The following is a 44918-nucleotide window of genomic DNA, read 5'->3' as shown; positions in this document are numbered from 1 at the left end:
CTCATCAGCGACAGCGCGTAATCCTTCTTCTCTTGTGAATACCTCGGCATTCAAGACCTCATCTGCCCCAAGAACCTATAAATCATCACATCATTCGACGCGACATCTATCCTGACAGAGGGGGGATGCACCAACCTGTCGAAGCTCGGGCGCAACCTGCGATCCGTGTACTGAACCAATACTTCGCGTTTGACGATGACGCTTACAGCGGCACGCTGTTCTTGAGTAGGCTGTCTTGCAATGGGTACACGCTCAGGCTCACGCTTCGCATGCCTCAGCAGCGCATTCATGCGGCTGGCATTCAGCATTTGGCGCATGTCACCATTGACCAGCCAGTACGCGCCGCTCTTGTCCTGCGCGAGCGCTCCAATCTCCATGCCTCGACGGATGACGCCGATGAAGTCGAGGTCAGGTTGAGCGAATGCAAACTGGCGCCAGCCGTCGCCCACCTTGATCTGCGTTGTGCTGGCCTTTCGTGACTTCATGGAGGTTTACACACATCGTCTGTTTGCTTGCAACCGAATCACCAATGACGACTCATAAATTCGGTGCGAAGCAACTCACCCGTGCGCATGTCGAAGAAGAACCGACAATCTTCTTGATAACCATCACTTCCTTCGCCATACATGACATATGGCGGGGCGCCTTTGGAGTGGAGTGGATTACCTAGGTCACCTTCAGCAGGGTTTGAATGCTCTCGAACGTGAGGCACCCCAATCACAACTCGTGTACTGCCATCAGGATTGACAACCACCCACTGCTTCCATCCCGGGGTAACGTATACCAGCCCGCTCATGTCAGGAAGAGGATCGGGGCAATGTGTGTTGTCATAGCTTTTCCCTCGATAGATCCACCGAGTCGCCACTACCGGAAGTTGAGCTCCTATCTGATCCCGATACCGGGTCTCCCATTTCACTGGATCGATTGCTGCATCCCGTTCCGGTAAATTCCTTGGAATCACTTTCCCGTTGGCATATACATCGACTACATCTTCAATTATTTCCATGTCAATGCCCTAAAAGTTTAGGTGAGGAGACTGGCTTCAGATACTGTATGCGCTCCGAGGCTGGAATCAAGAACTCTGCTTGAGTGGCTCCCCCTCGAAGCAGCGTGCCCAAATTTGCAATAGTGCCGTCCGACAGCTTCTCCTTGTTAATCTGACTTCCGGCAAAACCGATGTTGCTTGCCAGCGGCTTCTGTACCTCCAGTTCAACAACGTAGAAAGGTCCGTCAGTTGAGGGTTTGAATTCTCCGGTCACTGCTGCTCGTTGGCGTAAGTCAATGGCTGTGGAGGATACGTCATCGAATGTAGCCCAGCCTCCTAAGCGTACTTGGCTGAAGTCTTCACTCCCTTGTGCGATGGCTCGTTCAATTAACTTTGCCGTCGGAGCATCAACAATCATGTTGACTTTCGTTCCGATAGAAAGATCGCCGTTGATCACCGAGGTTGCAGTAGACCATGCAGGGGACCATCCCTTGGCAGTCATGGCAGCGTTGACCTCTCCAGCAGTTCTCACGGCCTTGACAGCAGCGAGCCCCGCGACGCCCATTCCCGTGGGACCAATGGCATCGCCTGCGGCGATCTCGCCACCGGCGATGGCGAATCGATTACAAGCTACAGGATTGCTCAGACACCAGCTAATGACCGGGGGGACTGTGATCGCAATGGCCGCGCCAGCGGCGCCCATCGTGGCATTTCTGAGTGTGCTTCGCGTACCGGCATCCTTGGCTGCCGCTTGCTGAATTTGCTGAGCGGTAGGTTGGGTGATGCCATTCTTCGCGTAGAACGCCAAAGCAGCGGGATCCGAGACGACCTGGGTGGCGTACATCATGGGATTGGCCTTTTGAATCGGGTCCACTCGGAACATGTAGCCGACCGTCTGACCCGGAATGGCCGGATCACCTGGCAGCAGCAGCCCTTGTGTATTGCTCTTCAAGAATTGCTGTGCCGCAGGGTCTGTATTTCCTGAAGCACCGAATTGAACCTCACGGAAGGCCTGCTGTGCCAATCGCTGCTCTGCTGCATCTTGAGAGATTCCTTGCTGCTGGGCGAACCGTTTGGCATTTTGCTTGATCCAATCGATTTCCTTGGGGTGCAACTGGCGGTTGAATTTGTCTGCTGTAAGTGCGACCAGCCCACCGACCTGAATGTCCTGAGCCGATCCTTTGCCACTCAAGCCACCGGCCAATGCGACAGTGCTCGCGCCCAGCAGTGACGCCGAGGCTTCGGCCAATTCCTTGCGGCTTTGCTGCGCCTGCGAAACCTTCGCTGGCGTCATGTCGTCCGTGATGGGCACGGACTTGTTGATGTAGTCGTTGATCTGCTTGGTCAACGCTTCATTGCCCATGGCAGCGAGTGCCCCAGCCACACCGTTCTGCCCGCCCGCGCTGGCCTGGATCAGCCCGGCCAGGCCATGCAGGGCGATCTTTTGTGGACTGCCTTCATCCCATTGGTAATGCTGCGCAATGTCGCCCGCGACGTTGAACGCCACGCTGCCCACGATCTGTCCAGCCTGGGCATTCTCCTGGGCATGCTGGATGTCCTTCTGAACATTTGCGGCTTGTTGCAGCGTCAGCGTGTTGACCAGCGCGCCATTGGCTGTCTTGGCATCGCGGCTGGTCAGATCCGTGGCCGCTTGCTGGCTGGCCTGGTCCTTCTGCGCGTTGCCGGTGCTCGTGATGGTGATCGTGGCCGGGCTGATCACGGACAAGGTGCTGCTGCTGTCGTGCCCCTTGTCGGGCAAGCCCTGCTGGCCCGCGATGTTGCCCAGCAAGTTGCTGGCGCCGTTTGCCGCCAAGGTGCTGCCCGTGCTGCCGCCGTTGTAGGCCAGCCCGATGCTTCGGCTGTAGCTGTCCGTGTCCTGCCTGTTCCGTAGATCCTGATAGCTCAGGCTGGCTGTTTGCAGGCTGTTTTTGGATTGGTCCGCCGTGCTGGTGATGGCCGCGCCCGTCAGGCTGGTGTCGCCTTGAACTTTGATGTCAAAACCGCCTTGTCCAGCAGCAATGCCACTTTGGCCCACGGCGCTTTGATAGTTGTGGGAAAAGCCGCTCTGTGCCACGTTGACGCTGCCGGTGACCACGTTGCCATAGCAGATCGGCGGGATGCACAGGCTGATGTTGACCCCATAGCTGCTTTGCTTGCTCTGGCTTTGGCTGCTGTCCTGCAAGGTGACGACATTGAGCTTGCCCCCAACATCCGCCTTCACGGTATCGCCCGCGACCTGGGCACCTTGCAAGGTGGTGTCGGCGCCGCTCTTGATGTTGAGCTGGTGCGTGGCCGTGACCAGCGTGTTGTCGTAGGTGGTCTCCGAGCCGTTGCCGGTGCCTCGGTTGCCACCCACCCCAAGCTGAAAGCTGATGCCGTTTTGCTGACCGAAGCCCACGGTGACGCCCACACCGGCACTGTGGCCCTTGTTGCTGCTTTGCTGGCCGGCCGTGTTTTGTGCGGCCATCAGGTTGAGGTTGCCTGCGGCGTCGAGGGAGATGTCCGTGGCCTGCAGCTTGGCGCCCACGGCGGTGATGTCGGCATCCCGGCTCTTGACCTCGATGGACTTGGCTTGTGCATTGGTGCCGCGCAGTTGCGTGCTGTCATAGTTAGTTTGCTGCTGGCTGCTGCTGGAGCCCAGGTTCACGCTGACGCCAAAGGCCGACCCCGTGCTGGTGTCCGTGGAATTCTGCTTGCCGCCAGCAGACACCAACTGGTCCAGGCCCTGAGTGGCTTTGTACGCGTCATACGCGGCTTTGAGGCGTTCTGCCTTCTTCAGCCGTTCGTTGTCGGTCTGGCTGCTGTTCTGAGCCATGGTCCAGGCACTGGTAATCCTGCTGCCCGCAGTGCCGGACAACTGCGCGCCCAAGGTGGTGCTGCTTTGTTTGGCGAACGTGCTGCCTTTGTCCGATGCGATCACGGCGGTATCCAAGGTCACGGCGTTGCCTTGAGCCCGGATGGCCTGACCGGCCAGCAAGTCCGCGCCCTGGGTGGTGACGTTGCCTTGGGCTGTGCCGCGATATTGGTTATCCGCGCCCGCCGTGAGCGTCAGGTTACCGCCGTTGGCCGAAAGGACGCTGGTGGACTGGCTGACTTGTGCGCCCTGGCCGTTCTGCTGGCTGCTCTGTCGGCCATACAAGGTCTGGTTCGGGCTCACGCCACCGATCAGGCCCACTTTGGTGCTGCGGCTGCTGTAGGTGCTGGTGGTTTGCTGGGTGTTGTCCGCCGCCGTGATGTCGAGGTTGCGGCCAGCCTGCACGGTGATGTCCTGATCGGCCAGCACGGTACTGGCCTGCACGGTGGCATCGCGCTGCGCGGTGATGTTGACATTCTGGCCGGACACGTTGCTGCCGACCTGTGTGGTGGTCAGCGTCTGCTGGGACTGGTCTGTGCTGCTGCGCCCAACGCCAACGCCCGATTGCAAGCCGATGCTCAGGCCGGATTTGCGTTCCGAACGGCTGTGACTTTGGTTCTGGGTATCCTGCGCCGACAGGATCTGAACATCTTGGCCTGCCTGCAAAGCCGTGTTGCCCTGCGTGCTGACGATGTTGCCACCTTGAGCCTTGAGGTTCTGCCCCGCCTGCACGGTCACGCTGTTGCCGCTAAGCGCGCTACCTTGGTTGAGTGTGTTGTCGGCTGTGTCTCGGGTGGTGATGGTCGTGCTGCTCAGGAAGCCCTTGACCTTGGTCTGATGGGTTTCATCGACGGTCTGGTGGGTTTGCGCGGCCTCGATGTTCACATTGCCCGCTGCCGTGGCTTGCAGTTGTCCCAGATCGCTTTGAAGCACGCTGCCGCGGATGGTCAGATCCTGGCTGGCCTGCAAGGTCAGGTTCCCGCTGGCGGCGACATTGCTGCCCACCTCTTTCGTGGTGGCATCGTGACGCTGGTTCTTGGCGTTCCAGACGATGTCGTGACTGTCGGCAGTCTGCACCGTGCCCAGCGTGAGGTTCCGACCAGCCGTCAGCGTGGTTTGACCCCCAGCGCCATCATTGGTCACCTGGGCCGCTTGCATGGTGAGGTCACGGGCGGCATTGACCAGCAGTTGCGCAGTGGCCCCGCTCACGTACAGGCTGGTCACGCGGTCGGTGTAGGTGGTCGAGCCCTGGGCATTGCTGTTGGATGCCGTGGTGGTTTTCAAGGCCACATCGCGGCCAGCCTGCAACTGAAGTTGATCCGTGGCGGCGAACTGTCCGCCAGTGCTAGTAATGTCCTGGGTGGCATTGAGGTTGACGGTTTGGCCGTTGAGACTGCCGCCGTTGTTCTGGATGTTGGCGGCGCTCATCGTCAGCACCTGGCGCGCGCCGATGCCGCCGCTCGTGATGGCATCACCGGCAACCTGAAGGTTCAGGTTGTTCGCGGCCATCAGGTTGCCATTGGCTTGCAGATCGCCAGGCCTGGGCACGAGGTAGACCTGAGGCTTGAGCACCTGAACAGTCTGGCCGTTTGCCAAGGTTACGGTCTTGGATTCCAACCACACGATATCGCTGGTCAGTTGGGCCACCTGGGCGGCGGTCAACGCGATGCCGGGCCTCAGGTTCATCGCCCGGGCCACGGTCACGCCGTTGTCCAGCAGCGCCCGGTATTCGGCATCGTTGCTGCTGTAGCCATCAAGGAAGCGCCTTCCCGTCAACTGCGCGATCTGATCCTGCACCAAGGATTGCTCATAGAAGCCGTCGCCCAGACGCTTTTGCACCGTGCTCGGGTCGATGGACAGTTGCGACAGCATGTAGTCGGAACTCAGCCACTGTTGCAGGCTGGCGAACTTCGGATCGATCTCGATGAGCGGCGCAGTGCTGCTGGCTGGCGTGGTGATCAGCAGCTTGCTGGTCGGGATCTGCGGCGTGGAAGATGCCCCAGGCAAGGTTGAGGGGGAGGTATTGCCGGAATAGACCAAGGGGCTCAGCGCGAGGGTCTGGACGGCAGGTGCTGGGTTGTAGCCGGTCGCGCTGCTGCCGGTGCGGTAGTCGTGATCGATGCATGCACCTAGGAGCCGATGTGAGCAATACTTTTCTCGCCAGTACGAAGTCACGCTGCCTGCATCGGCTGTGGTCTGAGTGCCGCTGAACGCGATGTTGTTCAAGGTCGTCACGGTCGCTGACAGCGTGCCGCCTGCCAGGACGCGGCTGTTGTCATTGACCAGCGTCCCCGCGTTGATGAGCATGTTGCCACCGGCGATGATGCTGGCCGGGGCCGAGTCCGTCACGACGCTTTGTGTGACCGTGCGGTTGTAGCTGTAGGCAAGCCAGCTCTCGAAGTTGCCTTCAGGCGTGGCCAGACGTGTCGAACCTCCGGCTTCATAGGTGTAGACGCCCGGCGAGCCCGGGGTGTAGCGATTGGGTGAGCCGCTGCCTTGATACTCCGTGATGGCCTGAGTCGTCTGGGTGGTGTCGGTCGCAAAGCGCGTGTTGCTGTTGTTGATCTGGTTGGCGTTGATGGTTGCGTTGCCTGCGGCCTCGATGGTCGCGCTGCGATTGTTCACCAGCGTGGCCTGGCCCTGCGCATGCTGGTTGCCATCCAGGCTGCCGCCGATATACAGGTCGCCCAGGCTGTAAATCAAGGCTTGTTCGTTGTTCTGGATGGTGGCGGCGCCGATATCCAGGCGCTGGCGTGCCGCGATGACGGGCGCTGCGCCATCCAAGGCCGTCTGAGTCAGGGTGGCGGCAGCGATGGACAACTGGTCTCCATAGATGCGGCCAGCGCCCAGGTTGTCGAGCATGATGGCCTGAAGCGTGGTTGTCTGACCGTCGATCAAGCCGGTATTGGTGACCGTATTGGCGGACACGACTGTGGTTTGCCCCGACACCTGGCCTTGGTTGATGAGGGAGGTGGCGTTTGCCGTCAGGGTGGTGCTGGCCTGCATGGCGCCCGTGTTGAGCAGCTGGCCTGCGCTGGTGAGCGTGAGCGATCCCGAGGTGGCGCTGATCTGCCCGACGTTTCTCACGCCCACGCCCGCCTCGCTGCCCACCAGCACGATCTTGCCCGCGTACATCCCGCCCAATTGAGCGGTGTCGATGGCAAATGCGGGCATGGCATCGGTGACCTGCGACGCGCCCAAAGGTGTGATGGCGGATTGATCTGCGCTGACCTGGTTGACGCCGGTCGTCACCAGCAATTGATTGGCCCAAATGCCCGCATTGACCTTGAGCGCCCGGCTGATGAGGTCGGTGTAGTCGGTGGTCTGGCCTTGCAGCCCCGCCCCCTGGACCGTGATGGTGCCGCCCGTGACCCTGTAACCGTCCAGATTGCCGTTGTTGATGATGGGCGTGCCTGTCGTGAGGGTGCCTCGGTTCGCATTGATGAAGCCGCAGCCGTCACAGGCAATGCCCGCAGGATTGGCCACCACCACCTGGGCCCGCTGCCCGGCCACTTCCATGTAGCCCTTCAACTGGCTGGGCGAGCCCGAGGTGACCTCGTTGAGGAGGACCCGTGCGCTGCCGCCTGCCAGCCATGGATTGCCTTGGACCCAGCCGCCCAACTGTGTTTGCGAGTTGCCTGCGGAGTTGTTGAGGATGACTCCTGTGTTGGGTACATCGAACTGGCTGTACGTGTTGCGCGAGACGCCCGCCGTGCTGGGGGTCTGGATGTTGACCAGCGTCACGCCATTGGCCGCGTTCAGCACGGTGGGCTTTTGCGTGGATGGCGCATTGCGGTCGGCCACGACTTGGGCCAGAGCAGGGGGTGCCGCCATGATCACGACCGCTCCCCAGGCCATCATCAGCCCAATGGTCAAGGCCTTGAAGTCACTCGAATGTGACAGCCCTTGATTGCTGTCTTGCGCCAACTGAACCGGCGCTGCGGCCTGGGCGGCTTGCCCCCGTTGGACTGTGCTGGCACATTCGGCGACGGCGATGAACAGGCCCCGGGCCTTGTTGAAAACGATGCGATGACGATGCTTGTTCATTGCCCTACCTCTTTGAGAACGTGTTGCTTGATGACGTGCCCGCGAGCACACGCATTGCCTTGTTCAAGGCAATGCCGATCCACTACCTATCAATAAAACCAAGTCAGACTGAAGCCGCCGCTGGACGACGCGGTCTGGAAGCCCTGCGGCATGTAGAGCGGCCAGCCCCAGAACAGGTCGTAGCCGACGCGCTGGACGGTGCCGCGCAGGCCGATGGCCGCACCCGTGAGCTTGTTGCCCAACAGGTATTGGGCGGACTGCCCCGCAACCTGTCCGTGGTCGAGGGCCACGTACATCTCGTTCGCGCTGCGGCCCAAGGCAAGGGCCAGGTCATTGCGGATAAGCCAGCCTCGGTCTGCGGCCAGGGTCAATTCGCCATCGAAGCCGCGAACGGTGTAGCGGCCACCGATGGCAAAGCGGTCTTGCGGCACCAGCGGCGTCTGGTTCCACTGCCCGCGCAGGGCGGTCGTGAACCGCCAGGCTGTGTCTCTGAGCTTGAAGGGACGGGCCAGTTGCAGGTTGGCTGTCACCAGCCTCGGGCGAGATGTACCTTCGCTGGTTGCTTCCTCGGGTGCGGGCATGGCTCCCATGGCACCCGTGCCGTGCCGGTAGGCCATTTTGGCATCGAGGGTCAGCGTGGGCCATGCGGCCCGATGCGACAGGCCCAATTGCCAGCCCGCCATCTGGCGGCGCTGGACCAAAACTTCCGTGTCATCGACGTAGTTGCTCGATGAGCGCAACCAGCCTCCGATGGAAAGCGTGGCCTTGTTCACGGCATCACGGTAGAACAGGCGAGAAAGTTGGATGTCGCTGTTGCTCGTCTTGCCGCTGTAGGTGTACGTCTGGTTGGTGCCCGCGACTTCCTGATGGTAGGACGAGTCGCTGGTGTTCCAGCTCAGAAGCCAGTAGCCGAAGGGTAGGGAGTAGTGGAGGGTCTGGCTGTCGGTGCCACGGCTGCCGGGATCGCCGCCGCCCAGGTCGTGGCCCACGCTGGCATAGAACAGGTCATTGAGCGTCCACCAGTTGTCGTAAGACAAGGTGAAATTGCCCTGGTACTTGCCAGTCGCTTTGCTGCCACTGTCGTCCACAGAAGCCGTGACGCGGAAGAACCGCTCTTGCGTCCAGCGGATGACCAGATCGCTTTCGCCCGGCTTGGCATCGGGGCCATCGGCAGGCTCGATCTGGATGTTGGCTTGCGCGGTAGGCAGGCGCTCGAAGTTTTCTAGACCCTGCTCGACGTCGCGCAGGTTGAGTACATCGCCTGCACGGACGGGCAGGGCATTCCACAGGCGGGCACGTTGCGTGGTCGAGTCGGCCGTGAGGCGAATGGCACGGATGCGGCCCGGCAGCACCGAGAGCTTCAGCGTGCCTTCGGCCAGGTTCTGCGGCGGCGCCATGACGCGTGTGGTGACATAGCCGCGCTGGATGATGGCGTTCTGAACACGGCCAATGACAATGTTGATGCCTTGGGCGCCCAGGCATCGGCCCATCACGGGGTCGGCATCGTGCGCAGAGGCGTGGCCTGCTGCCTCCAATGCCCAATGGAAGCGGCCCCCCTCGTCGCCTTGCAGTTCGATCCTCTGGATCGGAAAGCACGGTGTCTCACTGGCCGGAATGCGATCAGAAGCCTTGGGCTGTTCGGGCGTTTGCAACCGCACGTCAGGGCTGGGCTGTTGCTGCTTGCGAAGCAACTCATCGCGTTGTTGCTGCCGCTGCTGCTCCTGTACGCCGGTATCGAGGGGAGTGGCTGCGAAGCCATGTGATGGCACGAAGCAAGCCAAAGCAGCCAGTGCCGCGATAAGGCACGCGTTCATGCCTTGAACACCATCAACAGGCTTTGCGCCCGATGGGCCTCCATGGTTTTGTATCAACATCTCAACCTACAAAATTATTGTTTGCTGCGTCGTGAGGTGGCCGCTTGTGCCTCACCGAAGCGAGGCGCGAATTCTATGTTTGTGGTGCCGATCAGCAGTTGCGTTATCTCTACAAGAAAACTGGTTGATGCAGAGTGAGGCGTTCACTTACCACCGCTGTGTTTGATTCTGAAACTGCGTGATTGAGAGGGGTTGATAGGGTGGGCTGTTGCGAATGAATCCCCAATTGACCGTTGGATTGAGTTCTTCGCACATGACTGCCCGATTCACGATCTGTTCGATGTCGGGGCAATGCTGCGCCGGTACAACCTTGGATTTCGTGAGCCAATGGGAGATGTGGGCCTGCGTCAAGCCCTTCCCGATGTCTTTCGCCAGTTTGGACTGTGAGCCGACAATGCTTACCGCTTTGCGCAGGGCCTCCTGGGGCGTCATGGATGGAGCGCCTGAGGTGGAATGATTTGGCTGATTCATTTTTCAGATCAAATCCATGGTCCAGAGCCAACTGTCCAGTTCTTTGAAACGCTCCCGGTCAAGCAGCTCGTTGTGCCCCGATTGGTGGATGGCTTTGACCATTTCCTCTTTGCGCGTGTTGACAGGAAACTCGAATGAGGTGTGCGCGGCGATCTCGGGGCTGAAACGGTATGAGGAAAACATCTCAGGAATGATCCACCCCAGGATCTGCCGAACGCGTTGCCTGTCGTCTTTATTGTTCTCGGAGAAGTAGTCTTCGATCAGGCGGCGGGAGAAATCGAGGTGTCGCACCTTTTCCGCATGATGCAGCTTGAACATTTCCCGTGTAAGAACATCAATGTCCGAGCCTTCCGTCGCATACATGATGCTGGCATCGATGAGCCATGTCAGAACAAGATTGCAAGCCATGGCAATGCAAGGATGCATTTCAGGGAGCAAAGCTGAGATGCGTTCAAAGGCCGGGAAGTGCTTGAAGGTCGGCAGACCGGCCATGCGCATATATCGATTGAGCATCAACACATGGACGATATCTTCCTTGGATTGGACAAGCAGATATTCTTGGACCGCTGAGGGGATCGAGCGGCGATATCGATTCGGGTAGCTGGTATGGAGCGAAGCCATGCGCTCCTTGAGCTTGATGAGCCAGGACGCGTCCCGTGCAATCTCCAACCACGACATGTCGATGCGCTGCTGCGGACTCAGAAGTTCGTGAAATGGCGTGCCATACAGCCAAAGCTGCGACAGGGCTTTGGCGGGACGATCACGGTTGATGCCTAGATCCCATGGGATCGCAGTTCGCACTTCCAGCGGGCGCTCATCGGACTTCCTCAGCAGTGTATGAACGTGGGACAGCGTTGCACCGCTGATCGGGATATACGTTTTCTCTCCCTCGATGTCCTTGCGTGCTCGAAACAGGCATCCCAGGCGATTGAAGACGAGAGGCCACTCCAAATCCATATAGGCATGGAGGCGATGAGAATGAGAAGGGCTGAGCGCGCTCATGAATGAATCATGCAGGTACGGTGTGTGGTTCATATCGATTCGCGCTAGTCCTTAGGTTTCTGGGCGATCCGCAACGCGCGGTGCAAGGCTTTGATTCCCAGCGAAACGCGATGCAGTTCATTGCGGGAAGATGCTTCGTCCGCCTCGAGCGCAAAGCGCTCCAGGCGTTCGCCTGGTTTGCTGTGCAAAATCTGCCGCATGAAGACCGACATCGCTTTCGCGGATGAAGATATGTTGGTGAACCACACCACGGCGATGACAGTCAAGCCAATCAGCATGGTGAAGGCCATCCAGCCCATTGGGCTCATCGTCCGAAACAGATCCACTGCGCTGTTGTTGTCCATGGGGACCGTCACGCTGATGATGCCTGCGACACCACCTTCTTCGTATCCGAAGCCATTGCTGTTCAGGTACTTGGCCTTGATGACCTCGGGGGCGCCCTCTGGTGTGCCATGACAGCTCATGCAAGCCTTCTTTGCCGTGAGCCTTCGGGCATAAAGCAGCGTGCCTTTCTTGAACTGCCAATACTCCGTGGCCACGGACCCGTCCCGTCGAAAGGCGTCGAGGGCCGTGCCTTCAAATTCGTTGGGAGCGTTGTTGGGGTTGAAATTGCGGTGGCTGGTGAGCTTGAACTTGACCCGCATGGGGCTGGCTTCCACGATGTCACTTAATTCCCGCTGGACCAGCGCCGGATTCTTCCGGATGTATGCGGTGACCTGCTTCAGGTCTTCGGCATTGATGATGTCGAATGGCGAGCCCTTCGGTTTCGGGTCTGGGCTTGTGCTTCCAGTGCGGTCGCCTGTTGCATAGACTGCTGGCCTGATGCTCCCTGCCGGGAATGCGGTATCTGGTGCCACCACTCCATGATCGAGCACCTTGGCATCAAGAAAGTCACCAGCTTTGATCGGCTTCGCGGGATCGCTGTATGCCCAGAAGCCGTTGTAAGCACTGGCCAGATCACCTACTGCCTCAACATAGTTGGCCATGTCCTCCGCTCGATGCAAGGCTTGGCTTTGGACCACGGTTTCTTGCAGCTGCGTGAAAAGGATTGCACCCACCACAAAGATGGATGACAGAAGCGCAAGAAATTGACCTAGCGTGGGAAGGCGGTTGAAGGCGCGGATCATCGAATGTTCTTGAGTGCGTTGACGGCTTCACGCGTGAAGGCGAGGAAATCTTCTTCTTCATCGAAGTAGGATCCGAGCGCGCGAATCGTGCCTGCCAGTTGTGGTGTTGTGCCCTCGTTCTGCTGACGGGCCAGAAGAAAGCTCTTGCGGACGGCGCGTTCCGCTTCGGAGGCGAGAAACTGACTTGCCACCTTCGTCAAAGGAACTAGCCAGGCCGGTTCCATGCTTGTATTGCTTGCTTCTGTCAAAACTTGGTATGACTGAAGCACCCTTAGAACCGATTTGCCATCTTTGGTGATGACGCCATCAGCGCCGCATGTCCGCGCGAATTGAACGTCGGCCGGGCGTACCTCATCCCTCATGATGAAGATGCGCCCGACGCGCTCACGGTAGTGCTTCAATATTTGATTGACGGCCCGGTAAGCGCTCTGATTGCCGGGCAAGACGGCATCGAGGAAAATCACCCGGTGGTAGTTCTGTGTGAGCAAGCCTATGGCTTCCACCATCGATTGAGCGAGGGTGACCCCGGTCGGCAAACTGCCGAACCTGTCCGCTTGTGCCGAGACAATCACTGCTGGTTCAGTCATGCTCACAGCCGGTCCCTCGATCAGCGACAACCTCATTACTTGCATACACGCCTGCTCGTAGTGAAACTAGGCATTGCTCAGCTTTTCAAGCTGTCGTGCACGAATCAATTGCGACTCCACGAAGTGCCAGTCAAATACCTTGTCCATCACGGATTTGACATAGGATTTCCTGTCACCTGGATAGTCGGGTTGATGCGAATGCTCCCAAACGTCGAGGTTGCCAAGGACCGTCAATCCGGGCTTGGTTATAGGGGTGTCCGCATTGGAGGTGGGCAGGATTTCAAGCTGGCCGGAACGGACGCTATGAACCAGCCAAACCCAACCACTTCCGAACACGCTCATGGCCTTGTCCAGCCATGCTTGCTGGAACTGCGGCACACCACCAAAGCTCTGTGTCAATGCTTCCTCAACGGTTTGAGGCGGCTGCCCACCACCATTGGGAGAAAGACTGAGCCATTGAATGCAATGGTTGTAGTGCTGGGCTGCATTCTGGAAAGCCACGCGAGCGTCTGCGTCAGCCGTCCACATCAGAACGACCAATTCGCGTAGGCTGTATCTGCTGATCGATCCCGGATGAGCGGCCTCGATGCGCCTTAGTGCATCGACGTAAGCCTTGTGGTGCTTGCCATGATGCAACTTCATCGTGTTCGCCGAAATGACGGGTGCCAGCGCGGATTCGCTGAAGGGAAGGGGCATGAGTTCCAGCGGCTTAACCAGCGCCAGTTCGTTGGCGTCGCGTATGACGCCGCTGACCTCTCGCTGGTTGTCCGGCCTCAAGTTCATTGAGGGTGCGCAGCCGGCTATTGCGAGCAAGCCAAGCTGTGCCGAAGCCGCTTTGAGAATCTGCCTTCGCTGAAGTGTCTCGTTCACTCTGAATTTCCTGTGTGAATGGTTAGGGCTGTGCACCTGAGGCGCCGATCATTCGTTTCTATTGCGTCTGAGAAGCCGAATGAACAAAGCAGTCAAGAGAGTCCAGAAGAGGTAGGCCAAAACCAATGGGATGTAGGCTCGCCATGACGCGCTGTACTTGGCAGGTAATCCTTGGGCGACTCCCGGCGCATGGTTCAAAATCTCCGACACGGTGACCTGGGCCACGATCAGTTGACCGTGACTTGGCCAGCCGGCTTCCCTGGTGACGGATTCAACATATTCACTGGCTCGTTGATCCCTCGATGCGCGTTGAGCCAGCGCGGCAACATCGTCGTTCGCTGCATCCATGCACAGCAGCCAGAAAGCAGCCAATCCGGAAGTGAGGATGGCGCCCATTCCGAGATCCATCGCAATGAAATGCAGTGTCTGCCTCATTGCTGTCGCATCGGTGCCGTGGCCCCCGACGATTGATGCAGAGATGAAGTGAGTGAGTCCATGTCGGATCAATGGAAGTACGCAGGGTGACTGGATTGGTCGTTCGCGTGCTCGACCTTGATGCATGGGTTGTCCATGGCGAGAATGGAGGTCAGTTGAAATCGATCTACCGACGCAAAGTACAGATCCAGAATCGTGCTTGACCCTGACAAGGCATGTAGATCGATGTCGAAGTGCAGCGTGTCAAACACTGCCTGGGCAAAGTGTTGCCAGTCGGTGTCGCTCATGACCAAGCATGCAGTGAGCATGTAGGGGCCGATCATCATCTCTGCGCCTTGGGTTTCAAGTAGGCGGTCTCGCAGGACACCGAGGAATTGGTCGAAGGACACCATGACTCATCCGATCAGGACATCTACTTCGTTGGTGCGATTCGGCAACGTGAACTTGACGCTCTGGTACATGCCCAAGGCAATGTTCATCAATAGCAAGTCGTCAGCCGTCACCGAAAGGGTGTGGGAGGCATACTGGCCCACGGCCACCTTGTGGACCGTGTAGGCGAGCTTCGAGATGAATGGATAGAAAGAGGTATGAAGGGCAACCTGATCGAACTGAACCTTGTAGTTCTTGATCAAGGGCTCCACACGCCGAAGCTCTGTGTCGTCGATAGGACAGGCGTGATGAAGGTAGTGCGCTGTGACGAACGCATTCAGGATGACCCAAAGATGCGTCCAATTTGGGAACATGTCCTTCAACTGCGTGAGCTTCTTGAAGACGATTTCCAAGTCCAGCTCGTATCGGGCAGTCGAGATGACGCTGGGGGACGGCAGTGACCTCAATGTGTTCAAGCTACCCTTGAAGCACACGCGGCTGTGTGCCAAGTATTCGTAATTGAAACCCGCACCGTTGTCGATCACCTTCACCTGTGTGGCATCGTCATGCCAGGAACTGGTTCTGATGTCTGCCATGAATTGATGACATGAATAGCCATCCCCTTGGGCCTTCACTGCGTCGCCGACTTTTTGCTGGGCTGTCAGAACGGCCATCATGGTCTGATACTGATTGCGGTCTCTTTGTGACGAGGCCTGATGCAGTCCATCAGTGGGTGACGGCGCGGGGGAGTCCCAATCGTCGGAAAACTGACGCCAGTGGTCGATCATGGGAGGCTCCTTCAGCATGTGGCGACCGTTGTTAATCGATTGGAATTGGAAAAAAATCCTCTCCCCACCCATGCGGCCAACAACACGGACTTCGCTGGTGTCTGTGCCGGTTTGGAGGACGTGAAGGCTAAACCGTATGGGTCTGAAAGCAGGGGAGAGGATCGAACCGCCTTTGACAGCAGGCTTCGCGGGAGAGGAACTCTTGTGATTGAAAAGGTTGTCTACTCGGTACGTCACGTTATGAGGCGGATGCGCCGCTGCCCTGTGCTTCACACAAATCTGGCGGTACAGTCCCTGCGGTAAGAGTTTTCTAGAATGTGAACTCTGGTAGAACCGTCAACAGCCCCACTAGCCATCAATTCGTTCAGATAGGAGCGCATCGCACTTGAGGCGTTCAAAAAGTTTCGTGTACTTTCGCGCTTGTGTCAATGAGGTGACGCACGCAAACGAGTGCTCCTCGCTTTTTTTGAAACTGAATGTGTCTTTTGTGGCTTTTTGAAATTGGGGTGAATGTCATCTGCACGTTGCCAATGTTTCGGTATTGGTCGCGCGCTTTTACCTGCATAACAAGAGATGAACAATCAAGACACTGGCCCAGATGGCGAGCAAGGTGCTTTTGCGCTGAACGAGCGCATTCAACTTAATGATCGGCTTCAGCAATACCGAATGAGTGTTGTCGATCGGGTGGCGATGTACCTGACAGCCAAAGGGGTTGCCGAACGCAATCACGCGGCCAAAATCGGATCTATCACCGGCATCTCTGCGTTGCAGAACCGCCGCAAGCTCAAGGGAGAAACTTCTTTCGCTGTAGAAGAAGTTGCCTTGATTGCCTCACATTTCGATGACCCGCCGTCGGCCATCTTCAACATCCAGTGGCACACATGTGAGTTGGAAATCGCAGGCGAACGGATTCAGGCCAGGGCTGACATCGGCAAGCGCATAGACGCGCCTGGCAACGGCCAACTAGCCGCTCGCCGCGGAAACCCCTGGCAACTGATTCTTTTCAAGGAAGGGGATGCCGAGCAAGATGACTTGTTCGAGGTAAAAGAGGTCGAACTCGTCACCAACCCCGAGAAATTGAAGGTGGCAGTGTTGGACGATGACGAGGATGTGGCCGGGATGATTGCGGATGCGCTGCAAGACCTGGGCTATCTCGCTGATCCATTTTCGTCAGAGAACCAATTGTCGGAAAGTATCGATAGGCATGATGCCTTCATCGTGGACTACAAGCTCGGTCCTCATCAAACCGCTGCTCAATTGATCGCAAGAATCAGAGCAAATAAGCCTCATGCGCTCATCTTACTGCTTACCGGACAAGCGAAAGAAAACCTTGATGCTGACATTGCCCGATTAATGCACTTGCATGATTCGGAGCTTCACGAAAAGCCGGTGCGCATTTCTATTTTGGCTTCTGCCATTCAACGGTGGATGAACAAGCAGCGCGCCAGATAATGATGAGGGATCTGTCGCCACAGAAGCAAGATGCGTTTCTTGCAGCACTGATTCAAATTTGCGCCTCTGTGTTGATCTTGGCCTATTGGAGCTTGGATCTGTACACGCGTGCTCCATCGTTGATTGCACGCGTGGGTCTTCCTTGGCTTTGCGTGTTTTTTGTCGTATCAGCGGGGGCGACGTGGTGGATGCCTGGTCGATTGAACGCGATGCGGGTGGTTGTTCTGAGCGTTTTATTTCTGTATTTTGAGGTAACACTGGCGCTCGCCTTATTTGTTCAGGAACGCGTTGATCTGAAATGGGTTGGCCTGATCGCCGCTGCTTTGCCGCTTCTATATGTTGCATCGTTTGCGTTGTTGATTCGACGGGGACGAGTTTTTCCTGTCTTGGTCGCCATCGTGACGATAGGTCTTTGTGCCGCTAGTCTTGCTCAAAGTCACTGGCAAGGGGAGGATTCTGAAGAGGTTATTGCTGTGGCGAGATTGGCGCTGATCCAGCCGATGTATTTGATCATGCTCATCTGGATCGACAGGCAGCGTCGCAGGAGAATCGCCGTGCAATACGAAGCCCTGGGTTCTCGCATGACCATGCTGGCAATGATCACCCATGAATTGAGAACGCCTCTCCAAGTGATATCGGTAGCCGCTGAAGGCTTGGCAAAGGGTGCCAATGGCGCGCAGCTTTCTTCCTTGAATCAAAAATTCTTGAACCGAATCCGCAGTTCAACAGCAAAACTCAATGCCAGGTTGCGTGACCTTATCGTCATCACTAAGCATGCCTCTGGCTTGAGTCCTGCAGTCATGGAACCGTTCAACGTGCCCAGGCTCATCAACGTCCTCTTTGAAGAGCATCAGGCCGCTGCCACCGAAAAAGGCAATGAACTCAAGAGTGAAGTTTCAGTAGATTGCTTGGATATTCGCGGGGATATGAATCGGATGCACCAAATACTAAGCAACTTAATTGGTAATGCGGTTAAATATACCAATTCTGGTGTGGTGCTGGTCAAGGTCAGTCGGCATCCAAAGGATGGGAAGCATGGGACGTATTTTGTCGTCGAGGATTCTGGTATTGGTATAGATGCAGATCAAATCGAACGCATCTGGGAACCCTATGTGCGCATTACCAATGACCCGAACGTGGCATTGAATGAAGGGAGCGGTTTGGGTCTGTCGGTGGTTCGGTTGCTGGTGGAAATGCTCGGCGGCAAAATTACTGTTGAATCGACTCCAGGCAAAGGAACAATATTTACTGTGTGGATGCCTCTGTTGGAACCTTAATCCTTTGCCTTCAAGACTTGCTCTATTGCATAGCCCAATTCAAACATTGTGACAGGCTTGACCAAGTAAGCATTGATTCCCGCCGCTTGAGAATGGTGCTGGTCAAACTCGCGGGCAAGTGCGGTTAAAGCAATAATGGGTACAGCCCTGAGTCCCCTACTTGCCTCTTCGGTTCGTATATGTTGGGCTGCTGCAAACCCATCCATGACGGGCATTTGGCAGTCCATCAATATGACGGATGGTCGGTTTTGCTCCAGCGCGGCAGAACAAGCTGAATTGCCGTCCAGTACGTGCTGAATCAACGCGCCTCTTGAAATCAGGTTGTCGCAAAACAATTCGCCCACGACTTCATCATCCTCTGCTAAAAGGATATGGAGACCCTTAAAAATATCGTCGCGTGATTCATTTGACGACGACGATAGCTGCCAGGCAACGGACTGGGAGTTTTCTAGACACCTCAGGTCGATTGAGGCGGGGGAAGCAGTTGCCGGAGGTCTTTTCCCCTGCGATGCCTCATCTGGTTCATTGCTCGGTGCGCGAAGACTACTTGTTGTCCTACTCTTTCGGAATAGAAAGGCCATCTCCATCCCCACCCAGTTATCTATGGCCGCCTATCAGCGGGCTCTTCAAGCGTCCCATTTTATACATCTCTTTCGATTCCACGCAGCCAAGCGTAGAGCTGACAAACTGTCAACGCAGCTTGATCCATTGCGGATTTGTTTCAATTTGCATACATTGAAACAAATTGATTGTCGCCCTCAACTCTTTCCGGGGGTAAACCTTAGTCCAAAGGGCGACGAGGTGTGCGCTATGGTCTTGTCAATAGGGTGAAAATATTCAACAAGGAGAGTGATGGATTGTCCATCAAAATGATATGCGAAATAACCTGATTGCGGGAATCCGTATTGTTTTGGCAGAAATATTGACTGCGAAATTTACCCTTTATATTTTTGGGGCAATCATCAAGATCGCGTTTCGCGGAAAAATCAACACCGTGGCATTGTTTTATCCAGCGAATAGACGTTATTTGGAGTCGGTGACGTTTCCCTGGTATGCCGCCAAAGTGAAGTGGCATCCGAGGTTCGCGGGAATTTTTCGCCACGGAGACGGCGGGGGGCTCGTTTTTTATATGGGTGCTTGTGAGGATGAAATGTCTCATCCCTCTGCTGATAATAACCTTCGGCAATTGTATGAAGAAATGCAAGGCATAGCAGCCATACTCGGCATTGATTTCGTGGCTTATTCCGGTGTGCTACCAAGTCTCATGTCTAAGGCCGGTATTCAGCGGGCGCCAATTGAGGTGATGAGGACAGTTCAATGGATTGTTGGAGCTATTGAATTATTGAGGCAGCGTGCTGCTTTGGCCCGTAAGTGTAATGTGGTGGTCCTTGGTGCCGCTGGCTTCGTAGGTAAACGGGTGGTGAGCCAATTGACGCAGACAACTCAATTTCACGTTATTGAAGTGGATCCTGAGCACGAGGATGCAGTTTGCCGGGGTACGTTGCCAGTGCAGCAATTGCATGGATCGGAAACTATATTGGTAAATATTTCAAGGGCGGGTGCGATTGAGAGCTATATAGATTTGTTTTGGCCAGGATTGATTGTGTTGAATGAGGTTTATCCAGAGTGCTCCGGCTTTGCTTTGCAAAAAATGAAGCTCGTTGGTGTTCGTTACTTTCATCTGCGTGGGGTGGAAGGATGGAGCTTTCCCCAATTCCCGGGTGCATATGCGGGCGCGGTGCCATGTTGTGCTGCATCTGCTGTAGATCCGAACAGCAAAAAATCAGAGTTGATTGCCAATATTCTGATCAGCGAGGGGTGAGTAAGGTGATTAGACGGCTTCAGAGAATATATTTTCTTTTCGCTGGGCGATCTTTTAAGAATTCAGATACTGAGCGCTTGTTTCGTGCTAAATACCAAGAGGATGGGGTAGAAATGGTGCCCATCTTTTTCTACATGGCCGGATTGAGTTTCTTTGGATTCTCGGCTGTGGAGGTTTTTGGATATGGGCGTCCGTTGACTGAAAGAATCCAATGGGTGCGTCCGCTCGTGGCTTTGGCCTTTGTGATCGGGGGGCTGACTTTCAAGTACAGAATTGAACTCTACCGGCGCTTTTTCCAACCCATTGTATGCGTCTGGCTTGTAGTGTATTCGGCCTTCATTCTGTGGTTTGAGTTTGCAGCGCAAATACCCGGTCATCCAGAATTCTTCTATCTGTCAGTCACTGCCATGTGCCTCTTGCTGACAGTATCTTGTTATTACTTCATGCATCTGTCCGTGCCGGTGGCCGGCGTGATGAGTGTCATCTTTCTGGCAATGAGCTTGACGGTCATCAATTTGTCTGATGTTGGTCACGACTCATCCACTTATCGGATGATCACTTACATCATTGTGGCCAACATGACAGGAATGTTAATGCGGCAAATCTCGGATAGGAGGCAGCGTTATCTCTTTGTGCGACAAAAGAGATTGCGTGAAATGACATCGATACAGGCAAGATTGATCGAGGCTCAGGCGATAGGTATGCAAGCCAAGATGAAATTCATTGCAATGCTAAGCCATGAAATGCGTACACCAGTCAACGCGGTAGTTCATGCAATGGAAGTAGTCAGATTGGACATGAAGGGTGAACTCACTGAAAAGCGAATGGAGATGCTTCGCAAAGTAGATGGTCGGTGCCAGCAGCTTCTACGCACATTTGACGACTTGCTTGATTTGGGCGCGATGAGCGAACAAATTAAGCGGCCTGCTGTAACTGAATTTAATTTGGTTGATCTTGTTGCTCAATGCGTGCAGTTGATTGAGGAGTACGCCGTTGAAAAAGGGCTTTCTCTTGTGGTGAATATTGATCGCAATTTGCAGCATTCATGTTATATGGGGCCGGCGTCAGCATTGCGTCGAGTGCTTTCTAATCTCATGGCAAATGCAGTCAAATTCACCAGCAAGGGGGGTGTTGCTGTTTCAATCAATTTGGTGGAGACAATGGCATTAGAGGAGAGAGTTGAATTCTCTGTTTCTGATACGGGAATAGGTATTGCTGCCGAAGAATTGGAGAATATTTTTCAACCTTTTTATCAGGTCGAGTCCAGCCTGTCTCGCCGATTTGGCGGCAATGGCCTGGGTTTGGCAATATGTCAGCAGTTGGCAGGCAGCATGAGTGCCTTGCTGCTTGTTGACAGTGAAGTAGGGCGTGGTTCATGTTTTAAGGTAATTATTTCGCTTGCCCCTCTTAGTGCTGTACAGAAAATTGAAGTCGCATGAGAATTATGCGTGGCAATAGATCTTGAGCAAGAAAAGAAACCCGCTGGCGGCCCTGCCAGCGGGTTTCTTGCTTCTACTGCGGCCTGCCAATGCAAAGATGGCAGGCATTGGATGATACGAATTTGGCGTTCATGCGCGCCAAAGCCTTCATTATCAAAATGGTTATGGCGTGGTTTGTTGAGGCAGAACGATTTTCTTCATTGAGATTTGTGCAAAAGGGACTGTCTCCAATGCCTTAACATCGAATTGCCCTGATTCAACCTTGGCTTTCAACGCGCTAAGTGTCTTAGCGGGCAAAGTGGACGCGACCTTATTCGTCAGGAATGGCGGAATGCTCCCTGCCGGATCGGCAAAGCCCTCAAGTTCCACGATTGTTTCGTTGGCGGAAATTGGCTTGACTGTGAAGCCCGAGTACATGTTGGTCATGCGAACGCGCCCTTCTTGTTCCGGGACGCGCTTCTGATCGACGCCTCGGGAATCTGCAAACACGGTTACGTCCAACGACTTGGGGTCTTGCTTTACGGTGACCCTGGCCACGGTATCTCTGTCGCTTGTAGGCCATTGACCTTTGATGACCATGTAGCAATAAGACTGATCTGTATTGTCTTCGGCAAGGGTCCGATCTTCGAGCATGTTGTAGACCCAGTTCGAAAAGGTTTCTCGCACCAATACAAGGGCTAACACTTGCTTCATCGACGCTTTGACTTTGACCACTCCCTTGAAGGTCTTCAGTGGTGTCTTCCCTTCATCGACCTCTTTTTTTGCAAAGAGTTGGACACCATCTTCCACCTTCGTCGGTTGCCATTCGGGCTCCTGAGCGAAACACGGTGTTGAGGTAATTGCTAGAGCGATCAGCGTTGACATGAGCACGCGCATGTGAGTCCCTTTCCGCTAAAGATGCGTGTTGGATTTCGTTGAAATGAACGTCATCGAAACATGGGGGAATACGCATGACTGCAGCTTTCGATGCTCGGCTACTGTCCCGACCCTCCCTGTAAACGACTGCTTCAGATGTTATCCTCAGTTTCATATGGCTGGAGGCATGTCAGCCGAGAGCGCAGGCGACCAGCAATGCCAAGCACAAAGCGGAAAAAATGGCACATAATGTGGCCCATGATCAGCACGCCCCGCACTGAAAAGTGTGTGCTGACAAGGAGTTACGGGGTGGGTTCGAGTCTCTTATCCCGCTCCAGCTTCCCTTTTTTTCGGCGCGGTAGCAAAGCGGTTATGCACCGGATTGCAAATCCGTCTAGCCCGGTTCGACTCCGGGCCGCGCCTCCAAGCATCCAACCCCGCAGCCTTTCTGGGCTGTGGGGTTTTGTTTTTGGGGTTGTCTGGGCTTAAGCCGCAACGGGTGGTGAGGTGGGGGCTTTGCCTGCCTTGGCCGCCGAGCGGCGTGCCGCCGCCTTGACCAGCTTGATCACGCGGGCCTGGTCGGCGCCGGTCAGGTCCGGGTAGATCGGCAGGCACAGTACCTGGCGTGATGCGGCCGTGGCGTGCGGCAGGTTGCTCGCGTGGGCCGAGGGAAGGCCTCGGTACATCGGGAACTCCGAGATCAGCGGGTAGAAGTAGCGGCGTGCGTAGATGTTGTGCTTCTTGAGCACGTCATAGAGGTCGTCGCGGCTGATCGGGAATTCGCTGTCGATCAGGATCGGGAAGTAGGAGTGGTTCTGCCGGCTCTCACCCGTGTCCTGCACGCACTTCAGGCCCTTGATGCCGTCAAGTTGCGAGCGGTAGATGGCATCGATCTCCTTGCGGCGCTCGATGGCGCGGTCGATGTGCTTGAGCTGCAGCAGCCCCAGGCTGGCATTGAGTTCGCTCATCTTGCCGTTGATGCCGGGCGCCACCACAGTCAGTTCGTCGACGAAGCCGAAGTTCTTGAGGTGGTCGATGCGTTGCTTGGTCTTGGCATCGGGGCAGATGATGGCGCCGCCTTCGAAGGTGTTGAACACCTTGGTGGCGTGAAAACTCAGCACCGACAGGTCGCCCGTGCGCAGGATGCTGCTGCCGCCATGCTCCACGCCGAAGGCATGGGCGGCGTCATAGATCACGCGCAGGTTGTAGTTGTCCGCGATGCGCTGGATGGCATCGACATCGCAGGGATGGCCATAGCAGTGCACCGGCATGATGGCGGTGGTCTGCGGCGTGATCGCGGCCTCGATTTGGCGCGGGTCGAGATTGAGTGTGCGTGGATCAATGTCGACAAAGACAGGCTTGATGCCATTCCACAGCAGCGAGTGCGCCGTGGCGACGAAAGAGTAGGGCGTGGTGATCACCTCCCCGGTGATGCGCAGGGACTGCAGCGCCGTAACCAGGGCGAGGGTGCCGTTGCTGAACAGGGCGATGTGATCGACCCCCAGGTACTCGCACAGGGCCTTTTCAAGTTGCTGGTGGAACGGGCCGCCATTGGTCAGCACCTTGCTGTTCCAGATCTGTTCCAGATAGGGGGCAAACTCTGCCAGTGGCGGCAGGAAGGGCTGGGTGACGTAGATCGGCTTGTCGCTCATGGCGGACTCCGGAAAGCAGACGGGGCGAGCGGTACGGGACATGTCACTGAGCCAGCGCGGCCCAGTCCACGTTGGGGCTGAGGTAGCCCTCCATGGCGTGGGTCGACAGGCCCGGGATGGGCGAGAGCAGCACGCGGCCGCGGTTCTCGACCACTTCGCGGAAGAAGTAGTAGTCAGTCTGGCCACTGGTCAGCGCATCATGGTCGCGCGCCAGTGCTGCCTTGGACAACAGGAAGGACGCGCAGGTGGATGGCGTGGTGCGCCAGTGGTGCGAGCGGCTGAGGCAGAGTCGGGCAGTCAGTGAGGCATACATCGGGAGCATGTACTTGTCCTTGTGGTCGTACAGGGAGACCATGTCGAAGGCCTGGCCGCTGTCGTACAGCTCGAATACCTTGCTTACCCAGCCATGCTGGTGCAGGTAGTCGTTTTCCAGGAAGTACAGCAGGTCGGTGTCCGGCAACGGCAGGCCGTTGGCGTGGCCGAGGGTGATCAGAAAGGAGTTGCGGTCAGAACCGGCTTGCAGCAGTTGCAGCCGCACGCGGGCGTCTTTGCTGGCGACGTAGGGTGCGATGAAGTCAGTCTGGAGATCCTCCAGCGGGCCGTCGTACATCACGGTGATCGTCACCCGGTGGCCCAGCGGGTCGCGGGTCACGGTGTCGAGCAGGTTGCGAAAGCAGATTTCGTGCGAAAACCACTCTGGCCGCGTCTTGTTGGGGTCGCGGCTGCGGGCATTGGCCTTCACGTGCACATGGCGATAGAAGATGTGGATCTGCCTGGGGTTGTCGCTCATGTCTGTCTCGTGGGGCCGTGGGCCGATGTTGCTCGACAGCTTAGTTCTGCGAGCGCCGGACATCCGGGGCAATAGGCCCGGAAATCGTGTGCAGTTCCCGGTTTGGTGCGTGGCGACAGCGCTGGCCGTGCTCAAGAGGGAAAAGGCTGGTGTTGCCATCCCTTATGGCCCTAAAGAAAACGCCGGCTTTGCCTAGCATCGGGGAACGCCCATTCAATCCAGCCAGGGCGGGAGTCAAGGTTTTGGACCATCCGCACGATCCTTCCACGTCGGAGCACTTCGAGGAGCAGCCCATAGCGGGCGCCCCCGAGGTGGGCGGCAGCGTGCGAGCCGGCGGTGATCCCTTGCTCGAAGCGCTCTTGTGGTTGTGCCGTCACCATGGCATCGAGCGTTCCGAGCAGTCCTTGCTCGATGGCTTGGCGCTTGAGGGGCCGATGACGCCCCAGCAGGCCGTCAGCCTGCTGCGCCACGCGGGGTTCAGCGCCTCGGTGGTGCGGCGCCCTCCGAGCAAGATCCTGTCCTTGCTGATGCCGGTGGTGATGCTGCTCAAGAACGGCGATGCCTGCATCGTGACGCGTCGCCTGAGCGGTGGCCGTTCCAAGCGGTCAGGCGGCGATCGCTACGAAGTGCTGTTGCCTGGCGCGGAAGAAGAGCTGTGCACCGCCACTGAAGAAGAACTGCTGGCGGAGTACTCCGGCTACACCCTGATCGCAGCACTCAAGCCAGGAGCGCGCAGTGCGCGTCCCTCGGACGAGGATGAAGGCGAGGGCTCGCACTGGCTGTGGCAGACGATCAAGCGCTACATCCCTTACTACCGCTCGGCCATGCTGGCCGCCTTGCTCAGCAATGTGCTGATGATCCTGACGGGCCTGTTCACGTCCGTGGTATACGACCGCGTGATCCCCAACAAGGCTTTCGTGACGCTGTGGTCCATGGGGGCTGGCGTGCTGGTCGCCATTGCCTTCGATCTGGTGGCGCGGCAACTGCGCAGCTACCTGATCGACATGGCCGGCAAGAAGGCTGACCTGGCCCTGGGCAATGCCATTTTCCGCCAGGCCATGGGCATCCGGCTGGAGCACCGCCCCGAGTCGGCGGGTGCCTTTGCCCACCGGCTGGCCCAGATCGAGCTGGTGCGCGATTTCTCTACTTCCGCGACGATCTCGGCGGTGACGGACCTGCCGTTCATCTTCCTGTTCGTACTGGTGACCTGGCTGGTGGCCGGCCCGATGGTGGTGGTGCTGCTGGTGGCCATCCCTCTGATCCTGGGCATGACGCTGGGCATCCAGAGCCTGCTGCGCCGCCACATGCGGGCCAACATGGGGCAGCAGGCCGATCTGCATGGCGTGCTGATCGAGACGGTGGAAGGCATGGAGGATGTGCGCGCAGCCGGTGCGCAGGGCCACTTCATCCAGCGCTACGAGGATGCCAACGCCGCAGCCGCGGTGTCGTCGCTGAAGGCCCGCTTGCTGTCGAGCTGGGTCAACAACTTCGCGATGGTGGCGCAACAGCTGATCACGGTCGCCATGCTGCTGTGGGGAGTGCACCTGATCGATGCAGGGCAGTTGACGGGCGGGGCCCTGATCGCCGCCGTCATGTTTGGCGGGCGGGCGATCGCGCCGCTGGGCATGGTGGTCAACCTGGCATCGCGTTACCAGGGTGCCAAGGCTGCGCTCAAGTCGCTCGATCAGTTGATGGCCATGCCCACCGAGCGCGATCCAGGCAAGCGTTATCTGTCGCGCCCGGCGCTGCAGGGGCAACTGGGCATGCACGAGGTGCGCTTCGCGTATCCCCAAGGCACCAGGCAGCATGCGCCCACGGTGCTCAAAGGGGTTTCGCTCAATATCCAGCCGGGTGAACGTGTGGCCTTGCTGGGCAAGATCGGCAGCGGCAAGTCCACCATCCTGCGGATGCTGGGCGGGCTCTACAGCCCTTCGGATGGCTTCGTGGAGGTCGATGGCATTGACCTGCGGCAGATCGACCCTTCCGATTTCCGGGCGCACATGGGCTTCGTGTCACAGGAGCCACGCCTTTTTGCCGGCACGCTGAAGGACAACGTGCTGCTGGGGCGCCGCAATGCCGATGTGGAGCACTTTCTCTCGGTGGCAAGGCTGACGGGGCTGGACAAGATCGCCGCGTCGCACCCGCTGGGTTACGACCTGCCGGTGGGTGAGGCCGGAGGGCTGCTGTCCGGTGGGCAGCGACAACTGGTGGCCCTGGCGCGTTGCCTCGTGACGCACCCGCAGATCCTGCTGCTGGACGAGCCGACCAGTTCCATGGATGCGCAGGCCGAGATGAACTTCATCCGCCATCTCAAGACATCGATCGGCGAGCGCACGCTGGTGGTGGTGACGCACCGCCCCGCCTTGCTGGACGTGGTCGAGCGGGTGGTCGTGGTCGATGGGGGACGCATCCTGGCCGATGGTCCCAAGGCCCAGGTGCTGGCGGCGCTGGCCGGTAAACGCCCGGCTCCCGCGGCGGCTCCCCAGGCGGGGGCTGCTCCAGGCCCCGCTGATGCAGACGGGCACCTGATGGCGTCGGGAGCTTGAGCCATGGCACGGCGTGAGGAGCGCAACAGTGGGCGCTATTACCGGGGGGACGAAGACTTCCTCTCGGGGGTGAAGGAGGCTGAACTGGCCGAATCCACCCCGGGCGCGACCTGGGCGCTTTACCTGATGTTGGTCGTGGTGGTGGGAGCGCTGGTGTGGGCAGGCGTGGCGCGCGTCGATGAGGTCACCCGTGCCGACGGCCGGGTGGTGCCCGATGGGCGCGAGCAGATCATCGCCAGCCTGGAAGGGGGCATCCTGGGCAAGCTGATGGTGCGCGAAGGTGCGCTGGTCGAGCAGGGGCAGGCCCTGCTGCAGCTCGATCCCACCCGCGTGGAAGCGGCGCAGAACGAAGGTCAGGCCAAGCGGATTGCCCTCAGGGCCACCTTGACACGCCTGGAGGCGGAGGCTTCAGGGCGCCCCCTGCGCTTTGCGGCCGATTTGAAGGAGCATGCCGACGTGCTCCAGGCCGAAACCGAAGCCTTCCAGGCTCGGCGCATGGCGCTGGATGAATCCGTGGGCGTGATCCAGCGCAGCCTGGGGCTGATCCGGCGTGAGCTCGGCATGTCCGAGCGCATGGCGGACAAGGGGTTGATGTCCGAGGTGGAGGTGATGCGCCTGCGCCGCCAGGCCAACGAGTTGTTCCTGCAGATCCAGGAGCGCACCAACCGCTTTCGCCAGGATGCCAGTTCGGAGCTGGTGCGGGTGCGGTCGGAGCTGGCTCAACTCGACGAGCAGATGGTCGTCAAGCAGGACGTGATGCGGCGGACCACGCTTTACTCACCTGTGCGTGGCTTGGTCAAGAGCATCAAGCTGGGCACCTTGGGCGGGGTGGTGCCGGCCGGGGCCACCATCATGGAGATCGTGCCCATTGGTCCGCGGGTGCTGGTCGAGGCACGCATCCGGCCCAAGGACGTGGGCTTTGTGCGGGTTGGCTCGCCGGCAACGGTCAAGCTCACGGCGTACGACTTTTACACCTACGGCGGCCTGAGCGGCACGGTGGAGTACCTGAGCCCCGATGCGCTGGGCGAGGACCCGAAGAATGCGGCCAACACCGACACCACCTACTACCGGGCCCTGATCCGCTCGGAGGTGTCGACCCTCAAGGCGAAGGGCAAGTCGCTGTCGGTCATGCCGGGCATGACCGCGACGGTTGAAATCCGCACCGGCGAGCGTTCGGTGCTGCAGTTCCTGCTCAAGCCAGTGTTGCGGGCGCAGGAAGCATTCAGTGAGAGATGACGCCATGAAGCAAGCTTTCATGTTGACCCGATGGGTGGTGGTTTCGGCCATGAGCCTGTCGGCCGTGGCCGCCCAGGCCGCGCTGTGCAGCGAGGAGCTGGCCAACCAGGTCACGAAATCCAATGGCAAAGGGGCCGCCAAGGCGCTGGCACCGGTCGCCACGGCTCAGGATCTTGCTGTGCCCGCTGATGCGGCCTTGAACCCTATGGCGCAATTGCAGAACATTGCCCGCGAAGCCTCTCGCCGCAGTGCGCAGGTAGGGGCGGTGAAACTGCTGGCCGATGCGGCTGCCTACGATGTCGATGAAACGCGAGGGGCTGCCTTGCCCCAGGTGTCCGTCACAGGCACGGTGGGGCCGGGGGCTTCCCGCAGCACGGGCATTCCGTGGGCGTCGGGCACGTATGCCGGCGCCACGCTCAATGTGAGTGGGCTGATCTATGACGGTGGGCGCTTGAGCCAGCTCACCCAGTGGCGGCGTGAACTGGCCAAGGCGGCGACCTTCACAGCACAGTCTACTCGCGAGCAGGTGGTGCTGGAGACGATCAGCACGGCGCTGGAGCGCAACCGGTATCGGCAGCAGGCGCAGGTGTACCAGCAGTACACGCGCAAGATGGCTTGCCTCGTGGATGCCTTGCAGCAGATCGTGGCGGAAGACCGTGGCCGCGCCAGTGAACTGGTGCAGGTGCGCAAGACCCAGGCCCAGGCCGAGATGGCGCGTGATGCCGCGCTGACGCAGATGCGGCAGACGGAGATCCGGCTGCGCAAGCTGATTGGCGAGCAGATCGGCGCGGGTGATGGCATCTCTGCCGCCCTGGGCCAGACTCTGGACACCGGCGAAGTGTTGCGCCTGATGGAGCAGGGCAGTGAACTGCGCCAGATGCGCGCCCAAAGCGAGGCCTCGGAGCGCTACGCCGATGCCATGTCTGCGGCGCTCAAGCCTCAGGTCAACTGGGTGGTGTCGTCCACAGCGGGGCTGCGCGGCGAGACCAAGACGGCGAGTGCCCAGGCAGGCCTGTCGGTGACCTACTCGGTTTTTAGGGGGGGCTCCGATCAGGCTGCGGCTGCCGCCGCTAGCCGCCGTGCCGAGTCAGCCCGTCAGCAATATGCGGAACTGCTGGCCAGCCGGGCCGCGCGGGTGTCGGAGGTGCATGAAGCCGCCGTGGCCTCATTCGATCGTGCCCGGCGCTTCGTGGACATCCTGAAGGACAGCGACAAGGTGCGTGCCGCGACCTTCCAGCAATGGTCGCAGTTGGGGCGTCGCTCACTGTTCGATGTGATGTCCGCGGAAGGCGATCACTTCAACCTGCGCATTGCGTACGTCAATGCGCTGCACGATGGCTACCAGGCGAATGCACAATTGCGGTCGATGGGTGAGAGCCTGTCCACGTGGCTGGGTATCCAGGGCTTGTGAGTGCCTGGCAGACCGAAACAATATCTGATGGAGAGACTGTGAACAGCAAAGTCATCGTGCTGGTGCCGATCTACAAGGCGGAGCTCAGTGAGCTGGAGCAGTTCTCCCTGGGCTATTCGCTCGAAACCCTTGCGGCGCGCGAGGTACGTTTCATTGCGCCCGACAGCCTGGACATGTCCGCCCACCTGGCCCGCCATCCCCATATCGCGGTGGACCGCTTTGCTGACACCAGCTTCACCTCGGTGCGGGATTACAGCCGTCTGCTGATGAGCCGTGGCTTCTATGAGCGCTACGCATCGCACGAGTTCATGTTGATCCTGCAGACCGATGTCATCGTGCTGCGGGACGATCTGGATCACTGGTGCGCCCAGCCGTATGACTATGTGGGGGCGCCCTGGCCCAACGGGATCGAGCTGGATGTTCGCGTGGACAGATTCCGCGGGGACGCGGGACGGCTGGTGAGCACGAAGGTCGGCAATGGCGGCTTCAGCCTGCGCCGCTCGGCGCGCTGTATCGAGCTGCTCGATGAGTTCCCGGAGGCGCTGTGGTTCTTCTCGGAAACCGGGTCGAGCGAAGACCTGTTCTTCTCGCTGATGGGACCGCTCTCGGAACGGTTCACGCTGCCCGATGAGCTGACCGCTTCGCGCTTCTCGCTGGAGCTCAAGCCGAACGAGTACCTGGCATCCAATGGTGGGCAACTGCCGATGGGCGGGCATGCCTGGTGGCGCTACAACATGCCCTTCTGGGTGCCCTTGCTGCGGCGAGAGCCTCCTGTGCTGCTGCCGGAGGCGCCACCACGCAAGGTGGACATCGGTGGGCTGCCGCGCAATCTGGGGCGGCTGGAGCTGCCGACCTGACAGGCTGAGCCTGGAGGGGAGGGGCTGGCCCCTCTGAAGCGGCTGAGCGTGGTCGCCCTGGGCCTGTCACTGCCCGTTGCCGCTCAACGGCAGGTCTGTGCCACGAAGTGGCGCACTGTCTCATCGGCCAGCGCCGTGTCACGCGCTGAAGAGGCGAGGATGTCGACGTAGTAGATCGACCGCGTGGCATTGTGGCGACCCTGGCGCCAGATGTAGTCGAACATCTGCTGCACGGCCTTCGGCTCTCGGGTGCTCAGCATGGGGTTGCCATAGTTGTCGATCAGCCAGAACTGCTCGTAGCCCTGAGCCGCCAGGGCGTCGATGCAGCGCTTGTAGGACGCCAGTTGCTGTTCGTCCACGGCCTGGCATTCGAAGAACAGCAGCGGCTGGCTGCTGGCGATGATCTGAGATGCCGAGCCCAGCACGTCGTGGTCGAAGCCATCGACGTCCGACTTGAGCAGGCGGATCTGTGAGAGCTCGCCTTGCAAGGCGGCCAGGGCAATGTCGTCCATGGTGATGGTGTGGTGCACCTCACCAGTGGCGGGTTCGGACGCGGCTGCCTGGTTCAGCGGGCGGGCATGTTTGCTGCCCCCACCACCATCGAGCACGGCGCTGGCGCCTGGCCGGCCGACCAGAGCCTGCACGTTGTGGATGCGGGCTTGCGGATGCCGAGTGCGGATGAGCTGTGCGTTGTGCTGCAGGTAGCTGAAGAAACCCGAGTCGGGCTCAACGCACAGGTAGGTGAGGGCAGGGTTGGCCGCGAACATCGCCGCCACGGTGTCGCCGCAGTTCGCGCCGACGTCGATGGCCGCACTTCCGGGTGACAGGGCTTGCGCGAGCACTGGCAGGAAGCGGTCGTACAGACGGTGTTGCTGCTGGTACTGGGGCAGAAGGTGATCGGCGGGCAGGGCGATGCGGTAGCCGGGGTGTTCGATCAACTGGTCGCTTGGATGAAGCTTGGTGGGCATGGCTGCTGGCGTCGAATGGGCGGCCTGGGCCGTGGCTGCTGCAGTAGCCACGGCCTGCAGTGCCTGCGCCACCTGCACGGCCATCGTGTCCCAGCGGTACCGGCTCGCCTGGACCAGGCCGCGCTGGATGAGTGCGTCGCGCGTGGCGGGCTCCTGGATCTTCAGCAGGCCATCGCGCATCTGCCGTGCTGCATCCGGCCCGGGCGTGACGTACAGCACCGCGTCGCCGCCCACTTCGGGCAAGGAGGCCACATTGGTCGTGACGACAGGGCAGCCGCAGGCCATCGCCTCCAGCACGGGCAGGCCGAAGCCTTCGTACAGCGAGGGATAGGCCAGGCCGATTGCGCCGGCGTAGGCGCAGGCCATGTCGGCTTCGCCCAGGATGCCGACCTTGACCTCCGCGCCTTCGGCCAGGGCCAGGAGTTCAGGCTCGACGGTGCCGCCGCCCGTGCACAGGATGGTGTAGCGGCTGCGTTCTTCCCCCAGCAGGGAGAAAGCCTCGAAGAAGAGCTTGCCGTTCTTGTAGTCGCCACGGCTGCCCGACAGCAGGAAGTAGGGGCGCTGCAGGCCATGGCGTTGGCGGAAGTGGTCGAGCGTGGCGGCGTCGGGCGGTATGAAGTCGCAGCCGTTGGGGGCCACGCTCACCGGGCGCTCGCTGCCGCCCATGTGTGCCAGATGGCGCTTCAGATCAGCCGCGGTGTTGTGGGACACGCACACGAACTGGTTCGCACTGGCCATCGCGGCCTGCTTCTGGCGCCACATGGGTTCGTCCAGCGGCCAGCCCAGCACCTCGGGGATCATGTCGTGCACCATCATCAGCGTGGGGGTGCTGATGGGGCTGGTGTAGTAGGTGGAGATGAACACCTCGATCCGCAGCTCATCGCAGATCTGCTGCAGGCGTTGTCGGTCGCCGTCCATGTCTTGGTAGCTGAAGGCGGGGCCCGCCACCACCTGGATACCCGGCACCGGGGGGAAGGTGCCGGCACGGTCCAGCACGCTCACCTGTGCGGCCACGCCACTGCGCGCCCATTCGGTCAGCAGCTTGGTCCACACCCGGGCAATGCCCGAGCGGCCGATCTGGAAGAAGACGCCGTCGATCAGGACGCGGGGCATGGCGGTAGCGTGCATGGAGGCGGTCACCATTCGTGCAGGGACAGGTCAGTCTCGCCCAGAAAATCCGGGCCGACGACGAAGAAGGTGCCTTTACGCCAGTTCTTCAGGTGCCGGATCCCGGTGGACACGTTGGAGCTGCCATTGCCCAGGAAGAAATCGCAGCGCGTGGCCAGGTAGGCGTCCAGGATCACCTGCTCGCCCATCAGGATGCCGGGGTGTCCCTCCAGGTGGACGCCGGTCTGGCCTTTGCCGCGCTGGCAGTCGGTGAACGCGACCTTGTTGCCGTAACGCGCCTTGTATTCCTGGAGGATCTGCTCGCTGTCGGTCATCAGGAAGATGGACAGGCTGGGGTGGACGCTCAGGATCTGGTCGATGCGCGTGGCGTAGGCCGCGTTGAGCTCTGCCAGGTGGGCGACTTCCTGCGTCTTGTCGGTGCCGCGCACGTGCACGGCCAGCCAGGGGCGCCCGGCCATGCGGGCCTGCCACCAGGCATCCACCTTGGCGACCTGCTCCGATCGCAGGCGGATGTACTTCTGGCTCAGGTAGCGGTAGAGGCTGTTGCGGTCCAGGCCGTACAGGGGGCTTGATGCCGGGATCCAGGGCATCAGGTCGTTCAACTTGATGTGGAAGTCGCTGACGACGACGTTCTCGGGGCGCTCCAGGCCGTACAACCCCGTGAGGCGCGAGCCCTGCCCGCTCCACTTCTGGTGATCCTCGCGCGACAGGTTCTCAGCGTTCCACTTGGCGGGAAAGTAGCTGATCTCGGGTTCGATCAGGTCAGCCCACTTCAGGCCCGACACGGGCTCGAAGAAGCATTCGAAGGCGTTGACGGTGTCAGGGCCCCGGAACAGGCTGTTGCGCCCCCAGTGCACGAGCGGGATGCGGCCGGTGAGTTCGGCCAGCAGCAGTGCGCCATAGACATGGTCCAGATCAGCCCAGAAGCCGAACCCCCAGGCCTTGATGAGCAGGTAGCGGGGTGTGGTGGGCTGCGCACGCGGTGGCAGCGGCAGCGGCAGCACGCTCTCGGAGCCGGACAAATGCTGGCGCGCCGCGGTGTCGTACTGCAGCGCCAGGTCGTTGGCGCCGACACGGTGGGCGATCACCGCGAGCAGTTGCCACGCCACGCCCAGGCCTGAGTCCTGCGCCAGGGCCTGCCGGCACAGCAGATCGGCCTTCTGGAGGTTGCCCTTCCTGATGGCGTCGTAGGCCATCTGCATGGCAGCGGCGATGGCGGGGTTGTCGAGGGTGGTGGTGGACATGGGTCAGCCTGCCAGTTCGTCCGTGGCGCCTGCGAGCTGGGCCTTGCGCCACATGGCGGTGTAGATGGCTTCCAGGTTGCGGCAGAAGTTGGGGGTGTCGAACAGGGGCGTGTTGGCCCTCTTCTGGGCCAGCCGCGCCTTGACGTCGGCCAGCCGGGCCGGATCCTTGGCCAGGGCCAGGGCCAGGGCTTCGTAGCCGGCCAGGCTCTGGGTGATCAGTTCGGGCATGCCCATGGCGTGCAGCAGGCTGCCGGCCACGCGGGCCGGGAAGGCCTGGCCCATGCAGGTCACGATGGGCAGGCCGGCCATCAGGGCATCGGCGGCGGTGGTGTGGGCGTTGTAGGGGTGCGTGTCCAGGAACATGTCGGCCTGGCGGTAGCGCGCGAGGTGATCCTCGACCCGGGGGACGCGCTGGGCGAATATCAGGCGCTCAGGGCTCACACCCAGGCGCTCGGCATGTTGGCGCAGGTTCTTCTGCGACAGCTCGTTGCGTGACATCAGCCACAGCACACTGCCCGGCACCTGGCGCAGCAGTCTCATCCACACCTCGAAGATGTGCGGGGAGATCTTGTAGTCGTGGTTGAACGAGCAGAACACGACGCCCTCGTCGGGCAGGCCGCATTCGGCGCGGGTGGGCGTGTGCTCGGCGATCTGCAGGCCGCTGTCGGTCGGCAGGTAGGCATCGGGCAGGTAGACCACCTTCTCGTCGTAGAAGGCCTGGTGCTCCGGCGGGATCACATGGCGGTCCGCGATGATGTAGTCCATGCAGTCCAGGCCGAGCGTGCCGGGGTAGCCCAGGTAGTTCGCCTGCACGGGGGCCGGGCGGTGCGAGAACACATCGGTGCGCGAATCCGAGGTGTAGCCGGCCAGGTCGATGGCCACGTCCACTTCCATGTCGCGCATCACCTGCGCGATCTGGCGGGTGTTCATCTGCCGGGCGTCGACGAAGTGGTCGAAGGCATTGAGCATGCGCGTGCGCAGGCGGCTGTTGTCGTCAATGCCCAGCGAGATGGCGATGGTCTCGAAGCGGCGCTTGTCGTGGTGCTCGAAGATGCCCGCCATCAAATGGCCGACGGGGTGCTCGCGCAGGTCGGGTGACACATAGGCGATGCGGATGCGGTCGTGCTTGTAGCGCTCGCCCTTCCACAGGGGGGCGGCGGGCGGAAAGCGGTGCGCGGCGAAGATGCGGGCGCAGCTTTGATGGTCTTCGGCCGAATCGGACAGGGCCATGAAACCCAGCGACTTGCAGACGCGCTCTCCGTTGCGCACGCCTTCGATGATGCGGGCGGAGCTGGCATCGAAATCGGTCCAGTCGCAGGCGTGCAGGCGTTCGTAGGAAAGCAGGCCCTGGCCGTAGTCGTAGCGGGGGTTGATGGCCAGCAGGCGCTGGAACATGGCGATGGCCTGTTCGCTGCGCTTGAACTCCGTGAGCAAGATTGCACAGTTGCCCAGGGCGCTCTCGTAGTTGGGGTTGATCGTGAGCACCTTGTTGAAGCGCTCCAGAGCGGCCAGGTGCTGATGGGTTTCGCGCAGCAGCGCGCCGCTGTTGACCAGCGCCTCGATGTAGTCGGGCTTGGCGGCCAGGGCCTGGTCGTAGCTGGCCAGGGCTTCGTCACGCAACCCGAGCGATTGCTGGGCCGATGCGTAGGCCGCCCACAGGGGCGCGAACCCGGGCGTGCGCTGGGTGGCCTGGGCCAGCAGGGGCAGGGCCACGCCCACTTCGCCCCGCTTGAGCAAGATCACCGCCAGCGAATACACGGCGATCGGATCGAGCGGGTTGGCCTCCAGGTACTGCCTGAAACGGCGCTCGGCCTCGGCTTCCTGGCCAGCGCCCTGCAGTTCGATGGCCTTCATCAGGAATGACTGGTCCAGGACGGGAGGCAGCTCCGAGGGGGCGGGGTGCCCGCTGATGTCGTGCGGCGTGTCTGGGGTCGCAGGCATGGTCGTGATGGAAGTCATGAAGTGGCCGAAATGACGGGACCAGTACATGGTGCCGCGCATCGTGATGCCGTGCTCGTTTGAAGAACGTTACTAAAGACATGGTTTTCCCAACCGATAAGACGTCCGTAGCTCATTTTTTGGGCGGTGACGGAGATGGCAGGGATTGAGGGCGGTATTTCCGGTCTTGCTCCTTGCAGGGCTTTCTAAGCTCATCACCGTCCATCACTGTTCATAACGGCCAGTCATCCGCATGGACCGGTGCTCACGCTCTCAGCGTCCCGGTTCATGCCTCATCAAGTTTTACCGGGGTTTCCCATGGCTTCAATCATCGATTCGCTGTCAACGACACAGATCGCTTCGCTGTCGACCACTACCATTGCCAGGTTGACGACCGAAGACTGGCAAGCGTTCAGTACGGAGCAGATTGCGGCCTTGACGACCACCCAGGTCAAAGCCATTGAAACCACGGATCTGGCCATTCTGGCCACGGACCAGATCCAGGCCTTCCAGGTCGAGCACATCCGGGTGCTGAACACGGCGCAGGTGAGGGCGCTGACGACCGCATCCGTCGAGGCGCTGAGCACCGACCAGGTGGCCGCCCTGAGCAGCACCCAGGTGGCAGCCTTCTCCACCACGCAGGTGCAGGCGATCCAGACCGAAGACATCGCGGTGCTGACCACGGCCCAGGTGCGCGCCCTGAGCAGCGCCCAGGCCGCAGCCCTGACCACCGAGCAGGTGGCTGCGATCGAAACGAGCGGCATCGCCGCCCTGACCACGGCAGCCGTGCGTGCGATCAGCACCGACGGCATTGCGGCCCTGACCTCTGAACAGATCGCGGTGCTGGGCACCAGCCAGGTCGTGGCCTTGTCGACGGCCCAGGTGGCCGCCATCGAGACGGGTGACCTGGCCGCGATGACGACCAACCAGGTCAAGTCGTTGTCTTCCACACAGGTACGTGCCCTGGAGACGGATCAGATCCAGGCGCTGACGACCGAGCAGGTCGGCGTGCTGACCAGCTCGCAGGTGGCGGCCCTGACGACCACGCAGGTCCAGGCCATCGAGACCAGCGACATCGCGGCCCTGACGACCACCCAGGTGCGTGCCCTGAGCAGCGCCCAGACGGCCGCATTGACCACCGAACAGGTGGCTGCGATCGAAACGGGCGACATTTCCGCGCTGACCACGGCCGCCGTGCGCGGCCTGACGACCGACGGCATGGCAGCCCTCAGCTCCGACCAGATCGCTGCACTCGCCACCGCCCAGGTGGCGGCCCTGTCGACCAGCCAGGTGCAGGCCATCGAGACCGGTGACATCGCTGCCCTGACCACCGCGCAGGTCCGTACGCTGACCAGCGCCCAGACGGCCGCCCTGACCACCGACCAAGTCGCCGCGCTGGAAAGCACGGACGTGGCCGCGCTGACGACAGCCGCTGTTCGTGGCCTGACCACCGACGGCATCGCCGCACTCAGCTCCGAACAGGTGGCCGCCTTGGCCACCAGCCAGGTGGCGGCCCTCACGACCAGTCAGGTCAAGGCCATCGAAACCGGTGATTTCTCTGCCCTGACGACGGACCAGGTCAAGGCGCTCACCACCGCCCAGATCCAGTCCTTGACCACGGACCAGGTCCAGGCCTTCAGCACGCAGCAGGTGGGTGCGCTGACCACGGCGCAGGCCACGGCCTTCAAGACCGACCAGGTTCAGGCCATCCAGACGGAAGACATTGCCGCCCTGACCACCACACAGGTGAGGGCGCTGACCAGCGCGCAGGCGGCTGCCCTGACCACCGATCAGGTCGCCGCCATCAGCACGAGCGCGCTGTCCTCGATGAGCACGGCCGCAGTGCGTGGCTTGACCACAGATGCCATCGCCGCGCTGAGCACCGAGCAGATCGCCGCGCTGGGCACGGCTCAGCTCGCCTCGCTGTCGACCACGCAGGTGGCCGCCATCGAGACAGGTGATCTGGCCGCGCTGACGACCAACCAGGTCAAGGCCCTGACCACGGCCCAGGTCCGTGCGCTGGAGACCGACCAGATTCAGTCGTTGAGCACCGAGCAGGTTGCCTCTCTCACGACCGCCCAGGTGGCCGCGTTGAGCACCACCCAGCTCCAGGCCGTTGAAACCGGCGACATCGCCGCCTTGACGACCACCCAGGTGCGCGCGCTGAGCAGCGCCCAGGTAGCAGCCCTGACCACAGAGCAGGTAGCCGCGCTGGAGACTGGCGACATCTCCTCGCTGACCACCGCCGCCATGCGCGGTCTGAGCACCGACGCCATTGCGGCCTTGAACTCCGACCAGATCGCCACGTTGTCGACGGCACAGGTTGGGGCGCTCACGACGGCTCAAATCCAGGCCATCGAGACAGGTGACATCGCTGCGCTGACCACCAGCCAGGTTCGCACCCTGACCAGCGCCCAGACGGCCGCCCTGACCACCGAGCAGGTGGCCGCGCTGGAAAGCACGGACGTGGCCGCCCTGACCACGGCTGCGGTGCGCGGTCTGACCACGGATGCGATCGCGGCCCTGAGCTCCGAGCAGATCGGCGCCATGGGCACGGCCCAGCTCGCCTCGCTGTCGACCGCGCAGGTGGCCGCCATCGAAACGGGTGACCTGGCCGCGCTGACGACCACGCAGATCAAGTCCCTGAGCACGGCCCAGATCCGCGCGCTGGACACCGACCAGATCCAGTCGCTCACAACCGACCAGATCGCATCCCTCACGACGGCCCAGGTGGCCGCGCTGAGCACCACCCAGTTGCAGGCCGTCGAAACCGGCGACATCGCCGCGCTGACGACCACGCAAGTACGTGCCCTGAGCAGCGCCCAGGCTGCAGCCCTGACCACGGAACAGGTGGCTGCGCTGGAGACCGGCGACATCTCTTCGCTGACCACCGCCGCTGTGCGCGGTCTGAGCACCGAGGCCATCGCCGCCCTGAGCTCTGACCAGATCGCTGCGCTGTCCACGGCCCAGGTGGCCGCCCTGTCGAGCAGCCAGATCCAGGCGATCGAGACGGGTGACATCGCTGCCCTGACCACGGCCCAAGTCCGCAACCTGACAAGCGCCCAGACCGCCGCCCTGACCACCGAGCAGGTGGCTGCGCTGGAAAGCACGGACGTGGCCGCCCTGACGACGGCCGCGGTGCGTGGCCTGAGCACGGATGCCATTGCAGCCCTGAGCTCCGAGCAGATCGGCGCCATGGGCACGGCCCAGCTCGCCTCGCTGTCGACCGCCCAGGTGGCCGCCATCGAAACAGGTGACCTGGCCGCGCTGACGACCGCCCAGATCAAATCGCTGAGCACCGCGCAGATCCGCGCGCTGAACACGGACCAGATCCAGGCCCTGACGACCGAGCAGGTGGGTGAGCTCACCAGCGCACAGATCGCGGCACTGAGCACCACCCAGTTGCAGGCCATCGAAACCAGCGACATCGCTGCCCTGCGCACCGCGCAGATCGCGGCCCTGAGCAGCGCCCAGACGGCTGCCCTGACCACTGAGCAGGTGGCGGCGCTGGAAACCGGCGACATTGCGGCCTTGAGCACGGCAGCCGTGCGTGGCCTGACCACCGACGGCATCGCGGCCCTGAGCTCCGACCAGATCGCCATGCTGTCCACGGCCCAGGTGGCCGCCCTATCGACCAGCCAGATCCAGGCGATCGAGACCGGCGACATCGCGGCCCTGAGCACGGCCCAGGTCCGTACGCTGACCAGCGCCCAGACAGCGGCCCTGACGACCGAGCAGGTGGCCGCGCTGGAAAGCACGGATGTGGCCGCCCTGACCACGGCTGCGGTGCGTGGCCTGAGCACGGATGCCATCGCAGCCCTGAGTTCCGAGCAGATCGGCGCCATGGGCACGGCCCAGCTCGCCTCGCTGTCGACCACGCAGGTGGCTGCCATAGAAACGGGTGACCTGGCAGCGCTGACGACCGCCCAGATCAAGTCCTTGAGCACCGCGCAGATCCGCGCGCTGAACACCGATCAAATCCAGGCCCTGACCACCGAGCAGGTGGGTGAACTCACCAGCGCCCAGGTGGCCGCCCTGAGCACCACCCAACTGCAGGCCATCGAGACCAGCGACATCGCTGCCCTGCGAACCGCGCAGATCGCGGCCCTGAGCAGCGCCCAGGCGGCAGCCCTGACCACCGAACAGGTGGCCGCGATCGAAACCACCGACATCGCCGCGCTGAGCACGGCGGCTGTTCGTGGCCTGACCACGGATGGCATCGCCGCACTGAACTCCGACCAGATCGCGTCGCTGTCCACCGCCCAGGTGGCCGCCCTGTCGACCAGCCAGATCCAGGCCATCGAGACCGGTGACATCGCTGCGCTGACCACCGCCCAGGTCCGCAATCTGACCAGTGCCCAGACGGCCGCGCTGACCACCGAGCAGGTGGCTGCGATGGAAAGCAACGACCTGGCGGCGCTGACCACAGCGGCGATCCGCGGCCTGAGCACGGATGCCATCGCTGCGCTGAACTCCGAGCAGATCGCATCGCTGACCACCGCGCAGGTGGCCAGCCTGTCGACCACGCAGGTGGCGGCCATCGAAACCGGTGACATCTCGGCCCTGACCACGACGCAGATCAAGGCCATGAGCACGGCCCAGATCCGCGCCCTGAACACGGACCAACTGGTGGCCCTGATCACCGAGCAGGTCGCCAGCCTGACCACCGCGCAGGTGGTGAGCCTCACGACCACGCAGATCCAGTCGATCGCCACGGACGACATCGTCGCCCTGACGACGACGCAGGTGCGTGCCCTGACCAGTGCCCAAGCGGCCGCGCTGACCACCGAACAGGTCGCTGCGATGGAAAGCACCGACGTGGCGGCCCTGAGCACCGCTGCGGTGCGTGGCCTGACCACGAATGCGATCGAAGCCCTGAACACCGACCAGATCGCGGCACTGGGCACGGCCCAGGTCTCGTCGCTGTCGACCACGCAGGTGGCCGCCATCGAGACGGGTGACCTGGCCGCGATGACGACCACGCAGATCAAGTCCCTGAGCACAGCCCAGGTCCGTGCACTGGAAACCGACCAGATCCAGGCCCTGACCACGGATCAGGTGGCCGCCCTCACGACGGCCCAGGTGGCCGCCCTGAGCACCACCCAGTTGCAGGCCGTCGAGACGACCGACATCGCCGCGCTGACCACCACGCAGGTGCGTGCCCTGAGCAGCGCCCAGGCCGCCGCCCTGACCACCGAACAGGTGGCCGCGATCGAGACGACCGACATTGCGGCACTGACCACGGCCGCCGTGCGTGGCCTGACCACGGACGGTATCGCCGCACTGAACTCTGACCAGATCGCATCCCTGTCGACGGCCCAGATCACCGCGCTGTCGACCTCTCAGATCCAGGCGATCGAGACGGGTGACATTGCTGCCCTGACGACGACGCAGGTCCGCAACCTGACAAGCGCCCAGACGGCCGCCCTGACCACCGAACAGGTGGCCGCGCTGGAAAGCACGGACGTGGCTGCCCTGACGACGGCTGCGGTGCGCGGTCTGACCACGGATGCGATCGCAGCCCTGAACTCCGAGCAGATCGCTGCCATGGGCACGGCGCAGCTCTCGTCGCTGTCGACCAACCAGGTGGCTGTGATCGAGACGGGTGACCTGGCCGCGTTGACGACCGCGCAGATCAAGTCCCTGACCACGGCCCAGATCCGCGCGTTGGACACCGACCAGATCCAGTCGCTCACAACCGACCAGATCGCATCTCTCACGACGGCCCAGGTGGCCGCGCTGAGCACCACGCAGTTGCAGGCCGTCGAGACCGGCGACATCGCCGCCCTGACGACCACGCAGGTGCGTGCCCTGAGCAGTGCCCAGGCCGCCGCGCTGACCACCGAACAGGTGGCTGCGCTGGAAACCGGCGACATCTCCTCGCTGACCACCGCCGCTGTGCGTGGCCTGACCACCGACGGCATCGCGGCGCTGAACTCCGATCAAATCGCCATGCTGTCGACGGCCCAGGTGGCTGCCCTGTCGACCAGCCAGATCCAGGCCATCGAGACGGGTGACATTGCTGCCCTGACCACGGCCCAGGTCCGTACGCTGACCAGCGCCCAGACCGCCGCGCTGACCACCGAGCAGGTGGCCGCGCTGGAAAGCACGGACGTGGCGGCCCTGACGACGGCCGCAGTGCGTGGCCTGACCACGGACGGCATCGCCGCCCTGAGCTCCGAGCAGATCGCAGCCATGGGCACGGCCTTGATCTCGTCGCTGTCGACCGCGCAGGTGGCCGCCATCGAGACGGGTGACCTGGCCGCGATGACCACCGCGCAGATCAAGTCCCTGACCACGGCCCAGATCCGTGCCCTGGAAACCGACCAGATCCAGGCGCTGACCACCGAGCAGGTGGGTGAACTCACCAGCGCGCAAGTCGCGGCCCTGACCACCACGCAGTTGCAGGCGATCGAGACCAGCGACATCGCTGCCCTGCGCACGTCGCAGATCGCCGCCCTGAGCAGCGCCCAGGCCGCCGCGCTGACCACCGAACAGGTGGCCGCGATCGAGACGACCGACATCGCGGCGCTGACGACGGCCGCGGTGCGTGGCCTGACCACGGATGGCATCGCCGCACTGAACTCCGACCAGATCGCGTCGCTGTCCACCGCCCAGGTGGCCGCCCTGTCGACCAGCCAGATCCAGGCGATCGAGACCGGTGACATCGCTGCCCTGACCACGGCCCAGGTCCGCACGCTGACCAGCGCCCAGACCGCCGCGCTGACCACCGAACAGGTGGCCGCGCTGGAAAGCACGGACGTGGCGGCCCTGACGACGGCCGCGGTGCGTGGCTTGACCACGGACGGTATCGCTGCGCTGAGCTCCGAGCAGGTGGCTGCGCTGGGCACGGCCCAGGTCGCCTCGCTGTTGACCACGCAGGTGGCCGCCATCGAGACGGGTGACCTGGCCGCGATGACGACCGCGCAGATCAAGTCCCTGACCACGGCCCAGGTCCGTGCGCTGGAGACCGATCAGATCCAGTCGCTCACAACCGACCAGATTGCATCGCTCACCACGGCCCAGGTGGCCGCACTGACCACCACCCAGCTGCAGGCTGTCGAGACCGGCGACATCGCCGCCTTGACGACCACGCAGGTGCGTGCCCTGACCAGTGCCCAGGCCGCCGCGCTGACCACCGAACAGGTGGCCGCGCTGGAAACCGGTGACATCTCTTCGCTGACCACGGCCGCTGTGCGTGCCCTGACCACGGATGGCATCGCGGCGCTGAGTTCTGATCAGATCGCCATGCTGTCCACCGCTCAGGTGGCTGCCTTGTCGACCGCTCAGATCCGGGCGATCGAGACGGGTGACATCGCCGCCCTGAGCACGGCCCAGGTCCGCACACTGACCAGCGCCCAGACGGCTGCGCTGAGCACCGAGCAGGTGGCTGCGCTGGAAAGCACGGACGTGGCTGCCCTGACGACGGCTGCGGTGCGTGGCCTGACCACGGACGGCATCGCTGCGCTGAGCTCCGAGCAGGTGGCTGCGCTGGGCACGGCCCAGGTCGCCTCGCTGTTGACCACGCAGGTGGCCGCCATCGAGACGGGTGACCTGGCCGCGATGACGACCGCACAGATCGCATCGCTGAGCACCGCGCAGATCCGCTCGCTGAACACAGACCAGATCCAGGCCCTGACCACCGAGCAGGTGGCCGGTCTCACGACCGCGCAAGTGGCGTCCTTGAGCACCACGCAACTGCAGGCGATGGAGACGACCGATGTCGCCGCGCTGACGACGCTGCAGGCCCGCGCCCTGAGCAGTGCCCAGGTCGCCGCACTGACCACCGAGCAGGTGGCCGCGCTGGAAAGCACGGACCTGGCCGCCCTGACGACAGCCGCTGTGCGCGGCCTGACCACGGACGGCATCGCGGCACTGAGCAGCGAACAGGTGGCGGCGCTGATCACGGCCCAGGTGGCTGCCCTGTCGACCGCCCAGATCCAGGCGATCGAGACGGGTGACCTGGCGGCCATGACCACGGCCCAGATCAAGTCGCTGACGACAGCCCAGATCCGCGCACTGGAAACCGACCAGATCCAGGCCCTGACCACGGACCATGTGGGCGCTCTGACGACGGCCCAGATGGTGGCACTGAGCACCGAGCAGATCCATGCCTTCGAGACGCAGGACATCGCGGCGCTGGGAACCGCCCAGTTCCGCGCCATGACCAGCGCACAGGCCGCAGCCCTGACCACCGAGCAGATCCAGGCCATCGAGACGACCGATCTGGTGGTGCTGACGACGGCGGCCATCGCCGGTCTGAGCACCGACAGCATCGCCGCCTTGACGACGGACCAGATCCACATGTTCGGCACGGCGCAGATCGCGGCACTGACGACGGCGCAGATCCAGGCCATCGAGACGACGGACATCGAGGTGCTGACCACGGCGCAGTTCGCTGCCCTGACGACGACCCAGATCCGCTCGCTGACGACAGAGCAGTTCGAGGCCCTGACGACCCAGTCGATCATGGCCCTGACCACCGCCCAGGCGGCGGCCCTGACCACGGAGCAGATCCAGGCCTTCACGACCGATCAGGTCGTGGCCCTGCAGACCGATGACATCCGCGCGATGTCCATGACGCAATTGCAGTCCTTCGAGACAACCGACATCGGGGTCATGACCGGTGTGCAACTGGATGCCTACCAGGCCGCTACGCCGATCGTGCTGGACCTCAACGGCGACGGCGTGAGAACCATCTCGAGCGCCAACGGCGTGTACTTCGACCTCAATGCCACGGGCAACACCAGTGCACGTGTGGGCTGGGCATCGGCACAGGATGGCCTGCTGGTGATGGACCGCAATGGTGACGGCCTGATCGGCAACGGCAGTGAACTCTTCGGTGGCTCCACACTCAATGCCGAAGGCCAGCGAGCCGGCAATGGCTACGCCGC

28 protein-coding genes, 1 tRNA gene and 1 pseudogene (1 of these 30 only partly in view) are annotated in these 44918 nt (G+C 61.1%); 10 read left to right on the top strand and 20 right to left on the bottom strand.

The window, feature by feature from the left end; all coding sequences use genetic code 11:
- Nucleotides 1-50: 50 nt before the first annotated feature.
- From WAQ08_RS17100 to WAQ08_RS17040, 13 genes and pseudogenes are all read right to left on the bottom strand, one after another.
- Nucleotides 51-485, bottom strand: a complete 435-nt coding sequence (locus WAQ08_RS17100) for a hypothetical protein (protein ID WP_422193205.1) — start codon at nt 483-485, stop codon at nt 51-53.
- 38 nt (nt 486-523) lie between these two features.
- A complete protein-coding gene (locus WAQ08_RS17095; protein WP_422193203.1) occupies nt 524-1006 on the bottom strand; it encodes a hypothetical protein in 483 nt (160 codons plus the stop codon).
- A gap of 1 nt (nt 1007) precedes the next feature.
- A complete protein-coding gene (locus WAQ08_RS17090; protein ID WP_422193208.1) occupies nt 1008-6845 on the bottom strand; it encodes a hemagglutinin repeat-containing protein in 5838 nt (1945 codons plus the stop codon).
- Between the two features lie 75 nt (nt 6846-6920).
- Nucleotides 6921-7886: pseudogene (locus WAQ08_RS17085) on the bottom strand (filamentous hemagglutinin N-terminal domain-containing protein); the annotation flags it as partial.
- 89 nt (nt 7887-7975) lie between these two features.
- Nucleotides 7976-9700 (bottom strand): ShlB/FhaC/HecB family hemolysin secretion/activation protein, encoded by a 1725-nt coding sequence (locus WAQ08_RS17080; RefSeq protein ID WP_422193201.1) that lies wholly within the window; start codon nt 9698-9700, stop codon nt 7976-7978.
- 207 nt (nt 9701-9907) lie between these two features.
- A complete protein-coding gene (locus tag WAQ08_RS17075) occupies nt 9908-10192 on the bottom strand; it encodes a helix-turn-helix domain-containing protein (protein ID WP_422193200.1) in 285 nt (94 codons plus the stop codon).
- A 42-nt stretch (nt 10193-10234) separates the two neighbouring features.
- Nucleotides 10235-11233, bottom strand: a complete 999-nt coding sequence (locus WAQ08_RS17070) for a diiron oxygenase (protein WP_422193198.1) — start codon at nt 11231-11233, stop codon at nt 10235-10237.
- 44 nt (nt 11234-11277) lie between these two features.
- A complete protein-coding gene (locus WAQ08_RS17065; RefSeq protein ID WP_422193196.1) occupies nt 11278-12360 on the bottom strand; it encodes a Tll0287-like domain-containing protein in 1083 nt (360 codons plus the stop codon).
- On the bottom strand, nt 12357-12953 hold the full coding sequence (locus WAQ08_RS17060; protein WP_422193194.1) for a hypothetical protein: 597 nt from the start codon (nt 12951-12953) through the stop codon (nt 12357-12359). The genes WAQ08_RS17065 and WAQ08_RS17060 overlap by 4 nt, the downstream gene beginning before the upstream one ends.
- Before the next feature lie 60 nt (nt 12954-13013).
- A complete protein-coding gene (locus WAQ08_RS17055; RefSeq protein WP_422193193.1) occupies nt 13014-13817 on the bottom strand; it encodes a superoxide dismutase in 804 nt (267 codons plus the stop codon).
- Between the two features lie 48 nt (nt 13818-13865).
- Entirely contained in the window at nt 13866-14252 is a 387-nt protein-coding gene (locus tag WAQ08_RS17050; RefSeq protein ID WP_422193192.1) for a hypothetical protein, read from the bottom strand.
- A 68-nt stretch (nt 14253-14320) separates the two neighbouring features.
- Complete coding sequence (locus WAQ08_RS17045) at nt 14321-14644, bottom strand: hypothetical protein (protein WP_422193190.1); 324 nt, start codon at nt 14642-14644, stop codon at nt 14321-14323.
- A gap of 3 nt (nt 14645-14647) precedes the next feature.
- Complete coding sequence (locus WAQ08_RS17040) at nt 14648-15409, bottom strand: hypothetical protein (RefSeq protein WP_422193188.1); 762 nt, start codon at nt 15407-15409, stop codon at nt 14648-14650.
- Between the two features lie 573 nt (nt 15410-15982).
- Here WAQ08_RS17040 and WAQ08_RS17035 point away from each other — a divergent pair.
- On the top strand, nt 15983-16861 hold the full coding sequence (locus WAQ08_RS17035) for a helix-turn-helix domain-containing protein (protein WP_422193186.1): 879 nt from the start codon (nt 15983-15985) through the stop codon (nt 16859-16861).
- The gene (locus WAQ08_RS17030) at nt 16834-18138 is read left to right on the top strand and encodes a sensor histidine kinase (RefSeq protein ID WP_422193185.1); all 1305 of its coding nucleotides are present in this window, start codon (nt 16834-16836) and stop codon (nt 18136-18138) included. The genes WAQ08_RS17035 and WAQ08_RS17030 overlap by 28 nt, the downstream gene beginning before the upstream one ends.
- Here the strand turns inward: WAQ08_RS17030 and WAQ08_RS17025 are convergent.
- Entirely contained in the window at nt 18135-18719 is a 585-nt protein-coding gene (locus WAQ08_RS17025) for a response regulator (RefSeq protein WP_422193184.1), read from the bottom strand. The two genes, WAQ08_RS17030 and WAQ08_RS17025, sit on opposite strands and share 4 nt — an antisense overlap.
- 293 nt (nt 18720-19012) lie before the next feature.
- Here WAQ08_RS17025 and WAQ08_RS17020 point away from each other — a divergent pair, with 293 nt between their 5' ends.
- Together WAQ08_RS17020 and WAQ08_RS17015 are read left to right on the top strand one after the other, a co-directional pair.
- Nucleotides 19013-19960 carry a hypothetical protein gene (locus WAQ08_RS17020; protein ID WP_422193183.1) on the top strand — a complete coding sequence of 316 codons (948 nt, stop codon included), beginning with the start codon at nt 19013-19015 and terminating at the stop codon, nt 19958-19960.
- A 77-nt stretch (nt 19961-20037) separates the two neighbouring features.
- Entirely contained in the window at nt 20038-21399 is a 1362-nt protein-coding gene (locus tag WAQ08_RS17015) for a sensor histidine kinase (RefSeq protein WP_422193182.1), read from the top strand.
- A 162-nt stretch (nt 21400-21561) separates the two neighbouring features.
- Here the strand turns inward: WAQ08_RS17015 and WAQ08_RS17010 are convergent, their stop codons facing one another.
- On the bottom strand, nt 21562-22263 hold the full coding sequence (locus WAQ08_RS17010) for an START domain-containing protein (RefSeq protein ID WP_422193180.1): 702 nt from the start codon (nt 22261-22263) through the stop codon (nt 21562-21564).
- Between the two features lie 343 nt (nt 22264-22606).
- On the opposite strand from WAQ08_RS17010, the gene WAQ08_RS17005 reads away from it, so the two are divergent.
- Nucleotides 22607-22680 (top strand) — tRNA-Cys (locus WAQ08_RS17005).
- A gap of 59 nt (nt 22681-22739) precedes the next feature.
- On the opposite strand, the gene WAQ08_RS17000 is transcribed toward WAQ08_RS17005, so the two are convergent.
- Both WAQ08_RS17000 and WAQ08_RS16995 read right to left on the bottom strand, forming a co-directional pair.
- On the bottom strand, nt 22740-23906 hold the full coding sequence (locus tag WAQ08_RS17000) for a DegT/DnrJ/EryC1/StrS family aminotransferase (protein WP_422193179.1): 1167 nt from the start codon (nt 23904-23906) through the stop codon (nt 22740-22742).
- Nucleotides 23907-23949: 43 nt separating this feature from the next.
- Nucleotides 23950-24696: a hypothetical protein gene (locus WAQ08_RS16995; protein WP_422193177.1), complete on the bottom strand. Its 747-nt coding sequence runs from the start codon at nt 24694-24696 to the stop codon at nt 23950-23952.
- A gap of 242 nt (nt 24697-24938) precedes the next feature.
- Between WAQ08_RS16995 and WAQ08_RS16990 the strand changes: the two genes are divergently transcribed.
- Genes WAQ08_RS16990 through WAQ08_RS16975 form a run of 4 tightly spaced genes read left to right on the top strand, consistent with a single transcriptional unit; the run spans nt 24939 to nt 30746 of the window.
- Complete coding sequence (locus WAQ08_RS16990) at nt 24939-27242, top strand: type I secretion system permease/ATPase (RefSeq protein WP_422193175.1); 2304 nt, start codon at nt 24939-24941, stop codon at nt 27240-27242.
- 3 nt (nt 27243-27245) lie between these two features.
- A complete protein-coding gene (locus WAQ08_RS16985; protein ID WP_422193173.1) occupies nt 27246-28478 on the top strand; it encodes an HlyD family type I secretion periplasmic adaptor subunit in 1233 nt (410 codons plus the stop codon).
- 19 nt (nt 28479-28497) lie between these two features.
- The gene (locus WAQ08_RS16980; protein ID WP_422193172.1) at nt 28498-29889 is read left to right on the top strand and encodes a TolC family protein; all 1392 of its coding nucleotides are present in this window, start codon (nt 28498-28500) and stop codon (nt 29887-29889) included.
- Between the two features lie 38 nt (nt 29890-29927).
- Nucleotides 29928-30746: a DUF5672 family protein gene (locus tag WAQ08_RS16975; RefSeq protein ID WP_422193170.1), complete on the top strand. Its 819-nt coding sequence runs from the start codon at nt 29928-29930 to the stop codon at nt 30744-30746.
- A gap of 83 nt (nt 30747-30829) precedes the next feature.
- Here WAQ08_RS16975 and WAQ08_RS16970 read toward each other — a convergent pair whose 3' ends face one another.
- Genes WAQ08_RS16970 through WAQ08_RS16960 form a run of 3 tightly spaced genes read right to left on the bottom strand, consistent with a single transcriptional unit; the run spans nt 30830 to nt 36027 of the window.
- Nucleotides 30830-32857: an FkbM family methyltransferase gene (locus WAQ08_RS16970; protein ID WP_422193169.1), complete on the bottom strand. Its 2028-nt coding sequence runs from the start codon at nt 32855-32857 to the stop codon at nt 30830-30832.
- Nucleotides 32851-34086: a hypothetical protein gene (locus tag WAQ08_RS16965; RefSeq protein ID WP_422193167.1), complete on the bottom strand. Its 1236-nt coding sequence runs from the start codon at nt 34084-34086 to the stop codon at nt 32851-32853. The genes WAQ08_RS16970 and WAQ08_RS16965 overlap by 7 nt, the downstream gene beginning before the upstream one ends.
- Nucleotides 34087-34089: 3 nt before the next feature.
- Nucleotides 34090-36027, bottom strand: coding sequence for a tetratricopeptide repeat protein (locus WAQ08_RS16960; RefSeq protein WP_422193165.1), 1938 nt, complete (start codon nt 36025-36027; stop codon nt 34090-34092).
- 315 nt (nt 36028-36342) lie between these two features.
- On the opposite strand from WAQ08_RS16960, the gene WAQ08_RS16955 reads away from it, so the two are divergent.
- Nucleotides 36343-44918: the 5' portion of a beta strand repeat-containing protein gene (locus tag WAQ08_RS16955; RefSeq protein ID WP_422193163.1), read on the top strand. 598 nt of this gene lie beyond the right edge of the window; the window shows 8576 of its 9174 coding nt (coding positions 1-8576); its start codon is at nt 36343-36345; the stop codon falls past the right edge of the window.

Source organism: Aquabacterium sp., assembly GCF_049274795.1.
GTDB lineage: Bacteria > Pseudomonadota > Gammaproteobacteria > Burkholderiales > Burkholderiaceae_C > Aquabacterium.
The sequence above is the reverse complement of the archived record's forward strand: the minus strand, read 5'-3'. Positions and strand labels throughout refer to the sequence as shown.

Bases quoted from the DNA above. Each gene is read 5' to 3' on its own strand.
- WAQ08_RS17040 (WP_422193188.1), bottom strand. From the start codon at position 15,409: ATGATCGACCACTGGCGTCAGTTTTCCGACGATTGGGACTCCCCCGCG.
- WAQ08_RS17045 (WP_422193190.1), bottom strand. From the start codon at position 14,644: ATGGTGTCCTTCGACCAATTCCTCGGTGTCCTGCGAGACCGCCTACTT.
- WAQ08_RS17070 (WP_422193198.1), bottom strand. From the start codon at position 11,233: ATGAGCGCGCTCAGCCCTTCTCATTCTCATCGCCTCCATGCCTATATG.
- WAQ08_RS17100 (WP_422193205.1), bottom strand. From the start codon at position 485: ATGAAGTCACGAAAGGCCAGCACAACGCAGATCAAGGTGGGCGACGGC.
- WAQ08_RS17080 (WP_422193201.1), bottom strand. From the start codon at position 9,700: ATGAACGCGTGCCTTATCGCGGCACTGGCTGCTTTGGCTTGCTTCGTG.
- WAQ08_RS17050 (WP_422193192.1), bottom strand. From the start codon at position 14,252: ATGAGGCAGACACTGCATTTCATTGCGATGGATCTCGGAATGGGCGCC.
- WAQ08_RS17020 (WP_422193183.1), top strand. From the start codon at position 19,013: ATGCGAAATAACCTGATTGCGGGAATCCGTATTGTTTTGGCAGAAATA.
- WAQ08_RS16960 (WP_422193165.1), bottom strand. From the start codon at position 36,027: ATGCCTGCGACCCCAGACACGCCGCACGACATCAGCGGGCACCCCGCC.
- WAQ08_RS16965 (WP_422193167.1), bottom strand. From the start codon at position 34,086: ATGTCCACCACCACCCTCGACAACCCCGCCATCGCCGCTGCCATGCAG.
- WAQ08_RS17090 (WP_422193208.1), bottom strand. From the start codon at position 6,845: ATGCAGGCCAGCACCACCCTGACGGCAAACGCCACCTCCCTCATCAAC.
- WAQ08_RS16970 (WP_422193169.1), bottom strand. From the start codon at position 32,857: ATGGTGACCGCCTCCATGCACGCTACCGCCATGCCCCGCGTCCTGATC.
- WAQ08_RS17035 (WP_422193186.1), top strand. From the start codon at position 15,983: ATGAACAATCAAGACACTGGCCCAGATGGCGAGCAAGGTGCTTTTGCG.
- WAQ08_RS16995 (WP_422193177.1), bottom strand. From the start codon at position 24,696: ATGAGCGACAACCCCAGGCAGATCCACATCTTCTATCGCCATGTGCAC.
- WAQ08_RS17010 (WP_422193180.1), bottom strand. From the start codon at position 22,263: ATGTCAACGCTGATCGCTCTAGCAATTACCTCAACACCGTGTTTCGCT.
- WAQ08_RS17065 (WP_422193196.1), bottom strand. From the start codon at position 12,360: ATGATCCGCGCCTTCAACCGCCTTCCCACGCTAGGTCAATTTCTTGCG.
- WAQ08_RS17075 (WP_422193200.1), bottom strand. From the start codon at position 10,192: ATGACGCCCCAGGAGGCCCTGCGCAAAGCGGTAAGCATTGTCGGCTCA.
- WAQ08_RS17095 (WP_422193203.1), bottom strand. From the start codon at position 1,006: ATGGAAATAATTGAAGATGTAGTCGATGTATATGCCAACGGGAAAGTG.
- WAQ08_RS17000 (WP_422193179.1), bottom strand. From the start codon at position 23,906: ATGAGCGACAAGCCGATCTACGTCACCCAGCCCTTCCTGCCGCCACTG.
- WAQ08_RS16980 (WP_422193172.1), top strand. From the start codon at position 28,498: ATGTTGACCCGATGGGTGGTGGTTTCGGCCATGAGCCTGTCGGCCGTG.
- WAQ08_RS17025 (WP_422193184.1), bottom strand. From the start codon at position 18,719: ATGGCCTTTCTATTCCGAAAGAGTAGGACAACAAGTAGTCTTCGCGCA.
- WAQ08_RS16985 (WP_422193173.1), top strand. From the start codon at position 27,246: ATGGCACGGCGTGAGGAGCGCAACAGTGGGCGCTATTACCGGGGGGAC.